The sequence below is a fragment of the Lactonifactor longoviformis DSM 17459 genome, from assembly GCF_900129135.1.
GTDB classification, from domain to species: Bacteria; Bacillota; Clostridia; order Lachnospirales; family Lachnospiraceae; genus Lactonifactor; species Lactonifactor longoviformis.
In genome coordinates, this window is record NZ_FQVI01000014.1 from 1 (window position 1) to 57671 (window position 57671).

Annotated in this window: 51 protein-coding genes and 1 riboswitch (1 of these 52 running past the window's edge); of the genes, 36 read left to right on the forward strand and 15 right to left on the reverse strand. The window is 47.0% G+C overall.

Annotated features, from left to right (window positions below):
• The 11 genes from BUA56_RS13175 to BUA56_RS13225 all read left to right on the forward strand — a co-directional run.
• Positions 1 to 452 (forward strand): formate--tetrahydrofolate ligase (locus BUA56_RS13175; RefSeq protein ID WP_139249492.1); only part of this gene is annotated, 452 nt, incomplete at its 5' end.
• 71 nt (positions 453 to 523) lie between these two features.
• Positions 524 to 1291, forward strand: coding sequence for a formate/nitrite transporter family protein (locus tag BUA56_RS13180; protein ID WP_072852492.1), 768 nt, complete (start codon positions 524 to 526; stop codon positions 1289 to 1291).
• A 141-nt stretch (positions 1292 to 1432) separates the two neighbouring features.
• Positions 1433 to 3175: a S8 family peptidase gene (locus BUA56_RS13185; RefSeq protein ID WP_072852494.1), complete on the forward strand. Its 1743-nt coding sequence runs from the start codon at positions 1433 to 1435 to the stop codon at positions 3173 to 3175.
• 93 nt (positions 3176 to 3268) lie between these two features.
• A complete protein-coding gene (locus tag BUA56_RS13190; RefSeq protein ID WP_072852496.1) occupies positions 3269 to 5002 on the forward strand; it encodes an ABC transporter ATP-binding protein in 1734 nt (577 codons plus the stop codon).
• A gap of 109 nt (positions 5003 to 5111) precedes the next feature.
• A complete protein-coding gene (locus BUA56_RS13195) occupies positions 5112 to 6167 on the forward strand; it encodes an MFS transporter (RefSeq protein WP_072852498.1) in 1056 nt (351 codons plus the stop codon).
• A complete protein-coding gene (locus BUA56_RS13200; RefSeq protein WP_072852500.1) occupies positions 6152 to 6499 on the forward strand; it encodes a hypothetical protein in 348 nt (115 codons plus the stop codon). Before BUA56_RS13195 ends, BUA56_RS13200 begins: the two co-directional genes overlap by 16 nt.
• A 27-nt stretch (positions 6500 to 6526) precedes the next feature.
• Complete coding sequence (locus BUA56_RS13205) at positions 6527 to 7354, forward strand: hypothetical protein (protein WP_139249493.1); 828 nt, start codon at positions 6527 to 6529, stop codon at positions 7352 to 7354.
• Between the two features lie 94 nt (positions 7355 to 7448).
• Positions 7449 to 8633 carry a pyridoxal phosphate-dependent aminotransferase gene (locus tag BUA56_RS13210; protein ID WP_072852504.1) on the forward strand — a complete coding sequence of 395 codons (1185 nt, stop codon included), beginning with the start codon at positions 7449 to 7451 and terminating at the stop codon, positions 8631 to 8633.
• A gap of 15 nt (positions 8634 to 8648) precedes the next feature.
• On the forward strand, positions 8649 to 9719 hold the full coding sequence (hisC, locus tag BUA56_RS13215) for a histidinol-phosphate transaminase (RefSeq protein ID WP_072852507.1): 1071 nt from the start codon (positions 8649 to 8651) through the stop codon (positions 9717 to 9719).
• A 1-nt stretch (position 9720) separates the two neighbouring features.
• Entirely contained in the window at positions 9721 to 10221 is a 501-nt protein-coding gene (locus BUA56_RS13220; protein ID WP_072852509.1) for a COG2426 family protein, read from the forward strand.
• Positions 10222 to 10291: 70 nt separating this feature from the next.
• Positions 10292 to 11401: a M23 family metallopeptidase gene (locus tag BUA56_RS13225; RefSeq protein WP_072852511.1), complete on the forward strand. Its 1110-nt coding sequence runs from the start codon at positions 10292 to 10294 to the stop codon at positions 11399 to 11401.
• A 33-nt stretch (positions 11402 to 11434) separates the two neighbouring features.
• On the opposite strand, the gene BUA56_RS13230 is transcribed toward BUA56_RS13225, so the two are convergent.
• On the reverse strand, positions 11435 to 12229 hold the full coding sequence (locus BUA56_RS13230) for a polysaccharide deacetylase family protein (RefSeq protein ID WP_072852513.1): 795 nt from the start codon (positions 12227 to 12229) through the stop codon (positions 11435 to 11437).
• A gap of 159 nt (positions 12230 to 12388) precedes the next feature.
• Here BUA56_RS13230 and BUA56_RS13235 point away from each other — a divergent pair, with 159 nt between their 5' ends.
• From BUA56_RS13235 to BUA56_RS13245, 3 genes are read left to right on the forward strand one after another with little or no spacing between them, the layout of a single operon-like run.
• Complete coding sequence (locus tag BUA56_RS13235; RefSeq protein WP_072852515.1) at positions 12389 to 15976, forward strand: response regulator; 3588 nt, start codon at positions 12389 to 12391, stop codon at positions 15974 to 15976.
• Positions 15977 to 16003: 27 nt separating this feature from the next.
• Positions 16004 to 17851 (forward strand): putative bifunctional diguanylate cyclase/phosphodiesterase, encoded by a 1848-nt coding sequence (locus tag BUA56_RS13240; protein ID WP_072852652.1) that lies wholly within the window; start codon positions 16004 to 16006, stop codon positions 17849 to 17851.
• Positions 17852 to 17888: 37 nt separating this feature from the next.
• Entirely contained in the window at positions 17889 to 18764 is an 876-nt protein-coding gene (locus BUA56_RS13245; RefSeq protein WP_242946772.1) for a YitT family protein, read from the forward strand.
• 289 nt (positions 18765 to 19053) lie between these two features.
• Here BUA56_RS13245 and BUA56_RS13250 read toward each other — a convergent pair whose 3' ends face one another.
• The 9 genes from BUA56_RS13250 to BUA56_RS13290 all read right to left on the reverse strand — a co-directional run bounded on the left by BUA56_RS13250 (position 19054) and on the right by BUA56_RS13290 (position 28096).
• The gene (locus BUA56_RS13250; protein WP_072852517.1) at positions 19054 to 19773 is read right to left on the reverse strand and encodes a FadR/GntR family transcriptional regulator; all 720 of its coding nucleotides are present in this window, start codon (positions 19771 to 19773) and stop codon (positions 19054 to 19056) included.
• 6 nt (positions 19774 to 19779) lie between these two features.
• Positions 19780 to 20538, reverse strand: a complete 759-nt coding sequence (locus BUA56_RS13255) for an SDR family NAD(P)-dependent oxidoreductase (RefSeq protein WP_072852519.1) — start codon at positions 20536 to 20538, stop codon at positions 19780 to 19782.
• 15 nt (positions 20539 to 20553) lie between these two features.
• Positions 20554 to 21489, reverse strand: coding sequence for a transketolase family protein (locus tag BUA56_RS13260; protein WP_072852520.1), 936 nt, complete (start codon positions 21487 to 21489; stop codon positions 20554 to 20556).
• On the reverse strand, positions 21489 to 22322 hold the full coding sequence (locus tag BUA56_RS13265) for a transketolase (RefSeq protein ID WP_072852521.1): 834 nt from the start codon (positions 22320 to 22322) through the stop codon (positions 21489 to 21491). Before BUA56_RS13265 ends, BUA56_RS13260 begins: the two co-directional genes overlap by 1 nt.
• Before the next feature lie 57 nt (positions 22323 to 22379).
• Positions 22380 to 23042, reverse strand: coding sequence for a cyclase family protein (locus BUA56_RS13270; RefSeq protein WP_072852522.1), 663 nt, complete (start codon positions 23040 to 23042; stop codon positions 22380 to 22382).
• A 21-nt stretch (positions 23043 to 23063) separates the two neighbouring features.
• Positions 23064 to 24068 (reverse strand): ABC transporter permease, encoded by a 1005-nt coding sequence (locus tag BUA56_RS13275; RefSeq protein WP_072852523.1) that lies wholly within the window; start codon positions 24066 to 24068, stop codon positions 23064 to 23066.
• 3 nt (positions 24069 to 24071) lie between these two features.
• Positions 24072 to 25610: a sugar ABC transporter ATP-binding protein gene (locus tag BUA56_RS13280; RefSeq protein WP_072852524.1), complete on the reverse strand. Its 1539-nt coding sequence runs from the start codon at positions 25608 to 25610 to the stop codon at positions 24072 to 24074.
• A gap of 69 nt (positions 25611 to 25679) precedes the next feature.
• Positions 25680 to 26741, reverse strand: a complete 1062-nt coding sequence (locus BUA56_RS13285; protein ID WP_084067933.1) for a substrate-binding domain-containing protein — start codon at positions 26739 to 26741, stop codon at positions 25680 to 25682.
• A 200-nt stretch (positions 26742 to 26941) separates the two neighbouring features.
• Positions 26942 to 28096, reverse strand: a complete 1155-nt coding sequence (locus BUA56_RS13290) for a tyrosine-type recombinase/integrase (protein WP_072852525.1) — start codon at positions 28094 to 28096, stop codon at positions 26942 to 26944.
• Between the two features lie 220 nt (positions 28097 to 28316).
• Between BUA56_RS13290 and BUA56_RS13295 the strand changes: the two genes are divergently transcribed.
• From BUA56_RS13295 to BUA56_RS13325, 6 genes are all read left to right on the forward strand, one after another.
• Positions 28317 to 29609, forward strand: coding sequence for an L-cysteine desulfidase family protein (locus BUA56_RS13295; RefSeq protein WP_341443429.1), 1293 nt, complete (start codon positions 28317 to 28319; stop codon positions 29607 to 29609).
• A 61-nt stretch (positions 29610 to 29670) separates the two neighbouring features.
• A riboswitch (FMN riboswitch) is annotated at positions 29671 to 29785 on the forward strand.
• A gap of 248 nt (positions 29786 to 30033) precedes the next feature.
• On the forward strand, positions 30034 to 31125 hold the full coding sequence (gene ribD / locus BUA56_RS13305; protein ID WP_072852656.1) for a bifunctional diaminohydroxyphosphoribosylaminopyrimidine deaminase/5-amino-6-(5-phosphoribosylamino)uracil reductase RibD: 1092 nt from the start codon (positions 30034 to 30036) through the stop codon (positions 31123 to 31125).
• The gene (locus BUA56_RS13310) at positions 31106 to 31753 is read left to right on the forward strand and encodes a riboflavin synthase (RefSeq protein ID WP_072852528.1); all 648 of its coding nucleotides are present in this window, start codon (positions 31106 to 31108) and stop codon (positions 31751 to 31753) included. Before ribD ends, BUA56_RS13310 begins: the two co-directional genes overlap by 20 nt.
• A 23-nt stretch (positions 31754 to 31776) precedes the next feature.
• Positions 31777 to 32976: a bifunctional 3,4-dihydroxy-2-butanone-4-phosphate synthase/GTP cyclohydrolase II gene (locus tag BUA56_RS13315; protein ID WP_072852530.1), complete on the forward strand. Its 1200-nt coding sequence runs from the start codon at positions 31777 to 31779 to the stop codon at positions 32974 to 32976.
• A gap of 63 nt (positions 32977 to 33039) precedes the next feature.
• The gene (gene ribH / locus BUA56_RS13320) at positions 33040 to 33507 is read left to right on the forward strand and encodes a 6,7-dimethyl-8-ribityllumazine synthase (protein WP_072852532.1); all 468 of its coding nucleotides are present in this window, start codon (positions 33040 to 33042) and stop codon (positions 33505 to 33507) included.
• 4 nt (positions 33508 to 33511) lie between these two features.
• Positions 33512 to 34174 carry an HAD family hydrolase gene (locus BUA56_RS13325; protein ID WP_072852534.1) on the forward strand — a complete coding sequence of 221 codons (663 nt, stop codon included), beginning with the start codon at positions 33512 to 33514 and terminating at the stop codon, positions 34172 to 34174.
• A gap of 68 nt (positions 34175 to 34242) precedes the next feature.
• On the opposite strand, the gene asnA is transcribed toward BUA56_RS13325, so the two are convergent.
• A complete protein-coding gene (gene asnA / locus BUA56_RS13330) occupies positions 34243 to 35253 on the reverse strand; it encodes an aspartate--ammonia ligase (RefSeq protein WP_072852536.1) in 1011 nt (336 codons plus the stop codon).
• Positions 35254 to 35389: 136 nt separating this feature from the next.
• Positions 35390 to 35938 (reverse strand): YdeI/OmpD-associated family protein, encoded by a 549-nt coding sequence (locus tag BUA56_RS13335; RefSeq protein ID WP_423241197.1) that lies wholly within the window; start codon positions 35936 to 35938, stop codon positions 35390 to 35392.
• 556 nt (positions 35939 to 36494) lie between these two features.
• Here BUA56_RS13335 and aspS point away from each other — a divergent pair.
• The 15 genes from aspS to BUA56_RS13410 all read left to right on the forward strand — a co-directional run bounded on the left by aspS (position 36495) and on the right by BUA56_RS13410 (position 52517).
• Positions 36495 to 37826, forward strand: a complete 1332-nt coding sequence (gene aspS, locus BUA56_RS13340) for an aspartate--tRNA(Asn) ligase (RefSeq protein WP_072852540.1) — start codon at positions 36495 to 36497, stop codon at positions 37824 to 37826.
• A gap of 54 nt (positions 37827 to 37880) precedes the next feature.
• Positions 37881 to 38978 (forward strand): hypothetical protein, encoded by a 1098-nt coding sequence (locus BUA56_RS13345; RefSeq protein ID WP_072852542.1) that lies wholly within the window; start codon positions 37881 to 37883, stop codon positions 38976 to 38978.
• 31 nt (positions 38979 to 39009) lie between these two features.
• Entirely contained in the window at positions 39010 to 39303 is a 294-nt protein-coding gene (gene gatC, locus BUA56_RS13350; protein ID WP_072852544.1) for an Asp-tRNA(Asn)/Glu-tRNA(Gln) amidotransferase subunit GatC, read from the forward strand.
• Between the two features lie 13 nt (positions 39304 to 39316).
• On the forward strand, positions 39317 to 40798 hold the full coding sequence (gatA, locus tag BUA56_RS13355; RefSeq protein ID WP_072852546.1) for an Asp-tRNA(Asn)/Glu-tRNA(Gln) amidotransferase subunit GatA: 1482 nt from the start codon (positions 39317 to 39319) through the stop codon (positions 40796 to 40798).
• Positions 40795 to 42228: an Asp-tRNA(Asn)/Glu-tRNA(Gln) amidotransferase subunit GatB gene (gatB, locus tag BUA56_RS13360; protein WP_072852548.1), complete on the forward strand. Its 1434-nt coding sequence runs from the start codon at positions 40795 to 40797 to the stop codon at positions 42226 to 42228. The genes gatA and gatB overlap by 4 nt, the downstream gene beginning before the upstream one ends.
• 161 nt (positions 42229 to 42389) lie before the next feature.
• Entirely contained in the window at positions 42390 to 43736 is a 1347-nt protein-coding gene (locus tag BUA56_RS13365) for an MATE family efflux transporter (RefSeq protein WP_341443430.1), read from the forward strand.
• A 181-nt stretch (positions 43737 to 43917) separates the two neighbouring features.
• The gene (locus BUA56_RS13370; RefSeq protein WP_072852550.1) at positions 43918 to 45198 is read left to right on the forward strand and encodes a cation:proton antiporter; all 1281 of its coding nucleotides are present in this window, start codon (positions 43918 to 43920) and stop codon (positions 45196 to 45198) included.
• A 153-nt stretch (positions 45199 to 45351) separates the two neighbouring features.
• Complete coding sequence (locus BUA56_RS13375; protein WP_072852552.1) at positions 45352 to 45579, forward strand: FeoA family protein; 228 nt, start codon at positions 45352 to 45354, stop codon at positions 45577 to 45579.
• Positions 45576 to 47561 (forward strand): ferrous iron transport protein B, encoded by a 1986-nt coding sequence (gene feoB, locus BUA56_RS13380; protein ID WP_072852554.1) that lies wholly within the window; start codon positions 45576 to 45578, stop codon positions 47559 to 47561. Before BUA56_RS13375 ends, feoB begins: the two co-directional genes overlap by 4 nt.
• A gap of 12 nt (positions 47562 to 47573) precedes the next feature.
• A complete protein-coding gene (locus BUA56_RS13385; RefSeq protein WP_084067935.1) occupies positions 47574 to 47717 on the forward strand; it encodes a FeoB-associated Cys-rich membrane protein in 144 nt (47 codons plus the stop codon).
• A 16-nt stretch (positions 47718 to 47733) separates the two neighbouring features.
• Complete coding sequence (locus tag BUA56_RS13390; RefSeq protein WP_072852556.1) at positions 47734 to 49476, forward strand: B12-binding domain-containing radical SAM protein; 1743 nt, start codon at positions 47734 to 47736, stop codon at positions 49474 to 49476.
• A 22-nt stretch (positions 49477 to 49498) separates the two neighbouring features.
• A complete protein-coding gene (gene nth / locus BUA56_RS13395; RefSeq protein ID WP_072852558.1) occupies positions 49499 to 50149 on the forward strand; it encodes an endonuclease III in 651 nt (216 codons plus the stop codon).
• Positions 50146 to 50856: a 3'-5' exonuclease gene (locus BUA56_RS13400; RefSeq protein ID WP_072852560.1), complete on the forward strand. Its 711-nt coding sequence runs from the start codon at positions 50146 to 50148 to the stop codon at positions 50854 to 50856. Before nth ends, BUA56_RS13400 begins: the two co-directional genes overlap by 4 nt.
• Positions 50857 to 51016: 160 nt before the next feature.
• Positions 51017 to 52000 (forward strand): AIR synthase family protein, encoded by a 984-nt coding sequence (locus BUA56_RS13405; protein ID WP_072852562.1) that lies wholly within the window; start codon positions 51017 to 51019, stop codon positions 51998 to 52000.
• A gap of 16 nt (positions 52001 to 52016) precedes the next feature.
• The gene (locus tag BUA56_RS13410) at positions 52017 to 52517 is read left to right on the forward strand and encodes a tRNA (cytidine(34)-2'-O)-methyltransferase (RefSeq protein ID WP_072852660.1); all 501 of its coding nucleotides are present in this window, start codon (positions 52017 to 52019) and stop codon (positions 52515 to 52517) included.
• Positions 52518 to 52594: 77 nt separating this feature from the next.
• On the opposite strand, the gene BUA56_RS13415 is transcribed toward BUA56_RS13410, so the two are convergent.
• The 3 genes from BUA56_RS13415 to BUA56_RS13425 are packed head-to-tail and all read right to left on the reverse strand — an operon-like array spanning position 52595 to position 57104.
• Positions 52595 to 54007 carry a HAMP domain-containing sensor histidine kinase gene (locus BUA56_RS13415; RefSeq protein ID WP_072852563.1) on the reverse strand — a complete coding sequence of 471 codons (1413 nt, stop codon included), beginning with the start codon at positions 54005 to 54007 and terminating at the stop codon, positions 52595 to 52597.
• Positions 54007 to 54708 (reverse strand): response regulator transcription factor, encoded by a 702-nt coding sequence (locus tag BUA56_RS13420; RefSeq protein WP_072852564.1) that lies wholly within the window; start codon positions 54706 to 54708, stop codon positions 54007 to 54009. Before BUA56_RS13420 ends, BUA56_RS13415 begins: the two co-directional genes overlap by 1 nt.
• A gap of 17 nt (positions 54709 to 54725) precedes the next feature.
• Positions 54726 to 57104 carry an endonuclease MutS2 gene (locus tag BUA56_RS13425; RefSeq protein ID WP_072852565.1) on the reverse strand — a complete coding sequence of 793 codons (2379 nt, stop codon included), beginning with the start codon at positions 57102 to 57104 and terminating at the stop codon, positions 54726 to 54728.
• A 177-nt stretch (positions 57105 to 57281) separates the two neighbouring features.
• On the opposite strand from BUA56_RS13425, the gene BUA56_RS23675 reads away from it, so the two are divergent.
• On the forward strand, positions 57282 to 57671 hold the start of the coding sequence (locus tag BUA56_RS23675; protein WP_072852566.1) for a hypothetical protein. The gene runs 630 nt beyond the window's last position; only the first 390 of its 1020 coding nucleotides appear in the window; its start codon is at positions 57282 to 57284; the stop codon falls past the right edge of the window.

A 57671-nucleotide genomic window follows, 5' to 3' on the forward strand; every position in this document is an offset into this window, starting at 1 on the left:
CGGAAGTATGGGCAAAGGGCGGCGAAGGCGGAATGGCCCTGGCAGAAGAGGTAGTGAAGCTGGTGGAAGAGCCCAACGACTTTACCTTCTCCTACACGGACGACATGACCATCGAAGAGAAATTAAATGCCATCGTAACCAAGATATATCACGGAGACGGTGTAGTGCTTACCCCGAATGCCAAGAAACAGGCAAAACAGCTGACGGAGCTTGGATTCGGCAAATGCCCGATCTGTGTGGCAAAGACCCAGTACAGCTTCTCAGACAATGAGAAATTGCTGGGAGCCCCCAAGGGATTTGAGGTAACCATCCGTAACCTGAAGATTTCTGCAGGCGCAGGATTCATCGTAGCATTATCCGGAGACATCATGACCATGCCGGGACTTCCGAAAGTACCGGCTGCTGAGAAGATTGATGTGGATGAGACAGGTAAGATTTCCGGACTGTTCTAAATTAAAGAATTTGATCTGGGACGGAGGAAAGAATTCTTTCCTCCGTCTCTTATCTCCAGAGGAGGATGAATATGTTTAAAGATGAATTTGCGGCAGTTTGCAATGCCGGTAAGAATAAGTTAGGATTGTTAGAAAAGAATCCGCTGGGATACTTCGTTTCTTCAATGGTAGCGGGTATGTTTATTGCTTTTGGAAGTTTTGTCACATTTACACTGGGTGCAGGCCTGGCGGCGGCTGAGTCACCGTATGTAAAGATGATCCAGTCTATTGCATTTGCAGCAGCCCTCAGTCTGGTAGTGGCAGCAGGTGCAGAGCTGTTTACAGGCAACAACTTTGTGATGAGTTCTGCTTCCTTTAACAAGATGATTTCCTGGGGAAAGACAGTAAAGCTGTGGGTTGTCTGTTATATCGGAAACCTGGTAGGTTCCTGGCTTTCTGTCCTGGTATTTCAGCTGACGGGAGTTCCCAATGGCGCTGTGGGTGAATACTTCGCGGGTGTAGCAGCCACGAAGATGGCACTTACACCAATGCAGATGCTTACAAGAGGGATTCTTTGTAATATTTTGGTGTGTCTGGCTGTATGGTGCAGTATTAAAATGAAGTCTGAGTCAGGAAAGCTTATCATGGTATTCTGGTGTATCTTTGTTTTCATGGTGACGAGCTGTGAGCATAGTGTTGCCAATATGAGTATTATGGGAGTAGGCCTTCTGAATCCCGGAACTGCTTCTGTAAGTGTGGGAGCGTATTGCCTGAACTTACTGCTTGTTACCATAGGAAATATTATAGGCGGCGCCATATTTGTGGCCTTGCCGTACTACATAATCGCAAAAGAAAAATAAGGGATTTTGGTAGAGGAAGAATATGCGGTCTGATGCACCGGTATTCTTCCTTTTTTGTGCAGCGGCAAGTCTGGACTGCAAAGCATTAAATAATCACCTTTCACTCCTCATACAATGATATAGGACGATGAGGAGGAAGATATGAACAATCAAAAACTTGAAAACAGTCTTAATTTAGCTCTTGACGCAACGCCGGAGGAGAGAGAAAGATCCCCGAATCTGGAAATCGGATATAACCCCTTAGAAAGCACATGGGAAGTAATTGTAAAGTATACAGGAGACATCAGCAGGATAGCCGGCGAGAATGTACAGGTAGTCCCTCTTCTGGGGGGATATGCCATTCTTACACTGCCTGAGGCATATATTCAGCGTCTGGCTGAGCTGCCGGAGATTACTTTTATCGGAAAGCCGAAGCGTTTATTCTTTGCGGTTAATCAGGGGAGAGCAGCTTCCTGTATCAATCCTTTGCAGACGTCCAACTCCCCGCTGGGGCCTGCCCTTATGGGAAGAGGCGTTATCGTGGCCTGTGTGGATTCGGGAATTGACTACGCCCATCCTGATTTTTGCAGAGAGGATGGTACCACAAGGATACTGAGTCTCTGGGATCAAAGTGTTCCCGGAAATCCCCCGGAGGGATATCTTATCGGAACGGAGTACACGCGGGAACAGATCAACGAAGCTCTCCGCCAGGAAACTCCGGCCGCCCGCTATGAGATTGTTCCCAGCCGGGATCTCAGCGGCCACGGCACCGGGGTTATGGGAATTGCCGCGGGAAATGGCCGCGCATCCCAGGGGGCTTACCGGGGAGTGGCCCCGGAGAGTGATCTTATGGTTGTCAAATTAGGACCTTCCAGACCAGACGGGTTTCCCAGAACCACTGAGCTGATGCAGGGGATTGATTATGTTATCAGGCGGGGAGCCGCTCTTGGGCGCCCTGTGGCCCTCAACCTAAGCTTTGGGAATAACTACGGCAGCCACAGCGGAGATTCTCTTCTCAGTACCTATATTGACAGTGCTGCCGGAATGGGGAAAAATGTAATCTGTGTGGGCACTGGAAATGAGGGAAACCGTGCGCTGCACACGTCAGGGGTTCTGGAGGAAGGGGTTACCCAGAATGTGCAGCTGGCCGTAAGCACCTATGAGACGGGCATGAACATTCAGATTTGGAAGTCTTATGTAGACCAGGTGGAGATCGCACTGGTACATCCAAACGGCCGGATCGTAGGGCCTTTTCAGGAGATTCTGGGACCCCAGCGCTTTACCATAGGAAGCACGGAGATATTGCTGTACTATGGGGAACCGGGTCCCTACAGCCTCTCTCAGGAGATCTATATTGAGCTGATACCCAGGGAATCTTATCTTGACAGCGGGGTGTGGGAGTTCAGGCTTCAGCCGTCGAGGATTATTGAAGGGGAATATCATATGTGGCTGCCCGGAGGAAATGTCCTGAACGAGGGGACCAGATTCTACCTGCCTTCACCCTATACCACTCTGACAATCCCGTCCACTGCAGGAAAGGTCATAGCGGTAGGGGCCTATGATTCCAGATATCAGTCTTATGCCGACTTTTCCGGCAGAGGGTATACCAGGATGGGCGCAGTAAAGCCAGACCTGGCAGCGCCCGGAGTAGACATACAAACCACTGCGGTAGGGGGCGGCTATGACTCCAGGACGGGGACATCGTTTGCCACACCCTTTGTCACAGGCTCTGCGGCATTAATGATGGAATGGGGAATTGTGAATCAAAATGATCCCTTTTTGTATGGTGAAAAAGTAAAAGCATATCTCAGGAGAGGAGCGAAACATTTGCTGGGACAGCAGACCTGGCCAAATCCAAGACTGGGGTTTGGTGTGTTATGCCTGCAGGACAGTTTTCCTGTGTAGAACTTCTTGTAAGAAACCCGCCTTTTTGCTAGAATAAAGGCAGCGGCCAAAGAATCTGACCGTAAGAAGCTGCGGGAAGAAGAAGGAGATACTATGAGTAAAATATTGAAGAAACTGACGGCTTATTACAAGCCGTATAAGGGACTGTTCTTTTCGGATCTGTTTTTTGCCATTATTGGGGCGGCAATTACCCTCATAATACCGCTGCTGGTAAGGTATATTACTAATCAAGTGATTTATATGGATGCCCGGGCGGCGTTCCGTATGATTATACAGCTGGGAGTCTTTATGATACTTCTGGTTTTGGTGGAAGCCTTCTGTAATTTTTATATCGCTTACTACGGCCACATTATGGGGGCTAAAATAGAGCGGGATATGAGAAATGAGATTTTCGGTCATTACCAGAAGCTGTCATTTGCCTTCTATGACAACCAGAAGGTTGGGCACCTGCTCTCCCGGATTACCAGTGATTTGTTTGACATCAGTGAACTTCTGCATCACGGGCCCGAGGATCTGGTAATCTCGGTGATTAAGTTTGTGGGCGCCTTTGGGATTCTGCTGTTCATCAATCCCAAACTGGCAGCGGTGGCATTCTTCTTTGTTCCGTTCCTGGTCATCTATGCCGTCTATTTTAATAAGAAAATGAAGCATGCGTTCAGGGAGAACCGGGCCAGAATAGCGGATATCAATACACAGATCGAAGACAGCCTGTCCGGAATCCGGGTCGTCAAGTCTTTTGGGAATGAAAGTGTGGAGATGAAAAAGTTTTCCCGGGGGAATGAGCGGTTCGTTGACTCTAAGAGGAAAAGCTACCAGTATATGGGGGCTTACAATTCCGGCATGGGGGCATTTACAACTCTGATTACCATTGGGGTTTTGATTGCAGGTGCAGTGTTTATCACAAAAGGACAGCTGGCGGTGGCGGACTTGGTTACCTTTCTGCTGTACATAAATAATTTCACGGATCCGGTAAAAAAACTGATTACATTCACTGAGCAGTTCCAGAACGGCTACAGCGGCTATTCCCGTTTCCTGGAGATTATGGCCATTGCGCCGGATATTAAAGATGCCCCTGATGCGGCAGCTCTCACGAAGGTAAGAGGTGACATTGGTTTTGACAATGTAACCTTCCGTTACGAAGAGAACCAGGAGGATGTCCTCCGGCATGTCAATCTTCAGGTTAAGGCAGGGGAGTATGTGGCGCTGGTGGGAAGCTCCGGTGCGGGAAAAACAACGCTGTGCAGCCTGATTCCCAGGTTTTATGATGTATCGGAAGGGTCTGTCACCCTTGACGGAGTAGATGTCAGGAAGCTCCGGCTGAAGGAACTCAGAAATCAGATAGGCATTGTCCAGCAGGATGTTTATCTGTTTGCAGGCACCATTATGGAAAATATCCGCTATGGAAAACCGGACGCAACTGATGAAGAGGTCATTCGGGCGGCAAGAGCTGCCAATGCCCATGAGTTTATCATGAATATGGAGGAAAATTATAATACGGATATTGGCCAGCGGGGAGTCAAGCTCTCCGGGGGACAAAAGCAGAGGATTTCTATTGCAAGAGTGTTTCTGAAGAATCCGCCTATTCTGATCTTTGACGAGGCTACCTCAGCGTTAGACAACGAGAGTGAGAAGATTGTACAGGAATCCCTGGAGTCATTGGCAAAAGACAGGACTACCTTTGTAATTGCACACCGGCTGTCTACCATTCGAAGGGCAGAGAGAATTCTGGTTCTCACAGACGACGGAATTGCCGAGGAAGGAACTCATGAGCAGCTGATGAAACAAGGCGGGCTTTATGCCAGTTTGTATGAGATGTCATTTAGTTAGGCATAAATCCGCAAATAATTATTGACGATGCAACAAAAAAGAGAGAACAGAACACCCTTTTACTAGAGGATAGAACGGATAGTTCTATAGGGCGAAGGGAGTGAGGCGTATGGCAAAGAAAGCTAGATGGATATCTGTCTATTCGGCTGCACATTTTGCAGTGGACTTTGCCTGCGCCTTTTTTATGTTTTCCAGGTTTCATCAGGAGGTTAACTGGTATCTTCTGATGCTGATCTATAATTTCTGTGCGTTTGCCATGCAGATGCCCCTGGGCTTGGGAGCAGATTGTATAGGGAGGGAGCGGATAGTTACGGTAATCGGGTGTATTCTTACTGCGTGCGCTTTTGGCTTGGGGGAATGGCCTGTTCCGGCTGTAATCGGTTTGGGCCTGGGAAATGCCTGCTTTCATGTGGGAGGGGGATGGGACGTCCTGAAGCACGCAGAGGGAAAGGACAGTATGCTGGGAGTTTTTATAGCACCGGGAGCCCTGGGGATTTATCTTGGAACGTTAATTGGTAAGAAAAGCGGGGATATGTCAGGCGGTTTTGCGGCGGCAGTGGCTTTTGCACTCTTTGTATCAGCTGTACTTTTATACCGGTTGAGGTACGGGGGAAGGGAGACAGCAGCAGCTGACGGCCATAGGGACAAGGGCAGGAAAACTTTATGCGGCACAAATTTACTGGGAATTACTTGCCTCTTTCTGACCGTATGTCTCCGATCTTATATGGGCTTAATTCAGAACTTTCCGTGGAAAGAGGAAGGGTACTGGGGGATGATACTTGTTTTTGCCCTTGTATTTGGTAAGGCTGCAGGGGGAGTTCTGGCGGACTGGGCGGGGGACAGACGGACGGCGGTGTGTTCTTTGGGGCTTGCAGGGATACTATATTGCCTGTCCGGAAATCCATTGGCAGGGGCGGCGGCCGTCCTGCTCTTTAACATGACCATGCCTGTCACACTGGGGGCGCTTACAAGAATGCTTCCGAAGACAAAAGGATTTGCTTTTGGGACACTGTCATTTGCCCTGTTTTTGGGATATCTGCCGTCCTATTCCGGGTATGGCCCAGAGATGCCGGAGGCAGGAGTGTACGTCTGGATATGCCTGATCTCCGGACTTCTGATCTGGAATGGCCTGGGAAAGGCGGTGAACGCATGGGAGAGTGGATGATACCGGTATTCGCAAAGTCCTTGCTGCTGACTTTGCTGCTGGAGGAGATTTTTGCGGGGGTGTGGCATGTAAGCCGTAAAGACTTATGCCTGGTTTTCCTGGTGAATGTGCTGACAAATCCCCCTGTGGTATTCGTATATTATATGGCTGTATGGAAGGCCTGGCATCCGCTGTGGCTGATAATACTGCTATTGGAGGGCCTGGCAGTAATGGCAGAGGCACTTTATTATAAAAAATATGCAGAGCGAATAAAATATCCTTTGCTTTTTTCCTTTGCCGCTAATTTATTTTCCTATTCTGCAGGGAAACTGGCAGTATTTTTGCTGCGGTAGGATAACGTTAGAAAAGGGGGACTGATTGTGAATATACTAAGAAAGTGTTATATGGCATTTCTGGGCGCAGTAGTTATGTTACTTCTGCCCTGCAGGACAGTTACGGGGGATTCAATAGCAGAACCTGACTATTCATTCTACGGAAAACACAGAAGTCAGATAAAACCAATAAACCGTATGTTTGAAGCAAACGGCAGCGGAGGAAGAGCAGATATTTACGAAGAACCGGGGGAGGAAGAGCCGGTAATAAAGATGGACAACGGCTCTGTCTTTTGTGTGATTCATATGTACACTGATAAAAAGGGGGACAAATGGGGCAGCCTGCTGTACGATGTACAGGGCAACGATACTGCCAGGACGCAGTTTTATACAGGAGATTATTTAGGCTGGGTGAAGATGGAAGACCTTTTGGTAAGGTATGATGAAATATCATTTCGGGAAGAGTTCGGGAAACAATTTCAGAAATATGCTGGGGAGCTCGACGGATATCAGGCGGAGCACCAGACATTATACTTCTGGGAGTATCCGGGCTCAGAATATAAGCAGGAATGGCAGATTCAGGAGGAGGCCGGGGACTGGAACATTCAGGAGACCTATAGAGATGATGCCGGCAGCCTGTGGGGGTATTCGGATTATCTGCCGGGGGTTAAGGGGTGGATCTGTATGACGGATCCTGTGAATCCGGATTTGCCTGTGCTGGTGAGAGAATCCGTTCCGGCATCAGAGGTTGAAGAATATGCTCCGGGCAAACCCAAAAGAGGATATGAATTTATAATTGGAGGCATGATCCTGCTTGTGTCACTATTGACAGCAGTAATGATTTTTGTATTTTGGAGGCGGAAAAAGCAGTCCTGAACGAGATTTTAACAGGGGATTCTTGTGTTTTTTCCAGATTGTTAGTATAATGAACAGTATCGCATTGATACTTTAAAGAAGGGAAGTAGGAAAGATGATAGCAGATAAAATGGTGAATTTTGTAAAAAACAGTTCGGCCATCCGCGCCATGTTTGAAGAAGGAAAAATTATGGCTGAGAAATACGGGGCTGAGAATGTATATGATTTCAGTCTGGGAAACCCAAATGTGCCGGCTCCCGCAGAGGTAAAAGACGCTATAATTGACATTTTAGACAATGAAGATCCGGTAGTGGTACACGGGTATATGAATAATTCCGGGTATGAAGATGTGAGGGCTGCCATCGCAGGTTCTCTGAACCGCAAGTTCGGGACGGCTTTCCGGGAGGAGAATATTCTCATGACTGTGGGGGCTGCCGGAGGCATGAATGTGATCTTTAAAACGCTTTTAAATCCGGGAGATGAGGTAATGGTATTTGCTCCTTATTTCGGGGAGTACAGAAGCTATGCCGCAAACTATGACGGAGTGCTGGTAGAAGTGTCTCCTGACACAGAGACATTCCAGCCGAACCTGGAGGAATTCCGCGGGAAAATTACCCGGCGTACAAAGGCCGTAATAGTGAATTCGCCCAATAATCCCACGGGAGTGGTATATTCCGAAGATACCATTCACAAGCTTGCAGATATCCTGAGAGAGAAGCAGAAAGAATTCGGCACAGAGATATATCTTATTTCGGACGAGCCTTATCGAGAATTGGCTTATGATGGCGTACAGGTGCCTTATCTGACAAAATACTATGAGAACACAATTGTAGGGTATTCTTACAGCAAATCCCTGTCTCTCCCGGGAGAGCGCATCGGCTACCTGGTGATTCCGGATGAAGTGGCTGACAGCCGGGATGTAATTGCTGCTGCAAACGTTGCCAACCGTATCCTGGGATATGTAAATGCCCCTTCCCTCATGCAGAAGGTAGTGGCAAGATGCCTGGATGCGGAGGTAGACGTTCCGGCATATAATAAAAACCGGGAGGCTTTGTACGGAGGCCTGAAAAAGCTGGGATTCCAGTGTATCAAGCCAGAGGGAGCCTTTTATCTGTTTGTCAAATCTCCTGTTGCGGATGAAAAAGTGTTCTGTGATGCGGCGAAGAAACATCACATCTTAATTGTACCAGGGTCATCTTTCGCATGCCCGGGCTATGTGCGCATTGCATATTGTGTTTCTTATGAAACCATTATGAATTCTATGCCGGGCTTTGAAGCTTTGGCAAAGGAATTTCTGTAATACTTGGAGGATATTATGAAAAAATGGGAAGATAATATACGTAAAGTAGTTCCCTATGTGCCGGGAGAACAGCCCAATGAACCAGAAATGATCAAACTGAATACCAATGAAAACCCCTACCCCCCTGCACCGGGCGTGCAGAGGGCGCTGGAGACTATGGATGCCGGCTGTCTCCGTCTCTATCCCGATCCTGGGGCCCATGATCTCACGGCAGAACTCGCCCGGTATTATGGGCTTTCGGAGGACCAGGTTTTTGTGGGAGTGGGTTCGGATGACGTGCTGGCCATGTGCTTTTTGACGTTTTTTAATTCCTCCAATCCCATTCTGTTTCCGGATATCACGTATTCTTTCTATGATGTGTGGGCAGATTTGTTCCGGATTCCCTATCAGCGCCCCATGCTGGATGAGAGGTTTCATATCCGGAAGGAGGACTATTTCAGGGAGAATGGAGGAATCATATTTCCAAATCCCAATGCACCTACCGGTGTGGAGATGCCCCTGGAAGAGGTGGAGGAGATTGTCCGGAGGAACAAGGATGTGGTTGTGATTGTGGATGAGGCTTATATAGACTTTGGGGCAGCTTCCGCACTTCCTCTGATTAAAAGATATGAGAATTTGATTGTAGTACAGACATTTTCCAAATCCAGATCCATGGCTGGCATGCGTATCGGCTACGCCATGGGAAACCCCGTACTTATCAAGTATCTGAATGATGTGAAATATTCATTCAATTCCTATACCATGGATCAGACAGCGCTCCTTCTGGGGCAGGAGGCAGTAAAGGATGAGGGATATTTCAGAGAGACCCTGGGCAGGATTATAGAGACGAGAGAGTGGACGAAAGAGGAATTGAGAAGGCTGGGGTTTAGGTTTGAGGATTCTAAGGCCAACTTTATCTTTGCCTCACATGAAAGCTGTCCGGCCGAAGAGCTGTTTGGGGCATTGCGGGCTGCGCATATTTATGTCAGATATTTTATGGCGCCCAGGATTAACAATCATCTCAGGATATCCATTGGCACACAGCAGGAGATGGAAACACTTATCCGTTTCCTCCAAAAATACTTAAAAAAATACGAGGAGAAATAACGTGGATTCAGCAGTACAGTGGTTTGCAAATAATATGCCGTCATTTTTATCCCCTGAGGCGGCGATCTTTCTGGTATCTATGGTACCCATTTTGGAACTCAGAGGAGGCCTGTTACTGGCTTCCATTCTGAAAATTCCTATGGTGCAGGCGTCGGTGATATGCATCATAGGAAATATTCTGCCGATTCCTTTTATCCTGTTGTTTATCAGGCAGATATTTAAATGGCTGAAAAAGACAAAAATCTTCCGGCCCCTGATTGAGAAGCTGGAGAAGAGGGCTATGGGGAAGAGTGACAAAATTAAAAAATTTGAATTCTGGGGATTGGTGCTCTTTGTGGGAGTACCGCTGCCCGGAACCGGAGGATGGACCGGAGCGCTGATTGCCTCTCTGCTGGAAGTGGACCTGAAAAAATCAGTCCCCGCTATCTTGCTGGGAATTTGTATGGCGACAGTGATTATGCTGATTGTTTCTTACGGGATGTTGGGAACAATTATGCAATAGTGATTTCATAAGGAATTTATAAAAAGCAGCAGACATATATTATGAATAACGTAATACCGTGGAGTATAGTATGAAGGTGAGTATCAGCCGCGTTATCATTGGAATAGAATGCCTGCTGCTTTTTTGTACCTATTTATGGTACTGTCAGCCGAAAGGGATCACTGTGGCCAGCGATTCTGCCAAGCCCGAAGAAAAGTATATTAAATGGGTGGACTTTACCGTACCATATGAGGCCCTGCAGCAGGCTTATGAGTTGGATGTGAGTACCTATGAGCAGGAGATACACCTGAACTGGACGGAACTGCTGGCCTTTCTGGGGGCCAGATACGGGGGTGATTTCGGCAGCTATTCCTCAAAGGATATGAAAGACCTGGGCGAGAAGCTGACTTCCGGGGAGACAACAATGGCGGAGCTGACAAAAGACATGAAATATTATGCTTATTATCTGGAGGCATATACTGCGGTTTTGGGCGGCATGGTAGGTGAGTATGAGATACAGGTGCCAAAAGACGACGCTCAGGGGACTGAGACAGGAGCGCAGGAGACAGGAGAAAAGATTTGGGTAAAGCAATACGGCCTGAAAGCCTACTCTCCCATTGCCAGGGGATATGAATATCAGGACTATGATGATTTTGGGGTATCCAGAAGCTACGGATACCGAAGACAGCACCTCGGACATGATATGATGGGGCAGGTGGGTACACCCATTGTGGCAGTGGAGTCCGGGTATGTGGAGGCCATCGGCTGGAATCAGTACGGCGGCTGGCGGCTGGGTATCCGCAGCTTTGATAAAAAGAGATATTATTATTACGCGCATCTGCGCCAGAATTTCCCGTTTAACAAATCCCTGAAGGAGGGCAGTGTTGTCCAGGCGGGGGATGTGATCGGATATCTGGGGCATACCGGCTACAGTGCCAAGGAAAATGTGAATAATATCGACACTCCCCATTTGCACTGGGGACTTCAGCTTATCTTTGATGAGAGTCAGAAAGAAGGAAGCCATGAGATTTGGGTGGACTGTTACCAATTGACAAGATTCTTATCTCAGAAGAGGAGCAGGACTGTTAAGAATCTGGAGACGAAGGAGTACCACCGTGTATTTGAGATGAGAGATCCCGCGGCGGAGGAATATAAAAAGAGCATAGCGGATAAGGGAAACAGCGGCCAAAGCGAAAAGTAACGCTTTGGCCGCTGCGTTTGTGCCGGGGAGAGCTTATGTATCTGCAATCTGTTTTCCTGCCCGGTCCATATGATAATGATCTTTGTAGATTAGCTCTGAGATTGGTACAAATTCATAGCCTTTTCCCTGCAGGGTGGTAATGACCGTCTCCAGCGCATCTTTGGTATACTTGGCGCCGTTATGGCAGAGGATGACTGAGCCATTTTCCAGTGACTTATTTTCACAGATGGTCTGGATAATAGAATCAGCCCCATAGTCCTTCCAGTCCAGACTATCTACAGACCACTGGATGGGATAATAGTGGTTGGCAGCTGCAGTTTTGATTACACTGTCATTATAGTCACCATAGGGAGGCCGAAATAGAATCATATCCACGCCTGTGAGTTCTTTTACCTTGTTGTGCACCTTCATCAGCTCCTGTGTCTGCTCTTCAGTACTGAGCTCGCTCATATGCTTGTGGTTTTCGCTGTGGTTTCCCAGGTCATGGCCGGCTTCATATATCTTTTTTACGTCCTCCGGATAACTCTCAACCCATCCTCCGGTCATGAAAAAGGTAGCTTTGACGTTATGCTTAGCCAGGATATCAAGAATCGTCTGGGTATCTTCATTGCCCCAGGCAGCATCGAAGGAGATGGAAATCTGTGGTTTATCAGTATCTACACAGTAGATTGGCAGTTCACGGCCTCCTACGCTTGTGCTCACGGAGGCAATTTTGGGAAGGTAGGCAGCGGCGCAGATCAGAAGGGCAATAGCAGCCAGTCCGACGAAAATTGAGACTGCGTTTCTTTTGAAGGGTTGCGTGGAAGAATCAGGATTTTCTTGATTCATAATGGATACCTCTGAAAAGGGATCTTGTTACTATCTTATGGGATACAGCTTATACATTATGCACTGCAAAAAAATAGACCAAAGCAGTAGAAAATGTAATATTATGGAGGTATAATAAAAGAATATACATTCATATACCGTTTGCGGGAGGAAAAACAAATGAACAATCAGACAGACGTCAGGGAAACAATCTACAGATTTTGCCGTGCCTGGTTTGAAGAACGTAGTCTTACGGAAACCCTCACATTTCTCACAGAGGATGTGGACTTTGTGGGAACTGGAAAAAACGAGTCTGCCTGGGGAAAAGCTGAGATGGAAGCATATCTCAGTCAGGATATCCGAGAGATATCAGAACCATTTAAGGTTGGAATTTCATTCATATACGAACATTATATTACCGAGCAGGTGTGCAGCTTATCTGCTGAGGTAACATTAAAAAATACCTTATATACCTGGAATCTGAAAGCATTCTTCACTTTGCTTTCCAAAGAGAGCCGCTGGGTGATCAAAAGCTTTCATGTGGCAGAACCGGGGACCAGTCAGAGGGAGGCTGAGCACTATCCGCAGACACTTGTGATTGAACATTCTATCCGCCAGCGGCAGGAGCTTTTAAATGACTCCCTGCCCGGGGGCATGATGGGCGGGTATATTGAGGAGGGGTTTCCCTTTTATTTTGTGAACCGCAGGATGCTGGATCACCTGGGGTATGCGGACGAGGCAGAATTTGTATCAGATATAGACGGAATGATTGGAAACTGCATGCACCCCCAGGATCGGCAGATGGTTGACGACGCAGTAGAGGCCCAGCTGAGAAAGGGGGATGAATATGTTGTAGAATACCGGATGAAGAAGAGAGACGGCTCCTACATCTGGGTTCATGATCTGGGGCGGCAGGTGACTGCGGAGGACGGCAGACCTGCTATTATCTCAGTGTGTATGGACATAACCGCCCGGAGACAGGCTCAGGAGGAGGTACTCCATCTTTATAACAATATTCCGGGGGCCGTATTCCGCTGCAGATTTGACAAGGACTTTTCCGTGATTGCGGCCAATGACGGACTGTTTGAATTTCTGGGGTATACCAGGGAGGAGTTTGCGGCTCTGGGGAATAAGATGTCAGCTGTGATTTATCCCGAGGATCTTCTCATTATGAAGGACATACTGGACAGCCAGCTGCGGTATGGCAATACCATACAGAATCAAAACCGGCTGATATGCAGGGATGGGTCCGTAAAATGGATCTCCATAAAGGCTCAGCTTATAAGAGGCGAGGATCAGGAACAGTATTTCTACTGTGTCTTTGTGGATATCACAGATGAAAAGAAGCTCCAGGAACAGGCCAGGGAATTATATGAGAAGGAACTGGCATATTTTGCAGAGCTGTGTTCCAGGGACGGGAATATTCAGGGAAGCTTAAATGTTACCAGAGGGATTGTGGAAACCTATCTTTCAAATTCCGAGATGGCTGTGGCTTATGTGGGAGAACCCTATGAGAAGGTAGTAGAGACTCTGGCAATGTCTGCGCTGGATCCTGCGTATGGGGAAAAGATTAGAGTTACCCTGGACAGGGAGAAGGTACTGAAGGACTTTAGTTCCGGAAAAATAGATTACCATCTGGATTTCCTGCGCAAGAGCAACCGGGGGGAATGCTTCTGGGAGAATACCTATATGCGATCCTTCCGGAATCCCGAGACAGGGGATATTATCCTTTTCTTCTACACATCAGATGTCACAGAGCAGCGGCTGCAGGAGCAGCTGCTTCGGAGAATTACAGAGCTGGACTATGATATTATCCTTGAGGCCGATACTGTAAGGGATACATACCGGATGATCAGCAGTGCAAAAGAGGGGCCTATGCTGGCGCCTGCCGGGAGGCTCCGGGAAGAACTTTGTTCCGTTGCAGAACGGCTTATGGACGAGGCGGCTGGAAGAGAGCTTCTTGGCAAACTGGATTACAGCTATATGAAAAAGGAGCTGTCAAGACAGGATTCTTATTCATTCCTCATAGAGATAAGGGAGAAAAATGATGAGATCCGTGTGATGCGCCTCCAGGTATTTTATATTATTAAAGAGCTTGGGCGCGTATGCATTGCCTGTACGGATGTCACGGATATCGTATCCCAGGAGCAGAGACAGAAGGAAGAACTTGCAGCAGCCCTGGTGGCTGCGGAGCAGGCAAATGCCGCCAAATCAGATTTCCTTTCCCGTATGAGCCATGAAATCCGTACACCTATGAACGCGATTATCGGTATGAGTACCATAGCGGCAAAATCCATAGGGGACGATGAGCAGGTGGAAGACTGCATTTCAAAAATAGGTATCTCCTCGCGATTCTTGCTGTCTCTGATCAATGACATTCTGGATATGAGCAGGATAGAGAGCGGGAAGATGCTTTTAAAAAATGAAAAGATACCTATGGAGGAATTCATTCACGGGATTACGTCCATCTGCTGTGCTCAGGCAGATGCCAAAGGTGTGGAATATGAGTGCATTGTAGATCCGGTATTGGATGACTATTATATGGGGGATGCCATGAAGCTTCAGCAGGTATTGATTAATATATTAAGCAATGCCATCCGGTTTACCGGTGAAGGGGGTAAGGTGACGTTTTCAGCAGCCCAGCGCAGAAAGACAAAAAATGATGCGGTCCTCCGGTTTATTGTAAATGACACCGGCATAGGAATGAGCAGTGAGTTTCTGCCTCATATATTTGAACCCTTCTCACAGGAGTCGACGGGCACAACCTCGCTGTACGGCGGAACAGGACTTGGACTTGCTATCTCTAAAAACATCGTGGATTTGATGGATGGAAAAATTACTGTGCGCTCCATCAAGGGGCTTGGCTCTGAATTTACAGTGGACGTAAAGCTGGGGATTACGGAGGAAGAGAAGCTGCGGCATAACCAAAAGAAGCAGAGCTATAACTTTTCCCATTTAAAGACCCTGGTGGTGGATGACGATGTAGCTGTCTGCGAGAGCGCGGTCGTGACGCTCCGGGAAATCGGTGTCCGGGCGGAGTGGGTGGACAGCGGCCGGAAGGCGGTGGACCGTGTCAGAAATTTCTGGGAAGAGGGACGTTACTATGACATGATTCTCATTGACTGGAAAATGCCTGAGATGGACGGAATAGAAACCGCCAGACAGATCCGAAGAATTGTAGGGCCTGAGGTTACAATTATTATTATGACAGCCTATGACTGGATATCCATTGAACATGAGGCAAAGCTTGCGGGAGTGAATCTTCTTATGAGCAAACCTATGTTCAAATCCTCCCTGGTTTCAGCTTTTAGTACGGCTCTGGGGGAGAAAGAAGAGCAGGACCAGCAGGTGGAGGCTGATGACTTCGATTTTACAGGCAGGCGGGTACTGCTGGCAGAGGACAACCAGATAAATACAGAAGTAGCAGTCATGCTTCTGGAGACCAAGGGATTTCAGGTGGATACGGCGGAAAACGGCCTCCGGGCCCTGGAGATGTTCAGCAAATCTGAAACAGGATACTATGATGCCATTTTGATGGACATTCGTATGCCGCTTATGGACGGACTCACCTCCTCTGCCAATATCCGGCATCTCAGCAATGCGGACGCTGAAACGATACCTATTATTGCCATGACTGCCAACGCTTTCGATGAGGATATAGAAAAGAGCAAGGCGGCCGGAATGAATGCACATTTGGCTAAGCCCATCGAACCGAACCGCTTGTATCAAACACTATATGATTTTATTTACGGGAAAGAGAATTCATGACCGGAGAGAAGGGAACTGTTGGCTAATATGAAAGGTATATACAAAAGGGGGCTGGCTGTCCTGTTTCTGGCCTGTCTTCTTCTGGGAACGATGATGGTCCAGGCTGTCATTCAGGCGCAGTCTTACGGACGGCTGATTAATTATGTGGGAATTGTACGGGGGGCTACACAGCGCCTGGTCAAGCTTGAACTGCAGAGACAGGAAAGCAGTGAGATTATACAGTATATCGATAGTATTATAGAAGAATTGACAGGGGCAAAAGGTCCCTATGACCTTCCGGCGCCCCAGGACGAACAGTATCAGGAGGATCTCCTGGAGATGGAGCGTATGTGGGGCCAGGTGCAGGAGCATATTTACGCATACCGCATGGGAGAAGAAGAAGAGGCAGAGATGCTGGCACTGAGTGAGGCATTTTTTGAGCAGGCAAATGATACCGTCTTTTCTGCAGAAGAATATTCAGTCAGAAAGAACCGGACGCTGTTAGGCGTATGTGTCGCTCTGCTGGGAGTAGTAGCTGTTATCTGGCTTCTCATATTCTGGTCGGCTTCCAGGAAAATACTTTTTTTGGAGAACACGAATAAAGAACTGAATGAACTGGCACGCAAGGATCCAATGACAGGCGCTTACCAGATAGAAGCGTTTAAAGAGGAAGCGCAGAAACTTCTGGACACCGGTGCTGATAAAAAGTACGCTGTGCTGTATACGGATTTTACGGATTTCAAATACATGAATGATGTATTTGGTTATACGTACGGAGACAGTATTCTCAGACAGTACGGTGAAATTTTGGGGGAGAGCCTCCGGGAGGGAGAGATTTACGGGAGAGTCTCTGCAGACCATTTTGTGATATTAATGTATTATAAGGAAAAGGGCGAAGCAGCGTCCCGCCAGCGGAAAGCGGATCAGAGGATTATCAAGTTTATGCATAATTCGTATGATAAGCAGAGTGTGCCCACCTGCTGCGGCATCTGCTGTGCTGAGGATGTAGTGGAAACCCTGCTGATTGACAATCTGATTGACAACGCAAATTTTGCGAGAAAGACTGTAAAAAATGGGACAAATCCCAATTATGTGTATTACAATGAGAGCATACGGATCCGGCTTCGGGAAGAAAAAAATGTAGAGAGCCGCATGCTGTCAGCCCTGGAGAATCATGAGTTTACCGTGTATTACCAGCCCAAGGTTGAACTTAAAACAGGGAGGATAGCCTGTGCGGAGGCTCTGGTCAGATGGAAGACCAGCGACGGGGCTGTGATATCTCCTGATTATTTTATCCCTGTATTTGAGAGAAAGTTTTTAATTGGGCAGTTGGATCAGTATGTCTTTGAGGAAGTGTGCCGATGGCTGAAATCTCTCCTGGATCAGGGGCGGGAGGTACTTCCTGTATCAGTAAATGTTTCCAGGCTGCAGTTTTACGATTTGGATTTTGTGAGCAGGTATGTGGAGATCAGAGACAAGTATCAGATTCCTCCCCGGCTGCTGGAGATTGAGTTCACAGAGTCTATGGTATTTGACAAGGAGGAACTGCTGATTCAGATTGTAAAACAGCTGAAAAAGGAGGGCTTCTCCTGTTCTATTGATGATTTTGGAAAGGGATATTCTTCTCTAAGCCTGCTTAAGAGTATTCCCATCGATGTATTGAAGATCGACCGATTGTTTTTTGTCGAGAGCGAAGATAAGGGGAAAGATGCCGCTGTTATCGAGGGGATTATAGACCTGGTGAAGCGGTTCCATATCCAAACAGTAGCTGAGGGGATTGAGACCTGGGAACAGGTGGAGTATCTGAAGCATATCGGATGTGACTTTGTACAGGGCTATGTATATTACCGTCCCATGCCGGAAGAAGAATTTGAACAACTTCTGGAACAGCAGTAATTGCATAGGCAACGGCCTGATTAGGAGGAGGATGAAAATGCTGAAAAAAATTACGGCAAAGAATATATTGCTGCTTGCCCTGAGCTGTATCATCTGCAGTATAGCAGTAAACTGGGTAGCGCTTCCCAATGGGTTTGTAGTGACAGGCATCACAGGGCTTGCCATGACAGTCTCAGAGTTTACGGGGATTCACTATGCACTGATTAACTATGTGATGGTAGGGGTGGTGCTGATCATTACATGGGTGAAGATGGATAAGGAGGAAGTTTCCAGTATTCTTTTTCTGTCGGTTCTATATCCGGCGGTCCTGTGGGCAATGAGCTATTTTTCCGTACATATTATATTTGATGATAAACTGATTGCGGTTGCTTTTTTTGGTGTCCTGCTGGGAATCGGGACAGGAATTGCTTTTCGCCTGGGATTTTCCTTCGGCGGGACAGATACCATTGGCAAGCTGCTGAAGCATACTGCTTTGAAACAGATCCCTCTGAAAACCATACTGCTGTTAGTAGACGGAACTATCCTGCTGATCATGCTCACTGCCTTCAGCCTTGATGCGGTGGCATACGCATTTGTCGGGCAGTTGATCTATGTGAACAGTATGAACTTTGTACTTTTTAATATGGGTCCCAAGTTGTATGAGATACAGCTGATCTGCAACGCCCCTCACAGTATCGAGCAGTTTATCATAGAGGATATTCAAAAAAGTGTAACTATTCACCAGGTGGTAGGAGGATACACAAAAGAGACGAAGACGCAGATTGACTGCGTCTGTACCTCAAAAGAATACGTGAAGCTGAGGGAATTTGTAAAGAAGGAAGAGATTGACTGCTTTATGAAAGTCTTCCCTCTGATGCATGTATTCGGACAGGATAAAGACTTTTTGAAAATCAAGCAGGAGATTATAGAGTAAGTAAATTGCTCTGTACATAAATCTGAGGGAGATCAGTGAGGCAAAGGACTAGAATCATCTGCCGCCTGATTTCCCTTGAGATTAGTGAAAATGTACAGAAATTTTGGATGAAAAATTGTTAAATATGCAGAATATACAAAAAGGAGTTTACAAAGTATGGATTTGATGCTAGACTGATATCAACCGATAAGTTTAAGCAATTTATTTTTTTACTCCACTATATGTAGGATGTTGGATGTAGAATAAAGAATGAAGTATATAGGCGAATGTCATTAAAGTATTAGTTTAATTATATGGTTTCCATGTCGTAAAGGTAACTCTGCCTTACAATCCGGTCTATGTCGTACACAGTTTCTTCTGCAATCAGATAGTTGAGGAGTTCCCGGTGAGCTGCCTTGAATTCTTCCTGTTTTCCCTCTCTTATAATTCTGGTTACCGTATCCAGGCGCAGCTTTTCTGTGAGTTTGCGCACGGTTGTATTCATACTGTCTATGATTGGACTTTGACAGACAGAAGAGATTGTTTCGTGGAAGAGATTGTCCGCCTGGAATACTGCCTGTACACTAAAAGGCTTTTCTTCAAAGGATTCTGCCAGGAAATGATACTGACGAATCAGTTCCTCTTGGCTGTCCGGGGTAAGCTTTTGCTTTGCCAGCTTCATCAGGCCGATCTCAATTAATTCTCTCAGTTCCATCAGCGCAAGCTGAGAAGAGCCGCTGCTGCTCAAGATAACCCCGTAGAGCAGGGGATTCAGCATAATTCCGGAAAACCCTTGTTTTACAAAGGTTCCCTCTGCTCTTCGTATCTCTAGCACGCCGTAGGAAATAAGCATTTTTATTGCCTCACGTATGGAATTACGCCCTACGCCGAGAAGCTCCATCAGCTCGGTTTCTGTGGGAATCTTATCTCCGGGCTTTAATTGGCCATTGATAATTGCGTTTGTCAGCGCATCTATAATCTGCTCTACAATAGAACTGCTTTTAATCTTGCGGAAAGTGAGATCCTGCATAAGCAGTTAGTCCATGTGAGAGCCGCCGTTAATGTCAATTTCTTCACCGGTGATATAAGATGCTTCCCTGGATGCAAGGAATACAATGGCATTGGCAACTTCCTGGGTCTCGCCCGGCCGTCCCATAGGGATTCCGTCGATAACCTTATCGGCATCCTCCTTGGGAAGGGATTTCCAGATCTCGGTATTAATCAGGCCGGGGCATACACAATTGGTGGTTATGCCGTACGGGGAAATTTCTCTTGCCAGATTTTTAGAAAATCCCAGCACAGCGGCCTTAGAAGCCGAATAGTGGGCTCCCCCGAAGATACCGCCTCCTCTTTTTCCTGATACGGAAGAAAGTGATACTATACGTCCGTATCCGGCTTTTTTCATGGGCTCCAGCACAGCCTGCGTACAGAGAAAGAGGCCAAACATGTTTACATTAAAGATTCTCTTTATATCTTCCAGCGTCATATCTTCTACTGTAACTTTTTGTGAGACGCCTGCATTGTTGATGAGGACATCTATTCTGCCGTATTTATCCATTATGGCAGAAACCATATTATCAACAGACGCTTTCTCTGTGATATTTACGGGTATGCCGAAAGCTTTGCCGCCTATTGATGTAATATAATCTACGGTGTCCTGAATCCCTGCTTCATTAATATCAGCGATTACAACAGTAGCACCCTGTCCGGCAAAGGTGGCAGCAATGGTTCTGCCGATGCCTTTTGGTGATCCGCTTCCGGTTACAATAACAACTTGCCCTTCAAATTCTAACATGATTTTTCCTCCTTTTTATTTGAGCATTGATTTTGCGGTTTCTACAATATTTTCAGTGGTGATGCCGTTTAATTCCAGGAGACGCTCATAAGGCGCTGACTGGCCGAACTGATCCTGAATCCCGATACGCTTCACATGACCCGTTCCTTCTTCCGCAGCGACCTCACAGACAGCGCTTCCCAGACCATTTAAGATATTATGATCCTCCACGGTGATGATTCTGCCGATTCCGCGAAGGCAATCCAGCACAGCTTCTTTGTCTAAAGGCTTAATGGTATGCATATCCAAAACCTTTGCACGGATCCCCTGAGATGACAGCTTTTCCTCTGCCTCCAGAGCCAGACGGACGGTGTCGCCGTTGGCAATTATGGCGATATCCCCGCCTTCTCTAAGCGTTACCGCCCTGCCAATTTCAAACTCCTGATTCTCATCGTAGATAACGGGAATGGCATCTCTGGTAAAGCGCAGGTAAACCGGGCCGTAAAGCTCGGCAGCCTTTGCCACCAGCTTTTTAGCAGCATAATAGTCTGCAGGCATGACTACGGTCATATTGGGAATAGTTCTCAGCACGCCCATATCTTCAATGCTTTGATGGCTGGCTCCGTCATTGGCCGGTGTCACCCCTCCGTGTGAGCAGGCGATTTTTACATTTAGTTTAGGATAGCAGATTTCCTGGCGTATCTGTTCGCACATGCGAAGAGATCCAAAGACGGCATAAGTCACTACGAAGGGGATTTTTCCTGCGGTCGCGAGACCTGCGCTGACCCCTGCGCCATTTTGTTCTGCAATGCCTACATTCAGATACTGCTCCGGCAGTTCTTTGGCAAATGCCCCGGTTTTGCAGGATTTTCCAATATCTATGTCCACTACGCAGATATCCTTATTCTTTCTTCCAAGTTCAACAATTGCCTCTCCAAAGCCATCTCTTGTAGCGATCTTTGTTCCTTCCATCAGATATCCCCCCTTTCAAGCTCTTCCATTGCCTGTGCATACTGCTGTTCGTTAGGAGCCGCGCCATGCCACCCCAGCTGATTCTCCATAAAAGATACGCCCTTGCCCTTCACCGTATGTGCATTAATAAATTTGGGCTTTTTGGTTTTGCCTGCCCGTATTTCATCCAGTGTACAGACGATTTCATCCATGTCGTGACCGTTGATATCATAAACTTCATAGCCGAAATCCTTTAATTTTTGGCTCATATCCAGAAGAGGCATGATTTCGTCCGTGGTGCCGTCCAGCTGAAGTCCGTTATTATCAAGAATAACAATGAGGTTATCCAGCTGATATCTGTTGGCACACATGATGGCTTCCCAGATCTGCCCCTCATCGGACTCCCCGTCACCTATCATTGCAAATACCCGATAGTCTTTGTGATTCATTTTTCCGGCAATGGCCATGCCTACCGCACAGGACAGTCCTTGTCCAAGAGAGCCGGTGGAGATATCGATGCCGGGGCATCTCTTCATATCAGGATGTCCCTGAAGGATGGAACCTTCTTTGCGCAGCGTATGCAGTTCTTTCTCAGGAAAGAATCCTAGAGTCCCAAGGGCCGCATATTGTATGGGACATACATGGCCTTTGGAAAGGACAAAACGGTCTCTGTCTTCCCATTTCGGATTTTCAGGATCCAGATTCATCTCCCGGAAGTAGAGCGCGGTCACTAAATCCGCGGCTGAGAAGGCACCACCCGGATGGCCGGACTGGGCTTCATATATCATGGTGAGGGCTGTTTTCCGCAGCTCTTTTGCCTGTTGTTTTAGTTCTTCAGTACCAATATTTTTCATAGCAACCTCCTAATCATCATCTGTAGAACGTAGGATATATATATAGACAGAGTATTGCTACTCTGTGATGAGTGCAATAGCTCTGGCGGGAGCGCCTCCGCAGCCTTCCATTTTCAGCGGCAGCAGTATAAAATCCCAGCGGGGATATTCCAGCAGATCCTTTGGAAGGAAAAGCTCTTCTCCCAGCCATATTTCACTTCCTAAGAGCAGTTCATGCTGCATCAGGCCCTCCCCTGCTTTGGGCCCGCCGATACTCATAGAGTCAATGGCAATTCCCTTTACTTTTTTATCAAAGAGCCACTGCGCTCCATCCTCGCCCAGATATGGCCAGAAGTCGCAGTACTCTGTGCTCCAGTCTCTTTTATAGCCCCATCCTGTGCACAAAAGAACTATATCCCCCTCTTTGATGACATCTTCGTAAGGTTTTAGGTGTTCTGTGCCGATAGCGGTATGAGCATCAATTCCAAACAAATCGACTACTACGGCTTCTCCTATGTATTGTTCAACAGGCGTCTGTGCCACTGTTTTTCCCTGAGGAAAGTGGTGGAAGGGTGCGTCCACATGCGTAGAAGTATGTGTATTCATGTAAATACGCTCGGATGTGTAGCCATCTTTGGGCTTAAGCGTCTCATAATTAATAGCAGTCAGCTCATAGGGCATATAGCCGGGATTGTTGTGATAAAAAGTTTGGGACAAGTCTAAAAGTTTTTTGATTTTCATAAGAAACCTCCATTTCTGAAATTATTTTCTGGTTTTTCTGGTGGTAATGCTGCCGATCAAAACTGCAACGATAATGACTACACCAGTAACCGTTCCGCTCCAGAATGTATTAATCCCCATAAGGTTAATACCATTGTTTATTCCAGTGCTGATTAAGGCACCAATCAATACACCAAAGGCAGAGCCTAATCCCCCGGACAGGCTGGCGCCTCCGATAACCGTGGCGGCGATGGCGTTTAATTCCATGCCTGTTCCAGCAGTACATTCCACTGTGAGAAGATAAGATGCATTTAAAAGTGCGGCGAGTCCGCAGAGAATACCGCATACAGAGTAGCAAATAATTTTTACCGCCACCACGGGGATGCCTACCAGGCGCGCGGCCTCCTCATTGCTTCCGGTTGCATAAATCCAGCGCCCCAGCATAGTTTTCCGCAGGACAAACTGCAGAAGAATGACAGCAATCAGCATATAAGTAATATAGTTGGGCAGTCCGAACAGAAAGCTTCCCCTGTCAAAGGCAGCAAAAGAGGTGTGGTTGCTGATTGTCTGAGAATTGCCTCCGGCCACAATAAAGGTAAGGCTGGAAGCCGCCCCCTGCATAGCCAGTGTAACAATAAAGGGAGCCATCTTTACCTTTGCCACAAAGAAACCATTGAATAAGCCGCAGAGCAGGCCTACACCCAATCCCGCAATCACCCCTGCTGCAATCCCAAATTTAATCATGCAGAGAGTGGCAACCATTCCTGCAAAGGAAAAGATAGACCCAACGGACAAGTCGATGCCTCCTGTAATGACAACCAGCAATTGGCCAAGAGATATAATAAATAAGGGTGCGCAAGCCTGAAGCACATTTTTCAGGTTACGGGCTGTCAGGGCTGTACCAGTAGCAAAATGCAGAATAATAAATAATATAATTAATACCAAAAACATACCAATTTCAAGCTTATATGCCTTTGCAGTCTGGGCCAGACCTCCTGTAGATGAGGGGGCATTTGCCTGATTCTGAGCCTTATCTGTTTTATTCATAAATTAATCAGCCTCCTTTATATTTGGAACTTCGGATGAAGAGGTAATGCACTGCATCATATAATCCTCATTGATGTCATCACCGTACAGAATCCGCTCTGGCCTGCCGTCCTTTAAGATGAGTACCTTGTGGCACAAGGTGACAAGCTCGGCAAGTTCTGAGGAAACGACAATGACACCGGCATGGCTTTCTCTGGCAGCAGATTTGATTAACTGGTAAATATCCTGTTTGGTGTGGACATCTACGCCCCTTGTGGGTTCATCCAGCAAAAATATGGTGGGGTTGTGGATAAACCAACGGCCGAAGAGTAGTTTTTGCTGATTTCCCCCACTAAGTGAATTAGGTGCTTCCATAATAGATGGAACCTTAATTTTTAGTGCCTGAACGATATTCTTTAGGTAGGAATTTTCTTTTTTTGTGCGTATCAGCCTTTGTTTGCAGTACACACGGTGGGGCATGAGGAGTGTTTCGGGGATTGGCAGTGTCGGAAACAATCCACTTTCAGCTCTGTCTTCACCAATGTAGGCAATATTTCTATTTAATGCTGCCTGAGGAGATTTGGGCATATACCCTTCACCTCGAAGTTTCAAGCGAATCTGGGGATTTTTCTGGGCTCCCCAAACAGCGCGAAGAAGGGAACTCCGGCCGGAACCTGCTAAGCCTGCCAGACCTACAATTTCGCCCTCCTTAACGGAACAAGAGATGTCGCTGTTTTCCCATTCTATATTCAGTAATTCATTGTTTTTGTCTATTTCTTTGTAATCGTCTATGGAAACCGCTTCTTCCATAACCAGCGTTCGTCCGATCATGTCCCTGATAATATCAGCATCGCTTTTTTCTGACATGAGGGCTCCCTCAGTGACGGTTTGTCCGTCTCTGAAAATAGTTATGCGGTCACAGATTTCACGGATCTCGTTCATACGATGAGAGACGAAGATGATACCAAGCCCCTGAGCGGACAATTTTCGTATAATCTGGAACAGGCTTTGGGTCTCTCCAAAATTCAGAGATGAGGTTGGCTCGTCAAACAGTATGATTTTAGCCCCCATACTTACCGCCCGGGCAATCTCTATCATCTGCATCTGATCTGCCCGGAGTGTGGATACTTCATCTCTCAGTCTGATGCTGGCTGCTGCCTCGCCAAGAGTGAGGAGTGCTTCCCGGGCAATTTTATCGGATTCCTTCCAGTCATAGAAACCATTTTTATTAATATCCGGATTGCAGAGAGATATATTTTCAGAAACTGTCAGGTGGGGAACTAAGGAAAGTTCCTGATACACCACTGCTATGCCTTTTTCCATAGCATCTTTCGGAGATTTAAAACGAATCTCTCTGCCGTCTAGAATTATCTGGCCGTCATTGGGCATCTTTGAACCGCCTATGATCCCTATAATAGTTGATTTCCCGGCTCCGTTTCCGCCCATCAGAGCATGGATTTCCCCGGGATAGATGGAGAGGGATGCACCGTTGAGCGCTTTTGTTCCCCCGTATATCTTAACGATGTTGTGCATTTCCAGAAGGGGAGTTTTTCCATGTCCCATGTTGAGACCTCCTTTCGTTGTCCGTGCAAAGCCTCACGAGAGTGCTTTGCACGGAGGTTTGATATAAGTTTAATAAGAGCCGGCGGATTCCGGATATACCAGACGAAGGATTTCCTGAATTTCAGGATCGTCAACATTTTCTGTGGTAACTAACGGTTCCGGAAGAGGAATATCCTTTTCTTCAATCGCTTCGCCCTTGATTGCTTTGAATAACTGCTGTGCTGCTACAAGCCCCTGGCCGACAGCTTCCTGTACGACGATGCCGTCAATTTTACCCTCTCGTAAAAGAGCAATTGATTCCGGACTTCCGTCAGAGGATACCACAGATATTTTACCTGTTAGTCCTGCTGTCTCTAAGGCCAGAACAGCGCCGGTGCCAGCCTGCTCATACATGCCGTAAATCCCCTTAATATCGGGATGGGCGGTCAGAAGGTCGGTTGCCTCTGAGGTTGCCTCGCTTACTGTAAGGTCAGGCGTCTGGATAACCTGTACAATTTCTACACTTGCCTCTTCACAGGCCTTCTCAAGTCCAGCCATCTTGTTCTGTGCATTGGTGCGGTCCATGGGAAGTGCCAGAACGCCGATGCTGTTTCCGCCGAGCTCTTTTACACGCTCACACAGATATTTACCGTTATCGTACCCTGATGTGTAGTCATCAGCCGTAACACAGCAGGCGTAGTTGGTAACTCCTTCCTCTGCCCCGATAGCGGCGATTGTTACCGGGATGTTTGCTTCCTCTGCGGGATCAAGCACAGTAGGACAGCTGGTGGAGCTTACTGGACTGAGAATAATACCGTCAACGTTCTGAGTGATCGCGGTGTTAACATTGGTAGCCTGAGTTGTGGTGGAATTCTGTGCATCGTAGGTTACGAATTCAACCCCTTCTTCCTCACAAGCCTGCTTTACTCCTTCTTCAACCCACTGCCAATAAAGAATATCTTTTGACGGTGCAAGATATACAATTTTCTTGCCCTCCAGGCTGCCGCCGGCAGCTTCCTTATCCCCGGAATCCTGTGTTTTTGCGGTGTCAGTCTTGGCGGATGTGTCTGCAGCCTCTTCCTTCTTATCGCCGCACGCGGCCATAGAAAACACCAAACCTAAGGTTAATAAAATACTTAATGCCTTTTTCATGTAAAATCCTCCTTAATTGTTTTAATAGTCCTTTTCCCCTGGGCGTTTCCGCCGTAACCTCCCTTCTTTTGTGGTTTCCTATGCATTTTGATGCATTATTTATCATTAAACTAATACTTTAATGATAATTTATTATATAAATTGAAATTATGGGCAAAAAAGCGGCATAACTTTTTAAGTCATGCCGCTTTTTATGCCACTTAAAGATAACCAAACCGCAGTTTTTTCATCTCCGCCTTCTTTTGATCCGGGAGAACATGGGAATATAAATCCATGGTGGTAGAAAAGTTCTGATGTCCGAGTATGGACTGGAGAACCTTCGGCGCCATACCGGATTCCATGCACCTTGTGGAAAAAGTGTGCCGTAAGGTGTGAGGGGTCATAGGGGGAAAGGGGATCCCGGCCTTTTCATTGATACGTGTAACAATCTTGTTGATATCTGCATTTAGAACACCGTGACAGAGCGGTTTTCCGGTTCTTGAGGGAAAGACCAGACTCTCCATATCTTCCAGCTGCGGATGCTCGTTTCCCGGGCTTTCCCCGTGGAGCTGTTTATTCTGCAAGTCTTCCAGCAGGTTTATAGCCTTCGGCAAAAGGGGAATTTTTCTGTAACTGCTTGCTGTTTTGGGGGAGTCGCGGAAGCAGCCCCGCTGTTTGGTATATTTTATGGTGCCGGTAACCATGAGACAAGCATTGGAAAGATCTACGTCGCACCACCTGAGTGCTCTTAGTTCACCTACCCGCATGCCCGTGAAAAGGGCGAGAGAGTAGATAGGAAAATAAGGACTTTTCCGGGCATAATCCAAAAAAATTTCTTGTTCTGTTCTGGAAAGTGCCTGCTGGCGGGGGGCGGAGCGCTGCCGGGGCAGCTCAAGCTTCTGTACCGGATTATTTTGCAGGAGATTCAGCCTGCAGGCCTGCTTAAACAGGCTGTTCAAAAGAGTATAACACAGATGGACGGTATTATTGGAATAACCAGACTGCCTCAAATCATAGAAGAGCTGCTGCAGATTGTAAGGAGAAATATCTGCCAGCTTCCTCTGACCAAGGGAGGGGGATAGATAATTGGCATAATAGTTATGATAAGTATCTACAGTACCCTGTTTTACGGAAAGAGACTTATATTTATTCAGCCACAGGTCAAACCAGAAGTCGAGAGAAGGGGTACTTCCCATTCCCGGGGCGCCGTGCTCTATTTCATATCTGGTATTGCGCAGCTTTTCCGTTACTCCTGTAAGGGTCCTGTGATATACGGCATAGCGTTTGCCCTGAAAGGTAAATCTGCCCTGATAGGATTTATTAGGCAGCTGTATAATTCCCCGCCCCAATTCTCTTCCTTTTTGATCTTTTCCCATTTCTTAAAACCTCCTATATTATTTGTGCCATTTATATGCCAATTTGTTAATGATGGGACGTATGGCATATGTTTTTATCAGTATATAAGTTTTGGCCTGCAAGGGAAATATATGGATAAAGAAATTTGGAGAATACTGTTGACTTAACGGAAAAACATGTAATAATTAAGGGAGAATTGCGGATTGACAGAGGGAATCCGCTGCCTAAGAGCCTGGAGGAATGAGAATGGATAAAAATGATTGTAAATATAGAAAATATATAGAATTGCTGAAAAAGGAGCTTGTGCCTGCTATGGGATGTACGGAACCCATAGCCATAGCCTATGGAGCAGCCAGGGCCAGAGAGGTTCTGGGCGGGCTGCCTGCTCACACTAAGATTGCTGTGAGCAGAAATATTGTTAAGAATGTTAAGAGTGTGGTCATCCCCAACACCAACGGATTAAAGGGGATAGACGCAGCAGCAGCAGCGGGGATAGTCGCCGGCCGGGCGGATAAGGAACTGGAAGTGATATCGGCAGTTCCCGGGGATAAGAAGAGGGAGATAAAGGAGTATCTTGCGGCAAACACAATTGAGGTAGAGACTCAGGAGGGAGATCTGCTGTTCGATATACAGATTGAGATGTGTAAAGGGGAGGATCAGGTAAAGCTGAGAATTACCAGATCTCATACGAATATTGTCTATATTGAAAAAAACGGGAAAGTTCTGCTGGAGAATAGCTGTGAGGAGGCCAAGGAAAAGGAAGATGGTGTAGATCTGCTGACAGTGAAGGATATCGTAGACTTTGCGGAGTGTGCTGACTTAGAAGAACTTGCAGCTTATATAGAACCTCAGATTCAGTGTAACTATGCCATAGCCCAGGAAGGCATCCGGGGAACCTACGGAGCAAATATCGGAAAGGTACTGCTGAATTCTCAGGAGGATACAGTGCAGAATCGGGCGAAAGCTATGGCAGCAGCAGGTTCTGATGCCCGGATGAGCGGGTGCGAGCTTCCGGTGGTGATTCTTACAGGCAGCGGGAATCAGGGGATAGCAGCAGCTGTTCCTGTTATTGTCTATGCGGAAGAGATGGGGAGCAGCAGGGAGGAGCTTATCAGGGCAGTGGCTGTCTCAGACCTGATTACGATCCACCAGCGCTCCAGAATTGGTAAGCTTTCCGCTTACTGCGGGGCTGTAAATGCAGGATGTGCCAGCGGAACAGGCATTGCCTATCTTCAGGGCGGGAGATTTCCGGAAATTGCCCACACGATTGTAAACTCTCTGGCAGTTGTTTCAGGAATGATCTGCGATGGGGCAAAACCATCCTGTGCAGCTAAGATTGCTGTTTCTGTGGAGGCTGGTATATTGGGATACCATATGTACCTTCAGGGACAGGAGTTCAGAGGGGGAGACGGGATTGTGACCAAGGGGGTTGACGAGACCATTTACAATGTAGGGCAGCTGGGGAAAGACGGAATGCGTGAGACGGACAAAAAGATTGTAGATATTATGATGGGATGTGTCTCAAAAGAGTAAATTCCACAAAGATGCTGTTTGACATTTCCTGTATCCTGTGATAAAGTAATAACAACTTAATAGAAATCTTCAGGGCAGGGTTCGTTTCCCTACCGGTGGTATAGCCCACGAGCCGCAAGGCATGATTCGGTGTAACTCCGAAGCCGACAGTAAAGTCTGGATGGAAGAAGATAATTCATAACGATCGGACAGCGCAGCTAATGCTGTGCGGGTCTGAATTTCTTATGTTATTCAGCTCTGGAATGTTTATCATTTCAGAGCTTTTTACATATTGGGAAAACAACAGCGGTTTACTGCTGTGTGCAGTTTATCTGATGGATTGTTATGGAGCGCGCCGTGTCCTGGATATTTTTATTCAGGGCATTTTTTGTGTTTGGTCGAGAATAAAGGAGGCGCAGAACAATTGACAGAGGATGAAAAGTATATGCAGGCAGCACTGGAGCTTGCAAAGAAGGGTATGGGATTTGTGAATCCGAACCCTATGGTTGGGGCAGTCATTGTAAAGGACGGCAGAATCATAGGCCAGGGATTTCACGAGAGGTATGGAGGGCCCCATGCGGAGCGCAAAGCACTGGCATCCTGCAGAGAATCGCCGGAGGGCGCAGTCATGTATGTGACCCTTGAACCATGCTGCCATTACGGAAAAACTCCGCCCTGCACAGAAGCCATATTGGAGAGCGGGATTCGAAGAGTGGTGGCAGGGTGTGAAGATCCCAATCCTAAGGTGGCTGGAAAAGGGCTTCGCTGTCTCAGAAACGGGGGCGTGGAGGTGGAGCTTGGAACACTGGAAGAGGAATGCATTTATCTCAATGAAGTGTTTTTTCATTTTATTCGGCAACAGATGCCTTTTGTGGTTATGAAGTATGCAATGACAATGGACGGCAAAATTGCTACACGGACAGGGGCGTCTAAGTGGATTACCGGGGAAGCGGCCAGAAGGAGAGTACACGAGGACCGGCACCGCTATGCCTCGGTTATGGCAGGAAGCGGGACTGTGACAGCAGATGATCCTATGCTTACCTGCCGCCTGCCGGGTATGAGAAATCCGGTGAGGATTATCTGTGATTCCAGGCTGAGGATCCCATTAGACTCCCGGGTGGTCACCACAACCAGTGAGGTACCTACATGGATCGCTACCGCAAGCCCGGATCAAGAGCGATGGAAAAGATATCAGGAGGCGGGATGCAGAATCCTTTATACAGAGAGCGGAGTACAAGGGCACCTGGATCTGAAAAAGCTGATGGGGAGACTATACCGGGAGAAAATCGACAGCATTCTTCTGGAAGGGGGAGGTACCCTTAACTTTTCGGCGCTCCAGTCCGGGATTGTAAATAAACTGCAGGTATATCTTGCCCCGAAGATTTTTGGGGGGAGCAGTGCAAAAACTCCTGTAGAGGGACCGGGAGTTGCTGTGCCAGGGGATGCGTATATCCTTACCCGCAGCAGGATCGAGCCCCTGGGAGAGGATTTTCTGATAGAGAGTGAGGTGGAGTACGGTGTTCACAGGGATAATTGAGGAGATAGGAGTGATTGCCGGTATAACCAGAGGGGAGAAGTCTTCTGTGCTGCAGATAAAGGGAGAAAAAATATTCGGGGATCTGCGGAAGGGGGACAGTGTAGCGGTAAATGGAGTGTGTCTGACTGCTGCTAAAATCCAGGGAAATACGTTTGATGCGGATGTTATGTGTGAAACTTTAAACCGCTCTTCTCTGGGAAGTCTTCACACTGGCAGCAGGGTGAACCTGGAAAGGGCGATGGCCGCAGACGGGAGATTCGGGGGACATATCGTATCCGGCCACATTGACGGGACTGGCAGGATTCTGGAGGTAAAGAGGGAAGACAATGCTGTCTGGTACCGGGTGGAGGCGCCGGAGCGGATTATGAAATATATTGTAGAAAAAGGATCAGTTGCCATAGACGGAATCAGTCTTACGGTAGCCAGAGCGGGAAAACAGGAGTTCAGTGTTTCTGTCATTCCCCATACTGCTTCTCACACGGTTCTGTCGGAGCGATTCCCTGGAAGTATCGTGAATCTGGAGAACGATGTGATAGGGAAATACGTGGAAAAGCTGCTGGGAACAGAACGGGAGAAGAAGGATACCCCTGGGGTAACTATGGAGCTGCTTTGGAAAGCAGGATATTAGCGGATGGTTGAGGAGGATATATAATGGGTCAATACAGTACGATTGAGGAGGCTCTTTTGGAGCTTCAAAAAGGTAGAATTATTATAGCTACAGATGATGAGGACAGGGAGAATGAGGGGGATTTTATTTGCGCGGCCCAGTTTGCCACCACGGAGAATGTTAACTTTATGGCCAAGTACGGGAAAGGGCTTATCTGTATGCCCATGGGGGAGGAGATTTGCAAAAGACTGGAGCTGCCTCAGATGGTGGTGAAAAATACAGATAACCACGAGACTGCATTTACGGTTTCCATTGACCACATATCTACAGGAACCGGCATTTCTGCTGAAGAGCGTTCTGTTACGGCTATGAAGTGTGTGGAAAAGGGGGCGGGGCCGGAAGACTTTCGGCGTCCGGGACATATGTTTCCTCTTCTGGCCAGAAAAAATGGAGTTCTGGAGCGGGGCGGCCACACAGAGGCTACCGTAGATTTTATGCGGCTGGCAGGGCTTGAGGCCTGCGGACTTTGCTGTGAGATTATGAGAGATGACGGAACTATGATGCGGGGATGGGAACTGGAGGAGCTTGCAAAGCAATGGGATCTCAAGCTGATTACCATCAAAGCCCTTCAGGAGTACAGAAAGAAGCATGAGAAGCTGGTTGACCGGGTAACATGCGCTCATATGCCTACAAAATATGGGGATTTCCAGATTTACGGGTATGTGAATAAGCTAAACGGGGAGCATCATGTGGCCCTGGTAAAGGGAGAGATAGGAGATGGCAGGAATCTGCTGTGCAGAGTTCACTCGGAATGTCTGACAGGGGATGCCTTTGGTTCTTCCCGGTGTGACTGCGGCCAGCAGCTGGCAGCTGCCCTTGCCGGAATAGAGCGGGAGGGCCGGGGCGTTCTTCTGTACATGCGGCAGGAGGGGCGGGGAATCGGTCTCATTAATAAATTAAAGGCCTATGAGCTGCAGGAACAGGGGATGGATACGGTGCAGGCTAATCTGGCGCTGGGATTCAAAGAGGACCTCAGGGAATATTATATTGGAGCGCAGATTCTAAAGGATCTGGGTGCCAGAACGTTACGGCTGCTCACTAACAATCCCCAGAAAGTTTATGAGCTGGGAGACTATGGCATGGAGATTGTGGAGCGGGTATCGCTTCAGATGAAGGCTACAGCCCATGACATCGTTTATCTGCGCACCAAACAGGAGAAGATGGGGCATATGCTCAATTATTAAGGACTGGAAATGCAGGATGAACGGAAGGGCAAAAAGGATGGGAATGGAGGACACAGATAGACTATGAGAGTTTATGAAGGAAAACTGGTTACAGAAAACATAAGGGTGGGGATGGTTGCTGCCCGTTTTAACGAATTTATTGTATCAAAACTAATAGAAGGTGCTCTGGACGGACTGCGGCGCCATGGGGTTGAGGATGACAGCATTGACCTGGCCTGGGTGCCTGGAGCGTTTGAGATACCATTGATTGCCTCGCAGATGGCAAAAAGCGGGAAATATGACGCAGTGATCTGCCTGGGCGCAGTGATCAGAGGAAGTACGTCCCATTATGACTACGTGTGCAGTGAAGTGTCAAAAGGAATTGCCCAGGTATCTCTGAAAAGCGATATCCCTGTGATGTTCGGGGTGCTCACTACAGATACCATAGAGCAGGCCATCGAAAGAGCAGGGACAAAAGCGGGAAATAAAGGATTTGACTGTGCGGCCGGAGCAATTGAGATGGTTAATCTGATGCGGGAAATAAAGGAATAACCAGATGAATCTTTTGTTTGATTACGACGGGACCCTTCATGACTGTGCAAGAATCTATATACCTGCTTTCCGGGAGGTGTACCGCCGGATAACAGAGGCTGGATATGTCCCGTTCCGGGAGTGGAGAGACGCGGAGATTACAAAATGGCTGGGATACAGCCCCAGGGATATGTGGAATGTCTTTCTGCCTTCGCTATCTGACAGGGAAAAAGAAAAATACAGCAAGGCCATTGGAACCTGCATGGAGGAACAGACAGATTCAGGAAACGCACATCTGTATCCGGGGGCAGAAGAAATGCTGGAGGAACTCAAACAAGCAGGGCATACTCTGCTGCTCCTTAGTAACTGTAAAACTGCATATATGGAACAGCACAGAAGAATATTTCAGCTGGACAGATATTTTACAGGATATTATCCTGCAGAAGCGTACGGATACCAGGAAAAGTGGAGGATATTTCCCATAATAGAAAAGAAACATCCGGGAACCTATGTTGTGATAGGGGATCGGCTTCATGATATGGAGATCAGGGAGAGGTGGGGGATCCCGGCAATTGGGTGTGCGTATGGGTATGGAAAACCGGAAGAACTAAGGGAAGCAAATGGGATTGCGGAGAGTATAGAGGGGGTAAAGCAGGAGATAGATAGAATTGGGGACAGGGCTGGGTGAAAAAGGGACACCCTGAATCCATTTTGGGACGTGTTCTTTCTAGAAAGAACACGTCCCCTTTTTACACTTTAAAGTAATGGTATCCCATGTGCCTCGGCGTAATCTAAGGTTTCCCGGGGCCAGATGGAGGCCTGCACTTCTCCGATGTGGGCCTTACGCAGAAAGAACATACAGATACGGGACTGTCCGATTCCTCCGCCTACGGTGTAGGGCAGCTTTCCCTCCAGGATGGCTTTTTGGAACGGAAGGTTGGCCCGTTCCGGACATCCTGCTTTTTGCAGCTGACTGAGGAGTGCTGCTTCGTCCACCCGGATTCCCATGGAGGAGAGTTCCAGAGCAATATCAAGTACCGGATAGTAGACAATAATATCCCCGTTGAGGCTCCAGTCGTCATAGTCTGGTGCCCGGCCGTCGTGTTTTTCACCGGATGCAAGGACATCTCCGATCTGCATAATAAATACAGCTCCATGTTCTTTTGCTATCTTATATTCCCGTTCTTTGGGGGTGCAGTCCGGATATTTATCCTCTAATTCCTGTGAGGTGATAAAGAAGATTTCTTTCGGCAGTATTTCTTCTATGTAGTCGTACTGAATGGCCATATATTTCTCTGTTTTTTTAAACACTTTGTAAACTGTTGCCACGATCTCTCTCAGTTTTTGTTCTGTCCGCTCTTCTTTGGATAGGATCTTTTCCCAATCCCACTGATCTACGTAGAGGGAATGGATATTGTCTGTATCCTCATCCCGGCGTATAGCGTTCATATCTGTGTACAGGCCTTCGCCGTAGGAAAAACCGTATTTGTAAAGAGCATAACGTTTCCACTTTGCAAGGGAATGTACGATCTCTGCCGGAGAGTCCTCCTGTTCTCTGATGCCGAAGGATACCGGGCGCTCAAACCCGTTCAGATTATCGTTGAGGCCGGATTCGGGGGTTACGATCAGGGGCGCGGAAACTCTCAGCAGATTCAGGCGCTGGATCAGTGTCTGCTGAAAAAAATCTTTGACAGTTTTGATTCCTATCTGGGTATCGTACAGACTAAGCTGGGGGGTATATCCCTCTGGTATAATAAATGATTCCATGTTTATTCTCCCTTTTTGGTGTTGGTTAAAATATATATTCTCTAATTCTTTATAATATAACAAAACCCCCTTAATGTACAACTATAAAATTAAAAAAGCAGCTGGCAGAACGCCTGTGAAAAGAGTGTGGTGACAGTTACATTGGCTTTAAATTTTTATTGAGCCTCTCTACCATCCATGCCAGGCGTTTTGCACGTCCCCCATCTGTTTTTGCGTCAAGGTAGGCTCGGGTATATGTTTTCTTTACGGATAAGGGCATAGACAAAAAGTTAGAATATGCAGGTTCGTAATTTTTTAATATGGAGGATAAAGATGAAATCTGATCTTCTGTAACAGCTGGGGCTTTGGGAGCATCCCATTGTCCGTTTTTCTTTGCCTCGGCTATTTTTGCCCTGCCGTAGTCGGTCATTTTTCCCTGATTTTCCAGATTTTTGGCCAGTGCTTTGTTTTTTTCAGACCATTTACTGTTTTCCCTGCGCAGGGAAAAATATTTTTTATAGGTTTTATCATCAATACTTTTCATCTGCCCGTCTATCCAGCCAAAACAAAGGGCTTCTTCCAGTGCTTCACTTGCCTTAAGTGTTTTTGGCCCCCCTGCTTTGCCAAATAGAAGCCAGATGCCTGTGTCTGACAGACTGTGCTGCTGCAGCCAACTTCTGAATTCTTCCCGATTGCGGAACTCCATTATATTGTTAATAGGACAAACCTCCTTTTGCCTATGGTTGAAAGGCTGATATTTCGTTTACAGTTACTTGTCTTCGGACTTTAGTTTATGTCCGTATTCTACCATGTACTGGCTCCTTCGTCTATCAAAGGAAAAAAATCAGATAAAAATCTAAAAAACACCTTGCAATATACTTTTAAGTGTGATACTATCAATACCATAAATTTTGAAAATGCAAAGAAAGAGACTCTGTTCTCTGAAACTTGACAGGAATTCGGCGTCACCGACTGAGAGCGCTGATGAAGGGAAGGAGACAATAGGGAACACTCTGGAGCAGACCGGTTGAAACAGCAGTAGGTCGGTACGTGGCACGCGTTAAGTGCAGAGTGACAGGAACAGAGCAAGAACTGTTCTCCTGTAACGCGGGTGGTACCGCGGGAACAAAGAGATCCCGTCCCGGAATATCTAAGGATATTCCGGGATTTTTTTATTAATGGCGCCATGGAAACTAGAGACAGACGGTGAAGAACGTGCACATCTTCCCGGATTCAGGATGTAATGTAAAGGAGAGAGAAATATGGAATTTATAAAAGGTGTCAAACAGCCGGAAACATTAGAAATTTGCCAGTTACTTCAGGAGGGAATGGAAGGTAATCAGGTAAAAGTGAATGGCAATGTACACACCATCCGGAATATGGGAAATGTTGCATTTATTATTTTGAGAAAACGGGAAGGTCTGGTACAATGTATTTATGAGCAGGAGACCTCGGAATTTGATATCAAAGAGGTTAAAGAGGCAGCGGCCGTGGAGATCTGCGGGGTTCTGAAAAAGTCAGAGAAAGCTCCAAACGGCATTGAGATTGAGGCAAAGGGCCTGAAAATATTAAGTGAGCCTGCGGAGACAATGCCGCTGTCAATTTCCAAATGGAAGATGAACACATCCCTGGAAGCAAAATTAAACTACCGTCCCATTGCCCTGCGCAATATCAGAGAACGGGCAAAGTTTAAGATACAGGAGGGGGTGGTCAGGGGATTCCGCGATTTCCTGTATCAGCAGGGATTTACTGAGATTCATACACCAAAGATAGGTGCGAAGGGAGCAGAGGGAGGAGCCAATATCTTTAAGCTGGATTATTTCCATCGACCTGCAGTGCTGGAACAGAGCCCTCAGCTGTATAAACAGATGATGGTAGGTGTTTTTGACAGGGTTTTTGAAACAGGGCCTGTATTTCGGGCAGAGAAGCATAATACAAAACGTCATCTGAATGAGTACACAAGCCTGGATCTGGAATTCGGATTTATCCGGGGATTTGAGGATGTTATGGCGATGGAGACAGGATTTCTCCAGTATACGATGGAGCTTCTGAAAAAAGAGTACTCCAGAGAGCTTCAGATATTGGGCATAACGCTCCCGAAGGTGGATGAGATCCCAGCAGTCCGCTTTGATAAAGCAAAAGAATTAGCAGCAGAAAAATATGGTCGTAAGATCCGAAATCCATTTGATTTGGAGCCGGAGGAAGAGATACTAATCAGCCAGTATTTTAAAGAAGAGTATGACGCAGATTTCGTATTTGTGACACATTATCCCTCAAAGAAAAGACCTTTTTATGCCATGGAGGATCCGGAGGACAGGAGATTTACTCTGAGCTTTGACCTTTTGTTCAGAGGGCTTGAGATTACTACCGGGGGGCAGCGAATCCATGATTACCGCATGCTTACTGAAAAGTTAGCCGCCAGAGGAATGACGGAGGAAGGGCTGGAGCAGTATCTGGATACCTTTAAACACGGTATGCCGCCCCACGGTGGGCTGGGCATCGGACTGGAGCGTCTTACGATGAAGATCATCGGAGAAGATAATGTGCGTGAGACTACACTTTTTCCGAGAGATCTGTCAAGATTGGAACCGTAACAGGGGCGGAGCTGCCGCCCCAAATACAGCCGGGGAGGCAGATAGGAAGCGCTTATGAATAAAAATATTGGAACTTGTTTTCTGTGCGGCGGCAGAGTGAGAAACGGCATCTGCACAGAGTGTGGAATGGACAACAGGAAATCGGATGACAGTTATCGGTTAAACAGCGGGGAGTGTGACAGGGAACCGCTTACCCATGTACATGTTCATGAGGAAGAGGCGTCAGAAAAGAAAGGGAAAGTAAAGAAAGCGGCGGACAGTGGAAATCGGAAACCAGGAAAATCATCAGCCTGGGGTACAGGGGAGAGGCCGAAAAATTATGGGAAATATTATCACAGCAGCGGGAAAAAGCCTGCCGCCAAGAAGACTGGGTTATGGGCAGTTATAATTATTGCAGTCATAGGAGTTCTGCCCAATATCGGAAAATCTGTATACGATGCCTACCAGGAGAAGAGGGCGGAGGAGACCCTGTCTTCAATAAAAGACTTACAGGATTCTTCGGACAGCTATGATCCCTACCAGTTTGTGAATGAGAGTATACCGGAGGAAGGGGAGTATCTGCAGGCAGAGCTGTCCGCCGGATATTACCAGATCGGCATAGATCTCCCCGAGGGAATCTATAAATGTACCCGAAAAGATGGCACTGGTTTTCTTAATATTGTGGACAGTGAGCACAATGTTTATCAATATGAAAGCTTTCAGGAGAATGACCCAGAGGAAATCTCAGATTTGAAAATGTTTCAGGGCGCCGTCCTTCAAATTAGCGGCGGGGTTGTGTTAAACCTGGAGACAGAAAACGCCCAGGCATCCTCAATGGAGGAGGCAGAGCCGAACCCTCTCACCGAAGAGCTGACACTGGAGGGGGATAACTCGGCTGGAACAGACTTTCCCCCGGGAACCTATGATGTAAGTGCCGCAGATAATTTTGGTATGTTAGAGATAGAACTGCCGGGCGGGGGTGAATCCCCATATACAGTTAGTTTTCTGCTGGATTCCCAGCGCACCGAAGAGTATCCCGGCTATAGCCAAGAAGTCCGGAATTTATATCTTCCGGAGGGAACAAAGGTATCCGCAGAAGGGTTTGAGGTTAACATGGTACCCAGCGAGAGGAGTACCTCATTGGATTATAAAGTGTACTATGGTTTATGGTAACTGACTGACAAAAAAAGTGAGGAGAAATCGTATGTCTGAGCGAATCAGTGATGAGACAATTGAATATGTTGGTATACTGGCGAAGCTGGAATTAAGCCAGGAGGAAAAAGAACAGGCCAAAATTGATATGGGAAGAATGCTGGATTATATTGATAAGCTGAATGAACTGGATACCAGTGGTGTGGAGCCAATGTCCCACATCTTTCCCGTTCATAACGTTTTCCGCGAGGATACTGTAACCAATGGGGATGACAGTCAGAATATGCTGGCCAATGCTCCTGAAAAGAAAAATGGAGCCTTTAAGGTGCCTAAGACAGTAGAGTAGGAGGAAAACATTCATGAGTATCTTATCATTAACGGCAGTCCAGCTTGGCCAAAAGATAAAAGAGAAGAAAATTAGTGTGAGAGAGGCAGTGGAGGCGTCTCAGGAACAGATTGAAAAACTGGACAGCACTCTGCACTGCTACGTGACAACGGATGCAAAAAAAGCTCTGGAGCAGGCCGGGCATATCCAAAAGAAAATAGACGAAGGGACATTGACAGGTCCCCTGGCCGGAGTGCCTGTAGCGTTGAAAGATAACCTATGCACAGAGGGGATGCTTACAACCTGTAGTTCTGACATCCTGGGAAACTTTGTACCCACTTATACAGCGGAAGCTGTCCGGAACCTGGAGCGGCAGGGGGCTGTGATTTTGGGCAAGACGAATATGGATGAGTTTGCCATGGGAAGTACAACAGAAACCTCGGCATACGGCATAACCAGGAATCCCTGGAACACGGACCATGTGCCGGGGGGCTCCTCGGGGGGCTCCTGTGCGGCAGTGGCGGCGGGAGAATGTTTTTACGCCCTTGGCTCCGATACCGGCGGTTCTATCCGTCAGCCCAGTTCCTTCTGCGGCGTTACCGGCATCAAGCCCACCTACGGAACCGTATCCCGATATGGTCTGATTGCATACGGTTCGTCTCTGGACCAGATAGGCCCGGTAGGAAAAGATGTGGCAGACTGTGCTGCCATATTAGAGGCAATTGCTTCTTATGATAAAAAAGACAGCACATCTGTTAAGCGAGAGTCCTATGATTTTACATCCGCTTTGGTGGACGATGTAAAAGGCATGAAGATAGGAATCCCCAGGGACTATCTTGGAGAGGGACTGGATCCCGAGGTCAAATCCGCTGTCCTTAGTGCGGCAAAAACTCTGGAGGAGAAAGGGGCTTGTGTGGAGGAATTTGACTTGAGTCTGGTAGAATATGCAATTCCGGCATATTATGTTATCGCATCTGCAGAGGCCAGCTCCAATCTTTCCCGATTCGACGGAGTCAAATACGGATACCGGACAAAGGAGTATGACGGTCTTCACAGTATGTACAAAAAGAGCCGGTCCGAGGGTTTCGGACCGGAAGTAAAACGCAGAATTATGCTGGGATCCTTTGTACTGAGCTCCGGCTACTATGATGCCTATTACCTGAAGGCTCTGCGGACAAAGGCTCTCATCAAACAGGCTTTTGACAAGGCATTTCAGAAATATGATCTGATTCTGGGACCGGTAGCTCCCACAACCGCCCCAAAACTGGGGAAATCTCTGGCGGATCCGCTGAAAATGTATCTGGGCGATATTTATACGATCTCTGTCAATCTGGCCGGCTTACCAGGAATGAGCGTTCCCTGCGGAACAGATTCCAAAGGACTGCCCATTGGACTGCAGCTGATAGGTGATTGTTTTCAGGAAAAGAAAATCATTAGAGCGGCCTATGCCTTTGAACAGACCAGGTCATACGAAGGGCCTAATCTGGACCGGGTGAAAGGAGGAGAGGAAGCATGAGCAGGCAGTATGAAACCGTTATAGGATTGGAAGTCCATGTAGAGCTGGCGACGAAGACTAAGATATTCTGCGCTTGCTCCACCGAATTCGGAAGTGCCCCCAACACTCATACCTGCCCTGTCTGCACGGGCATGCCGGGGTCTCTTCCGGTATTGAATAAGCAGGTTGTGGAGTATGCCATGGCAGTGGGGCTTGCTACAAACTGCAAGATTAACCAGTACTGCAAATTTGACCGGAAGAATTATTTCTATCCTGACAACCCTCAAAATTATCAAATCTCCCAGCTGTACCTGCCAATCTGTCATGACGGAGGAATTGAGATAGAGACATCTTCAGGGAAAAAGGTGATAGGGATCCACGAGATTCATATGGAAGAGGATGCGGGAAAATTAATCCACGATGAGTGGGAGGACTGCTCCCTGGTAGACTACAACAGAAGCGGGGTACCTCTTATAGAGATTGTATCGGAACCTGATATGAGAAGTGCCGAGGAGGTAACGGCGTATCTGGATAAGCTGAGACTGATCATCCAGTATCTGGGAGCATCCGACTGTAAACTTCAGGAGGGGTCTATGAGGGCGGATGTTAACCTCTCTGTGAGGGAAGCGGGCAGCGGGCAACTGGGAACCAGAACAGAGATGAAGAACTTAAACTCCTTTAAAGCTATCGGAAGGGCAATTGAGGGAGAACGCGCACGCCAGATTGAATTGCTGGAGGAAGGGAAAGCAGTAGTCCAGGAGACCAGACGCTGGGATGATAACAAGGAATACTCCTATGCCATGAGATCCAAAGAGGATGCCCAGGATTACAGATATTTTCCGGACCCTGATCTGGTCCCTGTAATGATAAGCGATGAATGGATACAAAAGGTGAAAGAGAGACAGCCTGAACTCCGCACAGAGAAGCTGCTGCGCTACAGAAAAGAATTTGATATCCCCCAGTATGATGCTGAGATTATTACGGCATCCAAAAAATTGGCCGATATCTTCGAGGAAGCCACCGCAGTGTGCGGCAAACCGAAAAAGGTTTCTAACTGGCTGATGGTGGAAACCCTGAGACTTTTAAAGGAGAATGATATGGAGCCGGAAGACATCCGGTTTTCCCCTGAGAATCTGGCAAAGCTGGTACTTCTGACAGAGGCCGGAACGATTAACAGTACGGTGGCAAAGGAAGTCTTTGAAGAAGTGTTTGCCCGGGACATTGACCCTGAAGCCTATGTGGAGGAGAGGGGACTGAAGACGGTAAACGATGAGGGGGCTTTAAGAGAAACCATTGCCGGAGTTATCGCGGACAATCCTCAGTCTGTGTCTGACTATAAGAGCGGAAAAGAGAAGGCCATTGGTTTTCTGGTGGGCCAGACTATGAAGGCCATGAAAGGAAAGGCAAATCCTTCTGCAGTGAATAAAATATTAAAGGAATTATTGCAGTAGCCGTTAAGTATGCTATAATAGGCAAAGAGGCTGTAATTCCTGTTGAGAGAACCTGTGAATCTCTTTTTGGTTTGCAGGTTCTATTTTTCTGCCCCGGCGGAAGAGAGAAAGAAAATAGGAAGCCTATTTATATAGGAAGAAATACATACAGGGAGATGAATATGCAGATTAATAACAAACAATTTTACCGCACAGTGGCGGGGCTGGTGCTGCCTATGGCACTCCAGAATCTGATTAATGTGGGGGTCAGCTCAGCTGACGTTATTATGCTGGGTAAGGTGGGGGAGATTGCTCTGTCTGCCGCTTCCCTGGCAAATCAGGTGTTCTTTATCCTGAATCTGGCTCTTTTTGGACTTACTTCCGGTGCCAGTGTGCTGACTGCCCAGTACTGGGGAAAGCAGGACACCAGAACCATCGAGAAGGTAATGGGAATGTCGTTTCGTATTGGGCTTTTGGCTGCCTTTGTGGTGACAGCCGCTGTATGGATTGCCCCGGTTCCAATCATGAGACTTTTTACGAATGAGGCTGTGATTATTGGGGAAGGGGTACGCTACCTCAAGATTGTATCTCTGTCATATCTTATGTCGGCATTTACAATGGTCTATCTGAACATTGTGAGAAGTGTGGAGAGAGTAGTCATTGCAACTGTGGTGTACAGCATCTCCCTGGTGGTAAATATTATCCTTAATGCTGTGTTTATCTTCGGACTTTTGGGACTGCCTGCTATGGGGGCGGCCGGAGCTGCACTGGGGACGGTATGCGCAAGGGCCACAGAGGTTATCATTGTCGTTTTTTACGCGGTGAAAATAAACGATACCGTAAGAATCCGGATAAAGGATCTCTTTGTGCGGGACAGACTGCTGGGGAGGGACTTCAGAATCTATGCATTTCCTGTTTTGCTCAATGAGGTGGCATGGGGCAGCGGTATGGCAGTGATTACGGCCATAGTCGGGCATCTGGGAAGTGCCGCAGTGGCTGCCCACTCGGTAGCTCAGGTAAGCCGGCAGCTGTCAATGGTAGTCAGCTTTGGGATTGCCAGCGCCGCCTCCATCATGGTAGGGAAATCTATAGGTGAGAAGAAAGAGGAGCTGGCCAAGGAGTATGCCAGAAGATTCCTGAAGATATCTATTATTCTGGGGATTTGCGGCGGTGTATTGATTCTTATGATTTCTCCCGTTGCATGTGCGCTGCTGAATCTTACAGACCAGGCAAAGGGATATCTGAAGATTATGATGATTTTTATGTCTTATTATGTAGTGGGACAGGCGTATAATTCCACTATGGTTGTAGGAATCTGCAGGGCAGGGGGAGATACTAAGTTCGGCCTGGTGCTGGATGTGGGGATTATGTGGATATGCTCCATTGGGATGGGCGTATTTGCTGCCTTTGTGCTTAAGATGCCGATGCCTTGGGTCTATATCTTCCTGGTGAGCGATGAGATTATCAAGATACCGTTCTCGGTAAAAAGACACCATACCTACAAATGGCTGAAAAATGTTACCAGATAAAAGACAGCATAATTACAAGAATATAGGACGTAATACGTGTTAAAAAGTGCAGGTATTCATGCAAAAATCGGTAAAAAATAGCAATAATAGAGAAAATCTGCAAGAATATAAAAAACATCTTTCATTTTTATGGACAAATGATATAATTATCCTTGGCTAAAGAAAAAGGGGGACATGAAAGATGAAGTCATATGATTTTTTGTTGGATCTGGCTATAATTTTGCTGAGCACGAAGCTGTTCGGACTCTTAACACGTAAGATTCGCATGCCTCAGGTAGTAGGAGCGCTGCTGGCAGGCTTGCTTCTGGGACCGGCGGTTCTTGGCATTTTAAAGCAGACAGAGTTTATCCATCAGGTATCTGAAATCGGTGTTATTGTACTGATGTTCTGCGCAGGACTGGAAACCGATATCGATGAGCTGAAGAAAAGCGGAAAGGCTTCCTTTATTATTGCGCTTATGGGAGTAATCGTTCCGCTGGCGGGAGGATTTGGCGTTGCCTGGTACTTTAACCGGCCGGGAATGCTGGAATCAACAGCAGATACAAGCCTTCTGCTCCAGAACATATTTATCGGCGTAATTCTGACCGCCACATCTGTAAGTATTACAGTGGAGACCCTCAAAGAGATGGGAAAGCTGAATACGAAAGCGGGAAATGCTATTCTGGGTGCAGCTATTATTGATGATATTCTTGGTATTATCGCACTGACACTGATCACCAGCATGGCTGATCCGTCGGTGAAAATTGGGGTTGTCCTGCTGAAGATTGCCGGTTTCTTTGTTGCTGTTGGACTGGGCGGTTATCTGATACATATTTTGTTTAAAAAATGGGTTACCGGATATAAAAGGGATCTGCAGAGATTTGTTATTATTTCATTTGTGATCTGTCTTATATTTGCCTATGTGGCGGAAGAATTCTTCGGCGTTGCTGATATCACAGGCGCTTTCTTCGCGGGACTCATCATTACAAAGACGACAAAGACGAATTATATAGCCCGCAGATTCAGTACACTGTCTTACCTCTTGCTTTCACCTGTATTTTTTGCCAGTATCGGTATCCAGGTAGAACTGCCGGAGATGTCATCTATGCTGATCGCATTTTCAGTGATACTGGTTCTTGTTGCAGTTCTTACTAAGGTTGTGGGCTGCGGCCTGGGAGCTAAAATGTGCCGCTATTCCAATAAGAATGCCATAAGGATTGGAACGGGTATGATTTCAAGAGGAGAGGTTGCGCTTATTGTGGCTGCGAAAGGAGACAGTGTTGGTCTGATGTCTGCTTCCCTTCTGGGTCCAGTGGTGGTGGTAGTAGTAATTACAACTATTATTTCTCCCATTCTTCTGAAGCTGGCATTCTCTCACAGTAAGAAAAAGATTCAGGAACCGGAAGAGTATGTGAGTAATGATTTGGCAAAAGTATATGAAGATGAAGATATAGGAAACCAATACACGGGGACCCGTGAATAGACAGGAAACGGTGCGGTAGGCTTTTGGCATACCGCACCGGATTTTTTTGCCTTTTTTTGTATATTAGTGATTGACAAACACATAAGAGCTTAATATAATAAAAATGTAAATGATAATTATTTTCAATATCAATAAATACACAGGGAGACAAAAATGAGTTTAGTGGAAGCTAAGGTTGGCAGCGTATACCGGGTGACGCAGATGCTGGTGGAACAAAAGATATTGAGGCGTCTGGAGGCTTTGGGTATCCTGGAAGGTACCAGGATAGAGATTCTCAACAGAAAGAGGAATGGCGCCACCATTATAAAAGTAAGAGGCGCCAGATGGGCACTGGGCAGTGACATTGCGTCCGGAATAAATCTGGAGGATTACACAGCATGAAAAACTATATCAGCGTTGCGTTTGTAGGCAACCCAAACTGCGGAAAAACTACTCTATTCAATGCGTTTACAGGGGCAAACCTTAAGGTGGCAAACTGGCCGGGTGTGACTGTAGAACGCAAGGAAGGAGAGACCAGCTATAAGGGACAGAAGATAAAGCTGATTGACCTTCCGGGGATCTACAGCCTTACTTCCTATTCTATGGAGGAGAAGGTTTCCAGAAAGGCGATCCTGGATGAGGAGATCGATGTCATTGTTAATATTGTAGATGCATCCGCTATGGAACGAAATCTTTACCTTACGCTTCAGCTTCTGGAGATGGGCAAGCCGGTGATTCTGGCATTGAATATGATGGATATAGTGGAAGAGAGGGGTATGGAGATAGACCTGCACCGTCTGCCGGAGATGCTGGGACACATTCCGGTAGTTCCGGTATCCGCCAGGAAGAGAACCGGCCTGGACGTGCTGCTGCATGCGGTGAAGCACCATTATGAAGAGCAGAATACGGATCCGGTGGTTTCCTATACACCGGATATTGAAGATAAAATAGAGGTCCTGGAGCATATGCTTCATGAAAAGTGGCCAGAGGATACGAATCTTCGCTGGCATGCACTGAAGATTCTGGAAAACGATGAGGAGATTTTAAAAGAGCATCCACTGGATACAAGTGAGGTGGTAGATAAGAATTATGAAAAGATCATCATTAATCAAAAGTATGATTACATAGAGGAAATAGTAGAGGAGACGCTGTTTTATAAAAATCAAAAGGAGGAAAAAACAGAGAAAATTGACCGTATCCTGACTCACCGAATCTGGGGCGTACCGGTGTTTCTGGGGATTATGGCTCTGGTGTTTTTCTGTACGTTTACGGTAGGAGATGCAGTGAAGGGGATTTTTGAGGCAGGACTTGATTATGCTTTTGCGGGAATGACACATCTTCTCACAAGTCTGCATGCCTCTGACTGGATGGTTTCTCTGATCGTAGATGGCATTATGGCAGGTGTGGGAGGAATTCTGACCTTTCTGCCTAATATTTTTATCCTGTTTCTGGCCCTGGCTGTCTTAGAGGACAGTGGTTATATGGCCAGGGTTGCCTATGTCATGGACGGGATCATGGGCAGAGTCGGACTTTCAGGAAAAGCATTTCTTCCAATGGTTCTCGGCTTCGGATGTACAGTGCCGGCTATTATGGCGTCCAGGACACTGGAAAAGGAGTCGGACAGAAAGAGGACGATGCTCCTGACCCCTTTTATGTCCTGCTCGGCCAGACTTCCCATCTATGTACTATTTGCAGATATGTTTTTTGGAAAATATGCCATGATTGTAGCATTTTCTCTCTACGCCCTGGGTCTGGTGATGGCCATTCTTCTGGCCCTTATCCTCAGAAAGTTCAGTAAAAGCAAGGGTGAGGCGAATCTTCTTATAGAACTTCCGGAATACAAGACACCCAATGCCAGGACCATCTGGATCTATGTCTGGGAAAAGGTAAAAGACTATCTGACAAAAGCTGGAACAACTATTTTCGTTGCATCTATTGTAATCTGGTTCATTTTGAATTACAATACCAGCGGGATGGTTACAGATGTGACAACCAGCTTCGGAGCTTCTATGGGAAAGTGGCTGGAGCCTCTGCTTGCTCCGGCGGGCCTGGGAATGTGGCAGATCGCAGTTGCCCTAATTTCCGGTCTGTCTGCCAAAGAAGTAGTAATTTCCAGTTTTTCTGTGCTCTACGGTATCAGCAATATTAATTCTTTGGAAGGCATGGGACAGTTATCCCAGATACTGGCGGGACAGAATTTCGGAGCTTTGAATGCCTATGCTCTGATGGTGTTCTGCCTGCTCTACACTCCCTGTGTAGCCACGCTGGCTACGATCCGCAAGGAGACGCACTCTTCGAAGTGGACGATGATGACTGTGTTCTTTCAGCTGGCGGTTGCTTATCTGGCTGCGGTTCTGGTATTCCAGATTGGAAGTCTGTTTTAAGGAGGAATAAGTATGGCAACAGCATTGATAGGAATTCTGATATTTGGTTACGCCGCATTTGTCATCCGCAGAAAAATAAAAGATGCGAAAAACGGAAAATTCTGCAGCTGCAGCTGTGAAGGCTGCTGTAAAGGCTGCGGGAAGGCCGTGAAATAGTAGATAGGAGAGTTGGATGAAGATTCTGCTAGCGGCAGTGAACGCCAAATATATACACTCGAATCTGGCGGTCTATTCTCTTAAGGCGTTTGCCGGAGAATACAAAGAACAGATAGAGATTGGTGAATATACAATAAATCAGAAAAAGGATGAGATATTAAAAGGCCTCTATCAAAAGAGGCCTGATGTCTTATGCTTTTCTTGCTATATATGGAATATTTCTTACGTCACGGATCTGATAACAGAGGCGGCAAAGCTTATGCCCCATACCAGGATATGGGTGGGGGGACCGGAAGTATCCTATGACGGGGAATCGTTCCTGAATAAGTACCCCCAGGTGGAAGGGGTGATGGTCGGTGAGGGAGAAGAAACCTTTCTGGAGCTGGTGCGGCACTATACCGAGGGAAAAAAAGCGCTTGAAGAGATTCCTGGAATTGTGTTTCGGGATCGCGGGAAAGGACAGCTGTGCAGAACTCCCTCAAGAGAGATTCTAGATATGAACGAGATTCCTTTTCCCTATGAGAAGATAGAAGCATTTTCCCATAAAATCATCTATTATGAAAGCAGCAGAGGATGCCCTTTTTCCTGCAGTTACTGCCTGTCTTCCGTTGATAAAAAACTGAGGTTTCGGAAACTGGATCTTGTATACCGGGAACTTCAGTATTTTTTAGATCACAGGGTACCCCAGGTCAAGTTTGTAGACAGGACCTTTAACTGCAGAAGGGATCATGCCATGGGAATCTGGACGTATATCAGGGATCATGACAATGGGGTCACTAATTTTCATTTTGAGATTGCTGCGGATCTGCTGGCCCGGGAAGAGCTGGAGCTTATGAGGACTTTGCGTCCAGGCCTGATCCAGTTGGAAATCGGGGTGCAGTCCACTAACGAAAGGACCATAGAAGCCATAAAAAGAAAGATGGACTTTGCCAGGGTCTCTGAGGTGGTGAGCGAGGTGCACAGGGGAAAGAATATTCACCAGCATCTGGATCTGATTGCAGGTCTCCCCTTTGAGGATTATGAGAGTTTCGGCCGTTCCTTCGATCAGGTATACAGACTGAGACCCCATCAGCTGCAGCTGGGATTCCTCAAAGTTTTGAAGGGATCTTATATGCATGAGAGAGCAGGAGAATACGGATGTGTCTATCAGAGCAGAGAGCCTTATGAGGTTTTGAGAACCAAATGGCTGTCTTATGATGATGTGCTGAGGCTTAAGGGAATTGAGGAGATGGTGGAAACATACTATAACAGCGGACAGTTTTCTACGGTTCTGTCCGGGATAGAAGCAACAGTATCCTCCCCCTTTCTGTTTTATGAAACGCTGGCCGCATTTTATGAAGAACGGGGATATTTTGCAGTCTCGCACTCCAGGCTGCAGCGGTACGATATTTTTTTGGAATTTCTGATGGAATGGGACTGTGCACATCTGGAGGAATATAAGGAGCGCATGCTCTATGATTTATATCTGAGGGAGAATCTGAAAAGCAGGCCTGGCTGGGCAAAAGATATGGGGAGTTTTAGAAATAAGATACATGCATTCTACCAGCGGGAAGAGGAGAACCCCCGTTATCTTACAGAATACAAAGGGTATCAGGCCAGGCAGCTTTGTAAGATGACTCACATAGAAGTATTTAGCTTCCCGGCAGACACAGGGGGGAAGAAGAGGGAGAGATGGATTCTCTTTAAGTATAAAACGCGTGACCCCTTGACCAACGACGCTATTGCCATAGAGATTCCGCCCCGGGAACTGGGGGAATAGAGTATTTCAGGAGAGGACGAATATGACAAAAAGGACAAAAGAGATTCTGGATCTGCTGGATGAAGTGTATACAACAGAGTATAAGTGCTATTTGAATCACGACAGTGCAGAACAGCTGCTCATCGCCACGATGCTCAGTGCACAATGTACAGATGCCAGAGTGAATATAGTTACAGAATCATTGTTTAAGAAATATCCGGATATGGAGGCTTTTGCCAATGCGGATTTGAAGGAATTGGAGCAGGACATTAAGTCCACAGGCTTTTACAGGAATAAGGCAAAAAATATTTTAGGATGTTCCAGAAAGTTAGTGGAAGAGTACGGGGGAAAGGTACCTAATGATTTGGAGGTTCTCACCAGTCTTCCCGGTGTGGGAAGAAAAACTGCAAATGTGATACGGGGAAATATATTTCATGAACCCAGTGTTGTGGTGGATACCCATGTAAAGAGAATTTCACGGAGACTGGGATTTACAAAAGAGGAAGATCCGGTTAAAATTGAATATGATCTGATGAGAGTACTTCCCAAAGAGCACTGGATTCTGTATAATATTCAGATTATTACCTTTGGAAGGCAAATTTGCTTTGCCAGAAATCCTAAGTGTGAGGAGTGCTTTCTCACGAAATACTGTAAAGAGTATAAGGAACGGAAGAAAAAGGGGGATAAAGCATGAGAGCATATGTTACCCTTGACCTGGAAACTACTGGACTGCAGCCGGATAAGGATGCGATTCTGGAGATTGGAGCAATCAAGGTTGTGGAGGGAAGTGTGGCAGATACCTATGCAACCTTTGTGGATCCCCGGAGGGAGATCCCTCCAAGGATTACAGAGATCACCGGCATTAGCGGGGACATGGTGGCGGGGCAGCCCGGAATTGAGTCTGCGCTTCCGAGACTTCTGGAGTTCTGCGGGGATTATCCCCTGCTAGGGCATAACCTGCTTTTTGACTATAGCTTTGTAAAATATGGGGCAGCCGGACAGGGCCTTGCGTTTGAAAAAAAAGGGATGGATACACTGGCAATTTCCAGAAAGGTTTTGCCGGAGCTGAAGAGCCGCAGCCTGCAGTACCTGAGAAGGTATTACAGAATCCCTCAGGAAAAAGCACACCGGGCGCTGGACGATGCCAGAACTACTTACCTTTTGTATGAAAAACTGTTCGAGGAGTTCGGCCAGAGCCATCCGGAGGCATTTTGCTGCAGTCCTCTGGTGTGCAGGATAAAAAAACAGTCTTCCATCACAAATGCGCAAAAAGGGTACTTGCGGGATTTGATAAAATATCATAAAATAGAATTTGATACAGAGATGGATAGTCTGTCGAAAAGCGATGCCTCAAAAATCATTGACGGTATTCTTTCGACATATGGAAGAATAAAGAGGTGAAAAAAGATGAATATGAATAACCCTAAGACGAAACGCATTATCGCCGGGATTATTGCAGGATTTCTTATTCTGGCAATGGTGGTTCCCATGTTTATTCCCGGGTAATAGAATAACCATATTTGTTTCATGGGATTATGGGAAAAGAAGGCAGGATAAATATATGAGAATAGGAAAACTACCGGAGCCGGTGCTTATCCGTTCTGTACTGAAAGAAATCAGCCACAGAAGGGCAGAGGTTCTGGCTGGTCCCGGGGTTGGCCGGGACAGTGCGGCAGTTGAGATTGGTCCGGGGGAAGTATTCGTACTTTCCTCGGATTCTGTTACGGGTGAGGGAATTTACACGGTAAGCCGCGGCGTGTATGCTGTGGTAAATGATCTGGCGGCTTCAGGCGCAGAGCCTGTGGGAATTATGGCTACCGTATTGCTGCCCAAAAAGACAGACGAATCTTATCTGAAGCATAGGATGCGGGAATTAGAAAGGATCTGCAGGGAATTGCACCTGGAGGTGCTGGGCGGACACACAGAGGTAACAGAGGCAGTGAACCAGCCTGTTTTTTCTTTGACAGGAACCGGCAAGATAAAAAAGCAAAATCTTATGTCCGTGTCAGAGATAAAGCCGGGGCAGGATCTGGTACTGACCAAATGGATTGGCCTGGAAGCAACCGCTGCCATAGCCAGAGAGAAGAAAGCAGAATTGCTGGAGCGGTTCTCTCTGGCATTTGTAGAGGAAGCCAGTAATTTTGAGCAGTATCTGTCAGTGCTTCCGGAGGCTCAAATTGCCGTGGAGGCGGGAGTAACCGCCATGCATGACCTCAGAACAGGGGGCATCTTCGGCGCTCTCTGGGAGATGGCTAGCGGCGGAGATATCGGACTTGAGGTAGATCTCAGAAGCATTCCTGTCCGCCAGGAGACGGTGGAGATCTGTGAGGCATTCGGACTAAACCCTTATCAGGTTACGTCCAGCGGTTCCCTGCTCCTTGCAGCGGAAAATGGAAATCATCTGGTGAGAGCGCTGTCCCAGAAGGGCATTCATGGAGCGGTCATCGGGAAAACTACAGAGGGCAGGGAGCGTATCCTGAGAAACCAGGGAGAAGTAAGATATCTGGATAAGCCCCAGCCGGATGAGCTGCACAAAATACTATAAGAAAGAAGCTAAGGATATGGCAAGACTGAACATCGTACTATACGAGCCGGAGATTCCGGCGAACACAGGAAATATAGGCAGAACCTGCGTGGCAACCGGGACCAGGCTGCATCTCATTGAACCTCTGGGATTCCGACTGGGCGAAAAGGAACTGAAGCGGGCAGGGATGGACTACTGGAAGGATTTGGATGTAACCACCTACGTGAACTACGAAGAGTTTCTGGAGAAAAATCCGGGGGCAAAAATCTACATGGCCACCACAAAGGGGCCCCGGACTTATACGGACGCTGTGTATGAAGAAGACTGCTACATTATGTTCGGAAAAGAAAGCGCAGGAATCCCCGAAGAAATCCTTCTGGAAAACCAGGAGACGGCCATCCGCATCCCTATGATTGGAAATATCCGATCCCTCAATCTGGGGAATTCAGTGGCAATTGTACTGTACGAAGCACTGCGGCAGCATAACTTTGATCACATGCAGCTGGAAGGGCATCTGACGAAATATGAATGGAGATAAAGGCTTTGCACCTTAAAAAGGGACAGGGCAGATCGATTTTGGGACGTGTTCTTTTTAAAAAGAACACGTCCCCTTTTTTATTTTTTGGATTTGTCAAGGGTAAAGATGAACTCGGTCCCCACTCCTTCTGTACTGATTACATTAATATGCTGGTTATGGGCATTGATGATTTCTTTTACAATAGCAAGTCCAAGCCCGGTACCTTTTCTGTCCTTCCCTCTGGAGGTGTCCAGCTTATAAAAACGATCCCAGATTTTAGAAAGACTGCTCCTGGGTATTCCTGCCCCCATATCCTTCACAGACACAAAGACGGTATCATGCTTTTCTGTGGTTTCTATGGTTATGGTAGAATCTTTGGGGCTGAACTTGATTGCGTTATCCAAGAGGTTGTATAGTACCTGCTGGATACGCCCCATATCAGCGGATACATAGAGTGTCTGCCCGGCCAGGATAAGCTCTATGGAGATTTTTTTCTCCCGGCAGGTTCCCTCAAAGGTGGCCACTGTATTTTTTATGACCCCATTAATATCAAAGGCTGTAATATCCAGCATACGTCCTTTGGCATCCATATCATTTAAGGTGAGAAGACTTCTGGTGAGCTTATTCAGGCGCTCTGTCTCAAATACTACGATATTCAGATACTTTTCCTGCATTTCAGGAGGAATGGTGCCGTCCAGGATAGCTTCCGCATATCCTTTGATAGAGGTCAGGGGAGAGCGGAAATCATGAGACACATTGGCAACAAATTTCCGCTGGTAGTCCCCCATCTTATCCAGTTCGTCAGACATATAGTTTAGGGATGCCGCCAGGTACCCCATCTCATCTTCTGTGTTTACCGGAATATTATATTTCAGATTCCCGGATGCAAATTCATCCACCCCTGTGATGATTTTTCTCAGCGGCCGGTGGATGATATAGTTCAGCAGCACCAGAATGGAGGAGGTAATGAGAAACAAAATCAGGAAGAGTATGTATACTACCTGAAGAACCGATTCTCTTTCTTCGTAAATATGCTCCATGGGCTGATGAATGGCAATATATCCCCTGGTGGTAAAATTCAGGGTAATGGGAACCAGAACGCTCATAGTATCGTCCGCAAAGCGGTGAAAAAAATGACCGATCTGATAGTACCCGGAATTGAACGAAGCCGGATCAAAGTTAATGATTTTCTCCGGAGACTGTGTATTCAAATCTTCGCTGGTGTTCAGGAGGATTTCCCCCTGTGGATTGATCAGCCAGATTTCTGAGTTCTCATAAGAACTCAGGGTAGTCAGGTTATCGTAGATATCATTGAGAGAGGACTGGCTGTTGTAATATTTTGCCGCATGGGTATTCGCCACGGCGTTGGCTTCTTTATAGAGAGCAGAGCTTGAAAAGTCCACCAGCTTATGTTCAACTAAAGTGGACCCTAAAGTGGAAATGGTAAAAAAGCCAATGAATCCCAGAATCAAGTATGCAATAACAAACTTAAGATACAGGGCATTTTTCATTAGGATTTCACCTCGAATTTGTATCCAATTCCCCATACGGTGGCAATCCCCCAGGAGTCATGGTCTTTAATTTTTTCCCTGAGACGTTTGATGTGTACGTCCACAGTTCTGGTATCTCCTATATATTCGTACCCCCAGATATGATCGAGAAGCTGCTCTCTGGTAAATACCTGGTTGGGTGAGGAGGCCAGAAAATAAAGAAGCTCCAGTTCTTTTGGCGGCATATCCACCGCCTCCCCGCAGTATATGACAGAGTAATTGGTAAGGTTAATCACAAGGTCCGGGTATTCCACAAATTTTCCAGTATTCTGGGCCGCAGGTTCCGGCTCCACATGAAACCGGCGGAGTACTGCTTTTACCCGGGCTACTAATTCTTTGGAGTCGAAGGGCTTGATAATATAGTCATCCGCTCCCAGCTCCAGGCCAAGAACCTTGTCAAAGATCTCTCCTTTGGCGGAGAGCATAATAATAGGTACATTAGACTTGTGGCGGATTTCCCGGCAAACCTGATAACCGTCCATACCCGGCAGCATCAGATCCAGAAGAATCAGATTGGGCTGAAAGGATGCGAATGCATTCAGGGCCTCCTCCCCGTCGTTTACAATCATCGTATCAAAGCATTCCTTGGTAAGATACAGGGAAATCAGCTCTGCGATATTGTTGTCGTCGTCTACAATTAATATTTTCTGCTTTGCAACCATTACAAAACCTCCTGATTCTATTTTTTAAATGTTACGATGGTTACACCCGCGTCACCCTCTCCGAATTCGGCGAGATGGAATTCCTCTACATATTTCAGGCGGCGGAGATAGCTGTGTACACCCTTTCTCAGCGCGCCGGTACCTTTTCCGTGGACCACGCGCACCGAATTCAGATGGGCCAGATAGGCATCGTCCAGATACTTGTCCAGTTCGGAAATGGCTTCATCCACAGTTTTTCCCAATAGGTTGATCTCTGGTTTTACAAAGGAAGACTTGCTCATCCGGATCTTACCTGTACTGGTTTTCTGCAGGGTGGAGGAAGTAATCACGGGTTCGTCTATGAGCTGAAGGTCTGAGATGTGCACCTGAGAACGGAGGATGCCCATCTGCACATAGAGCATGCCCTTGGGGTTCGGCAGTGTGCTTACGGTACCTTTCAGGTTGAGACTCAGCACCTTTACAGAATCGCCTATGGACAAATCTTTTGCTTTGGGGGCCGGTTTTTTCTTCTGTTCTTTTTTCTGAGACATATTTTTTTCTACTGTGTTCATCTTCTGGCGGAGCTTTTGGCGCTCTTGTTCCAGTTCTTTGGCGGACATAGTACTTTTTCCCGCCTTATTAAATACCTTGATGGTCTGGTCCGCGTATTCCTTTGCCTCGCGCAGGATCCTGTGTGCCTCTTCGCTGGCTTCTCTCAGGAGACGTTCTCTCTGCTGTTCCAGCTTATCCTGTTTTTCTTCCAGCCGGTTCTTTAGCTGTTCTACCTCTGATTTATAGCGTTCGATCTCTTTTCTCTCATTTTCAATAGTGACTCTGTTCTCCTCCAGGTGGCTGATGACATCCTCAAAGGATTCCGCCTCCTGGCTCAGCTGTTCTCTGGCTTTATCAATAATGTATTCAGGAAGTCCCAGTTTTCCGGAGATAGCAAATGCATTGCTTTTTCCGGGAATACCAATCAGCAGCCGGTAGGTTGGGCGCAGAGTCTCCACATTAAACTCGCAGGAGGCATTCTCTACCCCGGGTGTTGAAAGCGCATAGACCTTTAACTCGCTGTAATGGGTGGTTGCCATAGTACGAATGCCCTGAGCATGGAGATGGGACAGGATGGAGATAGCCAGCGCCGCGCCCTCAGTAGGGTCTGTACCTGCTCCCAGCTCGTCAAAGAGGACCAGAGAGTCTCTGTCCGCCTTTTCCAGGAAGGATACAATATTTGTCATATGGGAGGAGAAGGTGCTGAGGCTCTGCTCAATACTCTGTTCGTCCCCAATATCTGCATATACTTCTTTGAACACAGACAGAGTGGAGTGGTCAAAGGCGGGAATATGAAGCCCGGCCTGTCCCATAAGCGTCAAAAGTCCCACCGTCTTAAGGGAAACGGTCTTCCCTCCAGTGTTGGGTCCGGTAACAATTAGCAGATCAAAATCCCGGCCCAGATGGATATCAATGGGTACTACAGAATGCCTGTCAATGAGAGGATGCCGTGCTTTTTTGATATCCAGAATGCCTTTGGTATTGAAGTCCGGTTTGGATGCATTTTGCTGCTTGGCCAGGAAGGCTCTCGCAAAGATAAAATCCAGTTCTACAAGCAGCTTCATATTATCCAGCAGAACTTCCAGGTACTCTCCGGCAGAGGCACTTAAGGTGGACAGGATAATCTCAATCTCCGTCTGCTCCTTCAGTTCCAGTTCTCTGATATCATTGTTCAGCTTAACAATTGCCATTGGTTCCACGAAGAGGGTGGAACCGGTAGAGGACTGATCGTGGATCATTCCCGGCACCTGTCCCCTATACTCAGCCTTTACCGGAATACAGTAGCGCCCGTTCCGCATTGTGACAACGGCATCCTGAAGGTAACTTCTGGAACCTCCGCTGACAAAGCTGTTTAACTCTGTGTGAATCCTGTCATTGGTATTCTTCATCGAACGGCGGATCTGCTTCAGACCCGGACTGGCATCGTCCGCGATCTCTTCTTCTGATAAAATACACCTGCGGATTTCATTGGCAAGAGGGGTGAGGGGCTGGAGCTGTTCAAACATTCCATCCAGTGAGTCCGGTGCCTTTTCCTCATCTTCTTTACGGGCGTAAGATTTGGCCCGGTTGGTATTGTCCAGGAGAGAACAGATAGCAAGCAGCTCTCCGGTACCAAGGGTGCCTCCGATTTCCAGTCTTTTGAGAGAGCCTCTGATATCCTTCACACCGGCAAAAGAAAGGCTGCCTTTCTGATATATCCGGCTCAGGGCGTCCTGGGTCTCCTCCTGCATACGTTCTATTGTGACAATATCATCCTGGGGCAAAAGTGCCTGGCACAAATATTTCCCCTGGGAAGAGGTGGCGCAGGCAGTCAGCTGTTCGATGATCTTGTTGTATTCTAATGTTTTTAATGCTTTTTTGTTCATGTATTTGCCTCCAAGGCGGACTGAATCAAGTGTACAGCCGTCTTTTTGTTTTTGTCATTCTTCTAGTAGTTATTCTAACCTATTATGGAGGGAATGAAAAGTGAAAAGTCGATTTCACAGGAGAAAACTGAGGAATTTGTGGTATACTTGGGATAATAAAAGAAAAGAGGGATGAGGATGAGTGCTGACAGAATGCTGGAATTGACTATGGAACTGCTGGAGAGCGGAATGATGTGGGGGGAGGTAAAACCTCTCTATAAGCTCTATGAGGAACTAAGCCCAAAAGAGACCGCAGAGTTGATTGATTACACAATAGACAATCAGAAGTTGGATTCCTGGGACAAGCAGGTTGTCTACCTGTATCTTGCCCTGTATTCTTATCAGATAGGGGAATATCTGCCGGATAAGCTCTATACGCATCTGATGAAAGAAACGTGGGATTCCTATCCCGAGATTTTTCTCCGGGCAGCTCCCCAAGTAGCAGAAATGTTAATAGATGCAGCCAAGACAGAGGAGATGAGAGCGCAGATAATGCCATTGCTGAGCGCAGTTAGGACCGAAAAATCA

What these genes read in the sequence shown, in the direction of transcription:
- gatA (WP_072852546.1), top strand. Translation starts at nt 39,317, where the DNA reads ATGAGTATCTTATCATTAACGGCAGTCCAGCTTGGCCAAAAGATAAAA.
- BUA56_RS13365 (WP_341443430.1), top strand. Translation starts at nt 42,390, where the DNA reads ATGCAGATTAATAACAAACAATTTTACCGCACAGTGGCGGGGCTGGTG.
- BUA56_RS13195 (WP_072852498.1), top strand. Translation starts at nt 5,112, where the DNA reads ATGGCAAAGAAAGCTAGATGGATATCTGTCTATTCGGCTGCACATTTT.
- nth (WP_072852558.1), top strand. Translation starts at nt 49,499, where the DNA reads ATGACAAAAAGGACAAAAGAGATTCTGGATCTGCTGGATGAAGTGTAT.
- BUA56_RS13240 (WP_072852652.1), top strand. Translation starts at nt 16,004, where the DNA reads ATGAAAGGTATATACAAAAGGGGGCTGGCTGTCCTGTTTCTGGCCTGT.
- BUA56_RS13285 (WP_084067933.1), bottom strand. Translation starts at nt 26,741, where the DNA reads ATGAAAAAGGCATTAAGTATTTTATTAACCTTAGGTTTGGTGTTTTCT.
- BUA56_RS13210 (WP_072852504.1), top strand. Translation starts at nt 7,449, where the DNA reads ATGATAGCAGATAAAATGGTGAATTTTGTAAAAAACAGTTCGGCCATC.
- ribH (WP_072852532.1), top strand. Translation starts at nt 33,040, where the DNA reads ATGAGAGTTTATGAAGGAAAACTGGTTACAGAAAACATAAGGGTGGGG.
- BUA56_RS13270 (WP_072852522.1), bottom strand. Translation starts at nt 23,042, where the DNA reads ATGAAAATCAAAAAACTTTTAGACTTGTCCCAAACTTTTTATCACAAC.
- BUA56_RS13345 (WP_072852542.1), top strand. Translation starts at nt 37,881, where the DNA reads ATGAATAAAAATATTGGAACTTGTTTTCTGTGCGGCGGCAGAGTGAGA.
- BUA56_RS13415 (WP_072852563.1), bottom strand. Translation starts at nt 54,007, where the DNA reads ATGAAAAATGCCCTGTATCTTAAGTTTGTTATTGCATACTTGATTCTG.
- BUA56_RS13410 (WP_072852660.1), top strand. Translation starts at nt 52,017, where the DNA reads ATGGCAAGACTGAACATCGTACTATACGAGCCGGAGATTCCGGCGAAC.
- ribD (WP_072852656.1), top strand. Translation starts at nt 30,034, where the DNA reads ATGCAGGCAGCACTGGAGCTTGCAAAGAAGGGTATGGGATTTGTGAAT.
- BUA56_RS13325 (WP_072852534.1), top strand. Translation starts at nt 33,512, where the DNA reads ATGAATCTTTTGTTTGATTACGACGGGACCCTTCATGACTGTGCAAGA.
- BUA56_RS13400 (WP_072852560.1), top strand. Translation starts at nt 50,146, where the DNA reads ATGAGAGCATATGTTACCCTTGACCTGGAAACTACTGGACTGCAGCCG.
- BUA56_RS13275 (WP_072852523.1), bottom strand. Translation starts at nt 24,068, where the DNA reads ATGAATAAAACAGATAAGGCTCAGAATCAGGCAAATGCCCCCTCATCT.
- aspS (WP_072852540.1), top strand. Translation starts at nt 36,495, where the DNA reads ATGGAATTTATAAAAGGTGTCAAACAGCCGGAAACATTAGAAATTTGC.
- hisC (WP_072852507.1), top strand. Translation starts at nt 8,649, where the DNA reads ATGAAAAAATGGGAAGATAATATACGTAAAGTAGTTCCCTATGTGCCG.
- BUA56_RS13260 (WP_072852520.1), bottom strand. Translation starts at nt 21,489, where the DNA reads ATGGAAGGAACAAAGATCGCTACAAGAGATGGCTTTGGAGAGGCAATT.
- BUA56_RS13390 (WP_072852556.1), top strand. Translation starts at nt 47,734, where the DNA reads ATGAAGATTCTGCTAGCGGCAGTGAACGCCAAATATATACACTCGAAT.
- BUA56_RS13190 (WP_072852496.1), top strand. Translation starts at nt 3,269, where the DNA reads ATGAGTAAAATATTGAAGAAACTGACGGCTTATTACAAGCCGTATAAG.
- BUA56_RS13235 (WP_072852515.1), top strand. Translation starts at nt 12,389, where the DNA reads ATGAACAATCAGACAGACGTCAGGGAAACAATCTACAGATTTTGCCGT.
- asnA (WP_072852536.1), bottom strand. Translation starts at nt 35,253, where the DNA reads ATGGAATCATTTATTATACCAGAGGGATATACCCCCCAGCTTAGTCTG.
- gatC (WP_072852544.1), top strand. Translation starts at nt 39,010, where the DNA reads ATGTCTGAGCGAATCAGTGATGAGACAATTGAATATGTTGGTATACTG.
- BUA56_RS13420 (WP_072852564.1), bottom strand. Translation starts at nt 54,708, where the DNA reads ATGGTTGCAAAGCAGAAAATATTAATTGTAGACGACGACAACAATATC.
- BUA56_RS13405 (WP_072852562.1), top strand. Translation starts at nt 51,017, where the DNA reads ATGAGAATAGGAAAACTACCGGAGCCGGTGCTTATCCGTTCTGTACTG.
- gatB (WP_072852548.1), top strand. Translation starts at nt 40,795, where the DNA reads ATGAGCAGGCAGTATGAAACCGTTATAGGATTGGAAGTCCATGTAGAG.
- BUA56_RS13335 (WP_423241197.1), bottom strand. Translation starts at nt 35,938, where the DNA reads ATGGAGTTCCGCAATCGGGAAGAATTCAGAAGTTGGCTGCAGCAGCAC.
- BUA56_RS13375 (WP_072852552.1), top strand. Translation starts at nt 45,352, where the DNA reads ATGAGTTTAGTGGAAGCTAAGGTTGGCAGCGTATACCGGGTGACGCAG.
- BUA56_RS13265 (WP_072852521.1), bottom strand. Translation starts at nt 22,322, where the DNA reads ATGAAAAATATTGGTACTGAAGAACTAAAACAACAGGCAAAAGAGCTG.
- BUA56_RS13385 (WP_084067935.1), top strand. Translation starts at nt 47,574, where the DNA reads ATGGCAACAGCATTGATAGGAATTCTGATATTTGGTTACGCCGCATTT.
- BUA56_RS13290 (WP_072852525.1), bottom strand. Translation starts at nt 28,096, where the DNA reads ATGGGAAAAGATCAAAAAGGAAGAGAATTGGGGCGGGGAATTATACAG.
- BUA56_RS13230 (WP_072852513.1), bottom strand. Translation starts at nt 12,229, where the DNA reads ATGAATCAAGAAAATCCTGATTCTTCCACGCAACCCTTCAAAAGAAAC.
- feoB (WP_072852554.1), top strand. Translation starts at nt 45,576, where the DNA reads ATGAAAAACTATATCAGCGTTGCGTTTGTAGGCAACCCAAACTGCGGA.
- BUA56_RS13185 (WP_072852494.1), top strand. Translation starts at nt 1,433, where the DNA reads ATGAACAATCAAAAACTTGAAAACAGTCTTAATTTAGCTCTTGACGCA.
- BUA56_RS13315 (WP_072852530.1), top strand. Translation starts at nt 31,777, where the DNA reads ATGGGTCAATACAGTACGATTGAGGAGGCTCTTTTGGAGCTTCAAAAA.
- BUA56_RS13200 (WP_072852500.1), top strand. Translation starts at nt 6,152, where the DNA reads ATGGGAGAGTGGATGATACCGGTATTCGCAAAGTCCTTGCTGCTGACT.
- BUA56_RS13280 (WP_072852524.1), bottom strand. Translation starts at nt 25,610, where the DNA reads ATGGGACATGGAAAAACTCCCCTTCTGGAAATGCACAACATCGTTAAG.
- BUA56_RS13295 (WP_341443429.1), top strand. Translation starts at nt 28,317, where the DNA reads ATGAGAATGGATAAAAATGATTGTAAATATAGAAAATATATAGAATTG.
- BUA56_RS13370 (WP_072852550.1), top strand. Translation starts at nt 43,918, where the DNA reads ATGAAGTCATATGATTTTTTGTTGGATCTGGCTATAATTTTGCTGAGC.
- BUA56_RS13245 (WP_242946772.1), top strand. Translation starts at nt 17,889, where the DNA reads ATGCTGAAAAAAATTACGGCAAAGAATATATTGCTGCTTGCCCTGAGC.
- BUA56_RS13180 (WP_072852492.1), top strand. Translation starts at nt 524, where the DNA reads ATGTTTAAAGATGAATTTGCGGCAGTTTGCAATGCCGGTAAGAATAAG.
- BUA56_RS13250 (WP_072852517.1), bottom strand. Translation starts at nt 19,773, where the DNA reads ATGCAGGATCTCACTTTCCGCAAGATTAAAAGCAGTTCTATTGTAGAG.
- BUA56_RS13225 (WP_072852511.1), top strand. Translation starts at nt 10,292, where the DNA reads ATGAAGGTGAGTATCAGCCGCGTTATCATTGGAATAGAATGCCTGCTG.
- BUA56_RS13425 (WP_072852565.1), bottom strand. Translation starts at nt 57,104, where the DNA reads ATGAACAAAAAAGCATTAAAAACATTAGAATACAACAAGATCATCGAA.
- BUA56_RS13255 (WP_072852519.1), bottom strand. Translation starts at nt 20,538, where the DNA reads ATGTTAGAATTTGAAGGGCAAGTTGTTATTGTAACCGGAAGCGGATCA.